57 protein-coding genes (1 of these 57 running past the window's edge) are annotated in these 55457 nt (G+C 67.1%); 37 read left to right on the forward strand and 20 right to left on the reverse strand.

Annotated elements, in window-relative coordinates:
* Window positions 1-114: 114 nt before the first annotated feature.
* Complete coding sequence (locus WS89_RS08545) at window positions 115-924, reverse strand: IclR family transcriptional regulator (RefSeq protein ID WP_059790480.1); 810 nt, start codon at window positions 922-924, stop codon at window positions 115-117.
* 182 nt (window positions 925-1106) lie between these two features.
* On the opposite strand from WS89_RS08545, the gene WS89_RS08550 reads away from it, so the two are divergent.
* The 12 genes from WS89_RS08550 (at window position 1107) to iscX (ending at window position 10231) form a co-directional block, all read left to right on the forward strand.
* Entirely contained in the window at window positions 1107-1829 is a 723-nt protein-coding gene (locus WS89_RS08550) for a (Fe-S)-binding protein (RefSeq protein ID WP_059790482.1), read from the forward strand.
* 35 nt (window positions 1830-1864) lie between these two features.
* Window positions 1865-3277: a lactate utilization protein B gene (locus WS89_RS08555; RefSeq protein WP_059505755.1), complete on the forward strand. Its 1413-nt coding sequence runs from the start codon at window positions 1865-1867 to the stop codon at window positions 3275-3277.
* 128 nt (window positions 3278-3405) lie between these two features.
* Window positions 3406-3633: a hypothetical protein gene (locus WS89_RS08560; protein ID WP_059790484.1), complete on the forward strand. Its 228-nt coding sequence runs from the start codon at window positions 3406-3408 to the stop codon at window positions 3631-3633.
* Window positions 3634-3734: 101 nt separating this feature from the next.
* Window positions 3735-4217, forward strand: coding sequence for a low molecular weight protein-tyrosine-phosphatase (locus WS89_RS08565; protein WP_059505757.1), 483 nt, complete (start codon window positions 3735-3737; stop codon window positions 4215-4217).
* Between the two features lie 114 nt (window positions 4218-4331).
* On the forward strand, window positions 4332-4871 hold the full coding sequence (gene iscR / locus WS89_RS08570) for a Fe-S cluster assembly transcriptional regulator IscR (protein ID WP_009691731.1): 540 nt from the start codon (window positions 4332-4334) through the stop codon (window positions 4869-4871).
* Between the two features lie 64 nt (window positions 4872-4935).
* Complete coding sequence (locus tag WS89_RS08575) at window positions 4936-6159, forward strand: IscS subfamily cysteine desulfurase (RefSeq protein WP_059505759.1); 1224 nt, start codon at window positions 4936-4938, stop codon at window positions 6157-6159.
* Between the two features lie 67 nt (window positions 6160-6226).
* Window positions 6227-6634 (forward strand): Fe-S cluster assembly scaffold IscU, encoded by a 408-nt coding sequence (iscU, locus tag WS89_RS08580; RefSeq protein ID WP_006478389.1) that lies wholly within the window; start codon window positions 6227-6229, stop codon window positions 6632-6634.
* 67 nt (window positions 6635-6701) lie between these two features.
* Window positions 6702-7025, forward strand: coding sequence for an iron-sulfur cluster assembly protein IscA (gene iscA, locus WS89_RS08585; RefSeq protein WP_011885413.1), 324 nt, complete (start codon window positions 6702-6704; stop codon window positions 7023-7025).
* 96 nt (window positions 7026-7121) lie between these two features.
* Entirely contained in the window at window positions 7122-7649 is a 528-nt protein-coding gene (gene hscB / locus WS89_RS08590) for a Fe-S protein assembly co-chaperone HscB (protein ID WP_059506084.1), read from the forward strand.
* A 54-nt stretch (window positions 7650-7703) separates the two neighbouring features.
* On the forward strand, window positions 7704-9572 hold the full coding sequence (hscA, locus tag WS89_RS08595; protein WP_059790486.1) for a Fe-S protein assembly chaperone HscA: 1869 nt from the start codon (window positions 7704-7706) through the stop codon (window positions 9570-9572).
* Window positions 9573-9660: 88 nt separating this feature from the next.
* Window positions 9661-10002, forward strand: coding sequence for an ISC system 2Fe-2S type ferredoxin (gene fdx / locus WS89_RS08600; RefSeq protein ID WP_059506086.1), 342 nt, complete (start codon window positions 9661-9663; stop codon window positions 10000-10002).
* A 19-nt stretch (window positions 10003-10021) separates the two neighbouring features.
* On the forward strand, window positions 10022-10231 hold the full coding sequence (iscX, locus tag WS89_RS08605; protein ID WP_059505763.1) for a Fe-S cluster assembly protein IscX: 210 nt from the start codon (window positions 10022-10024) through the stop codon (window positions 10229-10231).
* Between the two features lie 153 nt (window positions 10232-10384).
* Here iscX and WS89_RS08610 read toward each other — a convergent pair whose 3' ends face one another.
* From WS89_RS08610 to WS89_RS08625, 5 genes are all read right to left on the reverse strand, one after another.
* A complete protein-coding gene (locus WS89_RS08610; protein ID WP_059790488.1) occupies window positions 10385-11113 on the reverse strand; it encodes a glycine zipper 2TM domain-containing protein in 729 nt (242 codons plus the stop codon).
* Window positions 11114-11459: 346 nt separating this feature from the next.
* Window positions 11460-12986, reverse strand: coding sequence for a lysine--tRNA ligase (lysS, locus tag WS89_RS08615; RefSeq protein ID WP_059790490.1), 1527 nt, complete (start codon window positions 12984-12986; stop codon window positions 11460-11462).
* A 73-nt stretch (window positions 12987-13059) separates the two neighbouring features.
* A protein-coding gene (prfB, locus tag WS89_RS32080; protein ID WP_108041952.1) for a peptide chain release factor 2 occupies window positions 13060-14164 on the reverse strand; the annotation gives its coding sequence in 2 pieces (ribosomal slippage) (window positions 13060-14082 and window positions 14084-14164; 1104 coding nt in all).
* A 153-nt stretch (window positions 14165-14317) separates the two neighbouring features.
* On the reverse strand, window positions 14318-16015 hold the full coding sequence (gene recJ / locus WS89_RS08620; protein WP_059505768.1) for a single-stranded-DNA-specific exonuclease RecJ: 1698 nt from the start codon (window positions 16013-16015) through the stop codon (window positions 14318-14320).
* A 14-nt stretch (window positions 16016-16029) separates the two neighbouring features.
* A complete protein-coding gene (locus WS89_RS08625) occupies window positions 16030-17106 on the reverse strand; it encodes a hypothetical protein (RefSeq protein WP_059790492.1) in 1077 nt (358 codons plus the stop codon).
* A 150-nt stretch (window positions 17107-17256) separates the two neighbouring features.
* Here WS89_RS08625 and WS89_RS08630 point away from each other — a divergent pair, with 150 nt between their 5' ends.
* From WS89_RS08630 to ftsB, 9 genes are all read left to right on the forward strand, one after another.
* The gene (locus WS89_RS08630; RefSeq protein WP_059790495.1) at window positions 17257-18510 is read left to right on the forward strand and encodes a lipoprotein-releasing ABC transporter permease subunit; all 1254 of its coding nucleotides are present in this window, start codon (window positions 17257-17259) and stop codon (window positions 18508-18510) included.
* Complete coding sequence (gene lolD, locus WS89_RS08635) at window positions 18503-19261, forward strand: lipoprotein-releasing ABC transporter ATP-binding protein LolD (protein ID WP_077175848.1); 759 nt, start codon at window positions 18503-18505, stop codon at window positions 19259-19261. The genes WS89_RS08630 and lolD overlap by 8 nt, the downstream gene beginning before the upstream one ends.
* A 66-nt stretch (window positions 19262-19327) precedes the next feature.
* Window positions 19328-20116 carry a TatD family hydrolase gene (locus WS89_RS08640; RefSeq protein ID WP_059505774.1) on the forward strand — a complete coding sequence of 263 codons (789 nt, stop codon included), beginning with the start codon at window positions 19328-19330 and terminating at the stop codon, window positions 20114-20116.
* Between the two features lie 57 nt (window positions 20117-20173).
* Window positions 20174-22672, forward strand: a complete 2499-nt coding sequence (locus WS89_RS08645) for a DNA internalization-related competence protein ComEC/Rec2 (RefSeq protein WP_059790496.1) — start codon at window positions 20174-20176, stop codon at window positions 22670-22672.
* A gap of 187 nt (window positions 22673-22859) precedes the next feature.
* Complete coding sequence (locus tag WS89_RS08650) at window positions 22860-23705, forward strand: alpha/beta fold hydrolase (RefSeq protein WP_059505778.1); 846 nt, start codon at window positions 22860-22862, stop codon at window positions 23703-23705.
* A 180-nt stretch (window positions 23706-23885) separates the two neighbouring features.
* Window positions 23886-25544, forward strand: coding sequence for a CTP synthase (locus WS89_RS08655; protein WP_059790498.1), 1659 nt, complete (start codon window positions 23886-23888; stop codon window positions 25542-25544).
* Window positions 25541-26395 (forward strand): 3-deoxy-8-phosphooctulonate synthase, encoded by an 855-nt coding sequence (gene kdsA / locus WS89_RS08660; protein ID WP_059790500.1) that lies wholly within the window; start codon window positions 25541-25543, stop codon window positions 26393-26395. Before WS89_RS08655 ends, kdsA begins: the two co-directional genes overlap by 4 nt.
* A 106-nt stretch (window positions 26396-26501) precedes the next feature.
* On the forward strand, window positions 26502-27785 hold the full coding sequence (gene eno / locus WS89_RS08665) for a phosphopyruvate hydratase (RefSeq protein WP_006478406.1): 1284 nt from the start codon (window positions 26502-26504) through the stop codon (window positions 27783-27785).
* A gap of 81 nt (window positions 27786-27866) precedes the next feature.
* Window positions 27867-28292 carry a cell division protein FtsB gene (gene ftsB, locus WS89_RS08670; RefSeq protein WP_059505783.1) on the forward strand — a complete coding sequence of 142 codons (426 nt, stop codon included), beginning with the start codon at window positions 27867-27869 and terminating at the stop codon, window positions 28290-28292.
* An 89-nt stretch (window positions 28293-28381) separates the two neighbouring features.
* On the opposite strand, the gene WS89_RS08675 is transcribed toward ftsB, so the two are convergent.
* From WS89_RS08675 to WS89_RS08685, 3 genes are all read right to left on the reverse strand, one after another.
* Window positions 28382-28747, reverse strand: coding sequence for a hypothetical protein (locus WS89_RS08675; protein WP_059790502.1), 366 nt, complete (start codon window positions 28745-28747; stop codon window positions 28382-28384).
* A gap of 154 nt (window positions 28748-28901) precedes the next feature.
* Entirely contained in the window at window positions 28902-29852 is a 951-nt protein-coding gene (gene hslO / locus WS89_RS08680) for an Hsp33 family molecular chaperone HslO (RefSeq protein ID WP_034207735.1), read from the reverse strand.
* 25 nt (window positions 29853-29877) lie between these two features.
* Window positions 29878-30402 (reverse strand): gamma carbonic anhydrase family protein, encoded by a 525-nt coding sequence (locus WS89_RS08685; protein ID WP_059505788.1) that lies wholly within the window; start codon window positions 30400-30402, stop codon window positions 29878-29880.
* A 144-nt stretch (window positions 30403-30546) separates the two neighbouring features.
* Between WS89_RS08685 and WS89_RS08690 the strand changes: the two genes are divergently transcribed.
* From WS89_RS08690 to WS89_RS34190, 11 genes are all read left to right on the forward strand, one after another.
* Window positions 30547-31404 carry a ferritin-like domain-containing protein gene (locus tag WS89_RS08690; RefSeq protein ID WP_059790504.1) on the forward strand — a complete coding sequence of 286 codons (858 nt, stop codon included), beginning with the start codon at window positions 30547-30549 and terminating at the stop codon, window positions 31402-31404.
* 180 nt (window positions 31405-31584) lie between these two features.
* Window positions 31585-32475, forward strand: coding sequence for an alpha/beta fold hydrolase (locus tag WS89_RS08695; protein ID WP_059790505.1), 891 nt, complete (start codon window positions 31585-31587; stop codon window positions 32473-32475).
* Between the two features lie 82 nt (window positions 32476-32557).
* A complete protein-coding gene (locus WS89_RS08700; RefSeq protein ID WP_059790784.1) occupies window positions 32558-33388 on the forward strand; it encodes a 3',5'-nucleoside bisphosphate phosphatase in 831 nt (276 codons plus the stop codon).
* Between the two features lie 72 nt (window positions 33389-33460).
* The gene (locus WS89_RS08705) at window positions 33461-34093 is read left to right on the forward strand and encodes an L-threonylcarbamoyladenylate synthase (RefSeq protein ID WP_006478414.1); all 633 of its coding nucleotides are present in this window, start codon (window positions 33461-33463) and stop codon (window positions 34091-34093) included.
* Between the two features lie 47 nt (window positions 34094-34140).
* The gene (locus WS89_RS08710; RefSeq protein WP_034207732.1) at window positions 34141-34803 is read left to right on the forward strand and encodes a site-2 protease family protein; all 663 of its coding nucleotides are present in this window, start codon (window positions 34141-34143) and stop codon (window positions 34801-34803) included.
* Between the two features lie 8 nt (window positions 34804-34811).
* Window positions 34812-36014: a tryptophan--tRNA ligase gene (locus WS89_RS08715; RefSeq protein WP_006487046.1), complete on the forward strand. Its 1203-nt coding sequence runs from the start codon at window positions 34812-34814 to the stop codon at window positions 36012-36014.
* Window positions 36015-36022: 8 nt separating this feature from the next.
* Window positions 36023-36625, forward strand: coding sequence for a class I SAM-dependent methyltransferase (locus WS89_RS08720; protein ID WP_059790507.1), 603 nt, complete (start codon window positions 36023-36025; stop codon window positions 36623-36625).
* A 46-nt stretch (window positions 36626-36671) separates the two neighbouring features.
* The gene (gene dapA, locus WS89_RS08725; RefSeq protein WP_059505795.1) at window positions 36672-37577 is read left to right on the forward strand and encodes a 4-hydroxy-tetrahydrodipicolinate synthase; all 906 of its coding nucleotides are present in this window, start codon (window positions 36672-36674) and stop codon (window positions 37575-37577) included.
* 111 nt (window positions 37578-37688) lie between these two features.
* Window positions 37689-38834, forward strand: a complete 1146-nt coding sequence (gene bamC / locus WS89_RS08730) for an outer membrane protein assembly factor BamC (protein ID WP_059790509.1) — start codon at window positions 37689-37691, stop codon at window positions 38832-38834.
* Window positions 38835-38838: 4 nt separating this feature from the next.
* Window positions 38839-39615: an MBL fold metallo-hydrolase gene (locus WS89_RS08735; protein WP_059505799.1), complete on the forward strand. Its 777-nt coding sequence runs from the start codon at window positions 38839-38841 to the stop codon at window positions 39613-39615.
* A gap of 102 nt (window positions 39616-39717) precedes the next feature.
* Window positions 39718-39921 (forward strand): hypothetical protein, encoded by a 204-nt coding sequence (locus WS89_RS34190; RefSeq protein ID WP_006487056.1) that lies wholly within the window; start codon window positions 39718-39720, stop codon window positions 39919-39921.
* Here the strand turns inward: WS89_RS34190 and WS89_RS34910 are convergent, their stop codons facing one another.
* Both WS89_RS34910 and WS89_RS08740 read right to left on the reverse strand, forming a co-directional pair.
* Window positions 39922-40167, reverse strand: coding sequence for a hypothetical protein (locus WS89_RS34910; protein WP_011657350.1), 246 nt, complete (start codon window positions 40165-40167; stop codon window positions 39922-39924). It abuts the gene before it with no gap.
* A 56-nt stretch (window positions 40168-40223) separates the two neighbouring features.
* Window positions 40224-41444, reverse strand: coding sequence for a cupin domain-containing protein (locus tag WS89_RS08740; protein WP_059505800.1), 1221 nt, complete (start codon window positions 41442-41444; stop codon window positions 40224-40226).
* A 32-nt stretch (window positions 41445-41476) separates the two neighbouring features.
* Here WS89_RS08740 and WS89_RS08745 point away from each other — a divergent pair, with 32 nt between their 5' ends.
* Window positions 41477-42019 (forward strand): FKBP-type peptidyl-prolyl cis-trans isomerase, encoded by a 543-nt coding sequence (locus WS89_RS08745; protein WP_034207726.1) that lies wholly within the window; start codon window positions 41477-41479, stop codon window positions 42017-42019.
* On the opposite strand, the gene WS89_RS08750 is transcribed toward WS89_RS08745, so the two are convergent.
* The 3 genes from WS89_RS08750 to WS89_RS08760 all read right to left on the reverse strand — a co-directional run bounded on the left by WS89_RS08750 (window position 41999) and on the right by WS89_RS08760 (window position 46517).
* Entirely contained in the window at window positions 41999-43270 is a 1272-nt protein-coding gene (locus WS89_RS08750) for a hypothetical protein (protein WP_179949855.1), read from the reverse strand. The genes WS89_RS08745 and WS89_RS08750 overlap by 21 nt on opposite strands.
* On the reverse strand, window positions 43251-45908 hold the full coding sequence (gene mutS / locus WS89_RS08755; RefSeq protein ID WP_059790511.1) for a DNA mismatch repair protein MutS: 2658 nt from the start codon (window positions 45906-45908) through the stop codon (window positions 43251-43253). Before mutS ends, WS89_RS08750 begins: the two co-directional genes overlap by 20 nt.
* Before the next feature lie 117 nt (window positions 45909-46025).
* Entirely contained in the window at window positions 46026-46517 is a 492-nt protein-coding gene (locus tag WS89_RS08760; RefSeq protein WP_059790513.1) for a hypothetical protein, read from the reverse strand.
* A 378-nt stretch (window positions 46518-46895) separates the two neighbouring features.
* Here WS89_RS08760 and WS89_RS08765 point away from each other — a divergent pair, with 378 nt between their 5' ends.
* Window positions 46896-47222, forward strand: a complete 327-nt coding sequence (locus WS89_RS08765) for an EthD family reductase (RefSeq protein WP_034207723.1) — start codon at window positions 46896-46898, stop codon at window positions 47220-47222.
* Window positions 47223-47460: 238 nt separating this feature from the next.
* Entirely contained in the window at window positions 47461-48156 is a 696-nt protein-coding gene (locus WS89_RS08770) for a methyltransferase family protein (RefSeq protein WP_082741826.1), read from the forward strand.
* Between the two features lie 117 nt (window positions 48157-48273).
* Here the strand turns inward: WS89_RS08770 and WS89_RS08775 are convergent, their stop codons facing one another.
* Both WS89_RS08775 and WS89_RS08780 read right to left on the reverse strand, forming a co-directional pair.
* On the reverse strand, window positions 48274-49896 hold the full coding sequence (locus WS89_RS08775; RefSeq protein WP_059505806.1) for an NAD(P)/FAD-dependent oxidoreductase: 1623 nt from the start codon (window positions 49894-49896) through the stop codon (window positions 48274-48276).
* A 304-nt stretch (window positions 49897-50200) separates the two neighbouring features.
* Complete coding sequence (locus tag WS89_RS08780) at window positions 50201-51004, reverse strand: inositol monophosphatase family protein (protein ID WP_059505808.1); 804 nt, start codon at window positions 51002-51004, stop codon at window positions 50201-50203.
* A gap of 280 nt (window positions 51005-51284) precedes the next feature.
* On the opposite strand from WS89_RS08780, the gene WS89_RS08785 reads away from it, so the two are divergent.
* Window positions 51285-52109 (forward strand): RNA methyltransferase, encoded by an 825-nt coding sequence (locus WS89_RS08785; RefSeq protein WP_059790517.1) that lies wholly within the window; start codon window positions 51285-51287, stop codon window positions 52107-52109.
* A gap of 292 nt (window positions 52110-52401) precedes the next feature.
* Window positions 52402-53175, forward strand: coding sequence for a serine O-acetyltransferase (cysE, locus tag WS89_RS08790; protein WP_257127380.1), 774 nt, complete (start codon window positions 52402-52404; stop codon window positions 53173-53175).
* 48 nt (window positions 53176-53223) lie between these two features.
* Here cysE and WS89_RS08795 read toward each other — a convergent pair whose 3' ends face one another.
* The 4 genes from WS89_RS08795 to WS89_RS08810 all read right to left on the reverse strand — a co-directional run.
* Complete coding sequence (locus WS89_RS08795; protein ID WP_034207717.1) at window positions 53224-54024, reverse strand: UDP-2,3-diacylglucosamine diphosphatase; 801 nt, start codon at window positions 54022-54024, stop codon at window positions 53224-53226.
* Window positions 54025-54050: 26 nt separating this feature from the next.
* A complete protein-coding gene (locus WS89_RS08800; RefSeq protein ID WP_006483987.1) occupies window positions 54051-54542 on the reverse strand; it encodes a peptidylprolyl isomerase in 492 nt (163 codons plus the stop codon).
* Window positions 54543-54630: 88 nt separating this feature from the next.
* Window positions 54631-55206: a peptidylprolyl isomerase gene (locus tag WS89_RS08805; protein WP_059505814.1), complete on the reverse strand. Its 576-nt coding sequence runs from the start codon at window positions 55204-55206 to the stop codon at window positions 54631-54633.
* 40 nt (window positions 55207-55246) lie between these two features.
* Window positions 55247-55457 carry the end of a tetratricopeptide repeat protein gene (locus tag WS89_RS08810; protein ID WP_059790519.1) on the reverse strand. It continues 512 nt past the right edge of the window, so the window shows 211 of its 723 coding nt (coding positions 513-723); the start codon falls outside the window, past its right edge — the gene reads right to left on this strand; it ends in the stop codon at window positions 55247-55249.

Raw genomic sequence — 55457 nt, forward strand, 5'->3', positions numbered from 1 at the left:
ACCGCCCGGTGCGGACCCGCATGCCGGGTGGTGTGGGAGGGGATCGGTCAGACTCTCTGACCGCCCCTATCCCGATCCGGTGAAACCGGAGTCGGAAGCGGGCGATGGCGCCGCTTACGCCTGCCGCTGCAGCGCGTCCATGTCCTTCGCGGGCGCCGGCCGGTAGCCGAGCGATTCCGAGATGGTGAGCGCCGTCCGGCTCAACTGGCCGAGCCACGCATCCTGCAGGCGGTCGGCCGGTGCCGACAGCGACAGGCCCGCGACGAGCTTGCCCGAATCGTCGTAGATGCCGGCCGCGATACAGCGCACGCCGAGTTCGAGCTCCTCGTTGTCGCGTGCGCACGATTGCTGGCGGACGAGGGTCAGTTCGCGCTCGAGCTTCGCGATATCGGTGATGCTGTTCTGGGTATGGCCGGACAGCCCCGTGCGCGTCGCATAGGCACGCACGCGTGACGTTTCGTCGGCCGCGAGGAACAGCTTGCCGACCGACGTGAGGTGCAGCGGTGCGCGGCCGCCGATCGCGCGGACGACCTGCATCCCCGAGCGCTCCGAGTACGCGCGCTCGATGTAGACGATCTCGTCGCCCTGGCGTACCGACAGGTTCACGGTTTGCCCGGTGAGGCGGTGCAGCTCGCGCATCGGCATCAGCGCCGCGTCGCGCACCGACAGGCGCGCCTTCACGAGATTGCCGAGCTCGAGCAGCCGCATGCCGAGGCGGTAGGTGCCGGGATCGGAGCGGTCGACGAGGCGGCAAGTCACCATGTCGTTGAGGATGCGGTGCGCGGTCGACGGGTGCAGCTCGGTGCGCTGCGCGAGTTCCTTCAGGCTGACGGGGTCACTGTGCGCGGCGAGCGCGTCCAGCAACCGCATCATGCGTTCGATCACCTGGATCGACGTTTTTGAATCCGGGGCGGGTTGGCTCATGTCGGGGAGGAATCGGTTGACGCGTCAAGCGGTGTTGGATCGATTGTATCTCGTATCGTGAAAAAAGCGAACGCCGTTCGAGGAAGTCCTCGCTTCGCGCGCTGCGGGCTTGCGCGCAGGCCGGCGTTGGTCTTGCCGGCCAAACGTCGGATAATGAGGGCCGTTTTCTCGAAGGAGCACGTATGCGAGTCGGTTTGTTCGTGACCTGCCTGGTTGACCTGATGCGCCCCGAAATCGGTTTTTCGGCGCTCAAGCTGATTCGCGACGCCGGCTACGAAGTGATCGTGCCGCCCACGCAGACCTGCTGCGGTCAGCCGGCCTACAACTCGGGCGACCGCGCGCTCGCGCGCGACCTCGCGGAAAAGATGCTGCGCGAGTTCGAGCAGTTCGATTACGTCGTCGCGCCGTCGGGTTCGTGCGGCGGGATGATCCGTGCGCACTACGGCGACCTGTTCCGCGACGATCCCGAGCTGATGGGGCGCTACGTGCGGTTCCAGCAGAAAGTCCACGAACTGACCGATTTCCTCGCGAACGTCGCGAAGGTGTCGCTCGCGCCGGGCGAATTCGCCGGCCCGGTCACCTATCACGACGCGTGCTCGGGCCTGCGCGAGCTCGGCGTGAAGGCGCAGCCGCGCGCGCTGCTCGCGCAGCGCGGCGTGACCGTCACCGAGATGAAGGACTGCGAGCATTGCTGCGGCTTCGGCGGTACGTTCGCGGTCAAGTACGGTGACATCTCGGCCGCCATCGCGGACGAGAAATGCGCGAACGTGCGCGCGTCCGGCGCGGGCGCCGTCGTGCTCGGCGATCTCGGCTGCATGCTGAACATCGAAGGGCGGTTGCGCCGCACCGGCGACCGCGACACGCGCGTGCTGCACGTCGCGCAGGTGCTGGCGGGCGACGTCTGACACCCGGCTCCGCTCACTTTTCCCCCGATACCGCGATGCAAGTCCAATCGATGCATTTCAAGGCGCGCGCCGGCCAGAAGCTGGCCGACCAGCGCCTGCAGCAGAACCTGAAGAAGCTGTCGACGAAGTTCGTGTCCGCACGCGCCGATGCGATGACCATGATCGACTTCCCGGCCACGCGCGCCGCGCTCAAGGCGCGCCGCGACCGTGCGCTGGAAAATCTCGACGTGTGGCTCGAGGCGTTCGAGCGCGAGGCGACGCGGCGCGGCACGACGGTGCTGTTCGCCGAAACGACCGCGGACGCCGCCCGGCTCGTGGCCGACATCGCACGCCGCCACGATGTGAAGAAGGTCATCAAGACCAAGTCGATGGTGTCCGAGGAAATGCGCCTGAACGCGGTGCTCGCCGAGATGGGCGTGCAGTCGATCGAGACGGACCTTGGCGAATACATCCTGCAGATCAACGACAACGAGCCGCCCAGCCACATCATTGCGCCCGTCGTGCACAAGGACAAGGACGAGATCGCCGACCTGTTCGCGCGTACGCATCAGCGCGAGCGACTCACCGAGATTCCGGACATGACGCGCGAGGCGCGCGAGGTGCTGCGTCCGCATTTCATGTCGGCCGACATGGGCGTGACCGGCGGCAACTTCGTGATCGCGGAAACGGGCTCGGTTGCGATCGTGACGAACGAAGGGAACGAAGGCATGTGCACGGTCATGCCGCGCGTGCACGTCGCGGTGACGGGCATCGAGAAGGTGTTGCCGACGCTCGAGGATCTCGCGACCGCGATGCGCTTGCTGCCGCGTTCCGCGACAGGGCAGAAGACGTCGAACTATTTCTCGCTGCTGACCGGGCCGCGCGCGCCGGGCGACGAGGACGGCCCCGAGCACAACTACGTGGTGCTCGTCGACGGCGGCCGCACCGGCCTGATCGGCGGCGAATTCCAGGAAATGCTGCGCTGCATCCGCTGCGGCGCGTGCATGAACCATTGCCCGGTGTACCAGAAGGTCGGCGGTCATGCGTACGGCTGGGTCTATCCGGGCCCGATGGGATCGGTGCTGACGCCGAGCTACGTCGGGCTCGACCGCGCGCTCGACCTGCCGCAGGCGGCGACGCTGTGCGGCGAATGCGACAGCGTATGCCCGGCCGGGATTCCGTTGTCGCACCTGTTGCGCACGCTGCGCGAGAAGCAGGTCGAGCGCCACCTGCGGCCGTGGCGCGAGCGGGCGGCGCTCGCCGCGTGGGGCTTCTTCGCACGGCGGCCGATGCTGTATGCGCTGACGACGAAGCTCGCGGTGCGCATTCTCGAGCGGCTGGGCGGCGATGCCGGCACGCTGCGGCGCCTGCCGATGATGGGCGGCTGGATGGATACGCGCGACATGCCGACGCCGACCGGGCGCACGTTCCGCGAGCTGTACGCGGCGTCGCAAAGCCACCTCGGCTGACACTGTTCAGCGGGCGGCAACAGTGCGTTCGCTATTTGCATATTTATCTCGATAGATGCGATCTATAGAATCTCGTCTGTAGTCCCCGGAATCGGGTTTCGGGGTACGAGGTCAAGGAGGTCCGCATCATGAAAAAGACAATATCGATGTACTGGCCGCTGGCAATCGTGGTTCCGCTGGCAGCGGTTGCCTATCTGCATGCGATGGACGGCGCGCCGTCGCGCGGCCCGCTCGCGGTTCACCAGGCGTCCGCCGAACTGGCGCGCGCGGTGTCGCTCGGGCTGGTCGGCGACGCGGCGCAGTCGCTGCCGGCAGCATCCGGCGACATTGCGCTCGCTGCGCCGAAGGCGCTGTAAGGCAGGGCGCCGTCGCTTCGCGCGACGGCGCGATTTCGGCCCCCTTTGTATAATGTCGTGTTCTTCACCCACGCGGTCCGCCGCGGCTTTCCGATAGTGCGATGACCCGCGTTGCGATCTGTTTCGTCTGTCTCGGCAATATCTGCCGTTCGCCCACTGCGGAGGGCGTGATGCGTCACCAGGTCGACGCGGCCGCGCTGGCCGACCGGATCGCGATCGATTCGGCCGGGACCGGCGACTGGCACGTGGGCGAGCCGCCCGATTCGCGTGCGCAGGCGGCCGCCCGGAGCCGCGGCTACGATCTGTCGGCGCTACGCGCGCGACAGGTGAGCGCGGCGGATTTCGAGCGATTCGACCTGCTGCTCGCGATGGACGAAGCGAATCTCGCCGAACTGCGCCGCCGTTGCCCGCCGCAGCATCGCGACAAGGTGCGCCTGCTGATGGAGTTCGCGCCGGGCGCGACCGAAACCGAAGTGGCGGATCCGTATTTCGGCGGCGCGCAGGGCTTCGAGCAGGTGCTCGATCAGGTCGAGCGCGCCTGCGCGGGCCTGCTGGAGACGCTCCGCGCACGTACGGCGCGCTGACCGCGCAATATTCAGCGGTTTGCGAATACCCTTTCAAAGGCATGGATACTTGACTAAAAACGTCAAATATTTATACTTGACCAAAATCGTCAAGATTGCAGTCCCCTAGACACCATGAGACTCACCACCAAAGGCCGTTTCGCCGTTACGGCGATGATTGACTTGGCGCTGCGCCAGGAGCAGGGCCCGGTGACGCTTGCAGGCATCAGCCAGCGCCAGCGGATTTCGCTCTCGTATCTCGAACAGCTGTTCGGCAAGCTGCGCAGGCATGAAATCGTCGAATCCGTGCGCGGCCCGGGCGGCGGCTACAACCTCGCGCGTCGCGCGCAGGACGTCACCGTTGCCGACATCATCATCGCGGTCGACGAACCGCTCGACGCCACGCAGTGCGGCGGCAAAGGCACGTGCGACGGCTCGAAGCAGCCCGACGGCCATTGCATGACGCACGAGCTGTGGTCGACGCTGAACCAGAAAATGGTCGAATACCTCGATTCGGTGTCGCTGCAGGATCTCGTCGATCAGCAGCGCGCACGCGAGGGCGCCCCGGCGGTGCTGCGCGACCGCCGCACGCCGGAGCCCGTCGCCGCACCGGCCGAGCCCGTGCGAACGATGCCGCTCGGCCCCAATTCGGTGTTCAACATCGCGAGTTCGTGAGCGCGAAGGCGCCGCCATACCCCATAACGCACATAGTCCCTGCACAGAATACCCGGAGCGACAGATGACCCAAGAGACTCTCCACCTGCCCATCTATATGGATTACAGCGCGACGACGCCGGTCGATCCGCGCGTGGTCGACAAGATGGTGCCGTACCTGCGCGAGCAGTTCGGCAACCCGGCGTCGCGTAGCCATGCCTATGGCTGGGACGCGGAGCGTGCAGTCGAGGAAGCGCGTGAGCAGGTGGCCGCACTCGTGAACGCCGATCCGCGCGAAATCATCTGGACGTCGGGCGCCACGGAGTCGGACAACCTCGCGATCAAGGGCGCCGCGAACTTCTACAAGGGCAAGGGCAAGCACATCGTCACGGTGAAGACCGAGCACAAGGCCGTGCTCGACACGTGCCGCGAGCTCGAGCGGGACGGTTTCGAAGTCACCTACCTCGACGTGAAGGAAGACGGGCTGATCGACCTCGACGTGTTCAAGGCTGCGCTGCGGCCGGACACGATCCTCGTGTCGGTGATGCACGTGAACAACGAGATCGGCGTGATCCAGGACATCGAGACGATCGGCGAGATCTGCCGCGAGAAGGGCATCGTGTTCCACGTCGATGCCGCGCAGTCGACCGGCAAGGTCGGGATCGACCTCGCGAAGCTGAAGGTCGACCTGATGTCGTTCTCGGCGCACAAGACGTACGGCCCGAAGGGCATCGGCGCGTTGTACGTGCGTCGCAAGCCGCGCGTGCGCATCGAAGCGCAGATGCACGGCGGCGGTCACGAGCGCGGCATGCGCTCGGGCACGCTGCCGACGCATCAGATCGTCGGCATGGGCGAAGCGTTCCGCATCGCGCGCGAGGAAATGGCGACCGAGAACGAGCGCATCCGCATGCTGCGCGACAAGCTGCTGCGCGGCCTGTCGCAGATCGAGGAAACCTACGTGAACGGCGACATGGATCACCGTGTCCCGCACAACCTGAACATCAGCTTCAACTTCGTCGAAGGCGAGTCGCTGATCATGGCGATCAAGGACGTCGCGGTGTCGTCGGGTTCCGCGTGCACGTCGGCGTCGCTGGAGCCGTCGTACGTGCTGCGTGCGCTCGGCCGCAACGACGAGCTCGCGCACAGCTCGATCCGCTTCACGGTCGGCCGCTTCACGACGGAGCAGGAAGTCGACTTCGTGATCGATCTGCTGAACAGCAAGATCGCGAAGCTGCGCGAACTGTCGCCGCTCTGGGAAATGCACCAGGAAGGCATCGATCTGTCGACGATCGAATGGGCCGCACACTGATACCGCATTGAATGCAACCGCGCGCGGATTGACGCACGCAGACGTAACGAGTCAAGGAGTCTGAGTCATGTCTTACAGCAACAAGGTTCTGGATCACTACGAAAACCCGCGCAACGTCGGTTCGTTCGCGAAGGACGACGACACGGTCGGCACGGGCATGGTCGGCGCGCCGGCTTGCGGCGACGTGATGAAGCTGCAGATCCGCGTCGGCGCGGACGGCGTGATCGAAGACGCGAAGTTCAAGACCTACGGTTGCGGTTCGGCGATCGCATCGAGCTCGCTCGTCACCGAATGGGTGAAGGGCAAGACGCTCGACGAGGCACTGTCGATCAAGAACACGCAGATCGCCGAGGAACTCGCGCTGCCGCCGGTGAAGATTCACTGCTCGATCCTCGCGGAAGACGCGATCAAGGCAGCCGTGGCCGACTACAAGAAGCGCCACGACACCAAGGAAAGCGATCAGGCAGCAGCCTGAGCGGCATCGAGAGCGGCTAGGGAAGGAAACGCGGCGGGCCTCGGCGGCACGCCGCGGCAAGGACATCATGGCAATTACACTGACCGAAAAAGCAGCACAGCACGTCCAGAAATACCTCGTCCGTCGCGGCAAGGGCGTGGGCCTGCGGCTTGGCGTTCGCACGACCGGGTGCTCGGGGCTCGCGTACAAGCTCGAGTATGTCGACGAGCTGGCTCCCGAGGATCAGGTGTTCGAGAGCCATGGCGTGAAGGTGGTCGTCGATCCGAAGAGCCTCGCCTATATCGACGGCACCGAGCTCGACTTCGCCCGCGAAGGCCTGAACGAAGGGTTCAAGTTCAACAACCCGAACGTGAAGGACGAGTGCGGGTGCGGGGAATCGTTCCGCGTGTGACGCGGCTTCCTCCGCGCGATGCGGGCAAGAGGCGGCACGGGCCGCCTTTTTAATGTGCGGCGTTTGCCGCGCGACGAACCGGAATTCAACGCGACGATGGTTTCGCTGAAAGACAGCCATTTCGACCTGTTTCACCTGCCGGCGCAATTCGCGCTCGACGAGACGGCGCTCGACGCCGCCTACCGGACGGTGCAGACGCAGGTGCATCCTGACCGCTTCGCGGCGGCCGGCGACGCGCAAAAGCGCATCGCGATGCAATGGGCCACCCGCGCGAACGAGGCGTACCGCACGCTGCGCGATCCGCTGAAACGCGCGTCCTATCTGCTGTCGCTGCGCGGCGTCGACATCGGCGCGGAAAACAACACCGCGATGGAACCTGCATTCCTGATGCAGCAGATGGAGTGGCGCGAGGGCATCGAGGATGCCGCGGCCGCCCGCAACGTCGATGCGCTCGATGCATTGCTCGCCGAGTTGCGCGACGAGAAGCGCGTGCGCGTCGAGCGCCTCGGCACGCTGCTCGACAGCGGGGCCGATCAGGCCGCCGCGGAAGCCGTGCGTCAGCTGATGTTCATCGAACGGGTCGCGTCGGAAGTGAGCGCGCAGATCGAGCGCCTCGAAACTTAACCGCGTGCCTGGCGGCACGCGCAGCAAACGGGCCGAGCGCCCGAACGAACCAAGATGGCTTTACTGCAAATTTCCGAACCGGGCATGGCGCCGGCGCCGCACCAGCGGCGGCTCGCCGTCGGGATCGATCTCGGCACGACGAACTCGCTCGTCGCCGCCGTGCGCAACAGCGTGCCTGAAGTACTGCCGGACGAAGCGGGCCGCGTGCTGCTGCCGTCGGTGGTCCGTTACCTGGAGAAGGGCGGCCGCCGCATCGGCCACGAAGCGAAGGAGCAGGCCGCGACCGATCCGCGCAACACGATCGTGTCGGTCAAGCGCTTCATGGGCCGCGGCAAGGCCGAAGTCGAAGGCGCGGCGAACGCGCCGTACGAATTCGTCGATGCGCCGGGCATGGTGCAGATCCGCACGATCGACGGCGTGAAGAGCCCGGTCGAAGTATCGGCCGAAATTCTCGCGACGCTGCGGTATCGCGCCGAGGATTCGCTCGGCGACGAGCTGGTCGGCGCGGTGATCACGGTGCCCGCGTACTTCGACGACGCGCAGCGCCAGGCGACCAAGGATGCCGCGCGTCTCGCGGGCCTCAACGTGCTGCGCCTGCTGAACGAACCGACCGCCGCGGCGATCGCCTATGGTCTCGACAACGCGGCCGAAGGCCTGTACGCGGTGTACGACCTCGGCGGCGGCACGTTCGACCTGTCGATCCTGAAGCTGACGAAGGGCGTGTTCGAAGTACTGGCAGCGGGCGGCGATTCGGCGCTCGGCGGCGACGATTTCGACCATGCGCTATTCGATCACGTGCTCGCGCAGGCCGGTATCGACGCGAAGACGCTCGCGCCCGAAGACGTGCGCCTGCTGCTCGATCGTGTGCGGGTGCTGAAGGAGGCGCTGTCGTCCGCGCCGCAGGCAGCGCTCGACGTGACGCTGTCGAGCGGTGCGCATCTGGTGCAGACGATTTCGCACGACACGTTCGCGTCGCTCGTCGAGCCGCTCGTGCAGCGCACGCTCGCGCCGACCCGCAAGGCGCTGCGCGATGCGCAGGTCACGCCGGCCGACATCAAGGGCGTCGTGCTCGTCGGCGGCGCGACGCGCATGCCGGTGATCCGCGACGCGGTCGCGAAGTATTTCGGCCAGCCGCCGCTCGTGAACCTCGATCCGGATCAGGTCGTCGCGCTCGGCGCGGCGATCCAGGCCGACCTGCTCGCGGGCAATCGCGGCACCGGCGACGACTGGCTGCTGCTCGACGTGATTCCGCTGTCGCTCGGTGTCGAGACGATGGGCGGCCTCGTCGAGAAGATCATTCCGCGCAACTCGACGATTCCGATCGCGCGTGCGCAGGAATTCACGACCTTCAAGGACGGCCAGACCGCGATGGCGATTCACGTCGTGCAGGGCGAGCGCGAGCTCGTCGCCGACTGCCGGTCGCTCGCGCGCTTCGAGCTGCGCGGCATTCCGCCGATGACGGCGGGCGCCGCACGCATTCGCGTGACCTATCAGGTCGACGCGGATGGCCTGCTGTCGGTGTTTGCACGCGAGCAGTTGTCCGGCGTCGAGGCATCGGTCGTCGTGAAGCCGTCGTACGGCCTCGCCGACGACGACATCGCGAAGATGCTGGAAGACAGTTTCAAGACCGCCGAAATCGACATGCGCGCCCGCGCGCTGCGCGAAGCGCAGGTCGAGGCCGAGCGGATGCTCGAGGCGACGCAGGCCGCGCTGGCGGCCGACGGCGAACTGCTCGATGCCGGCGAGCGCGAGCAGGTCGATGCGCTGGCCGCGGCGTTGCGCGCGCTCGCGCAGGGCGACGACACGAATGCGATCGAAGCGGCGACCAAGGCGCTGGCCGACGGTACCGACGAATTCGCGGCGCGCCGGATGGACAAGAGCATCAAGCGTGCGCTGTCAGGCCGCCGGCTCGACGAGATCTGAACCCACGAACCGCGCATCGGCCGGCAACGGCCCGCGCGACGATGAACCGTGCGGCGCATGGCGCCGCACTCTGACTGACGGAACGGACATGCCTCAACTGGTGGTGCTGCCTCACGTCGAACTGTGCCCGGATGGCGCAGTGATCGACGCGACGCCCGGCAAGAGTATCTGCGACAACCTGCTCGATCACGGAATCGAGATCGAGCATGCATGCGAGAAGTCGTGCGCATGCACGACGTGCCACGTGGTGATCCGCGAAGGCTTCAACGAACTGACGCCGTCCGAGGAGGACGAGGACGATCTGCTGGACAAGGCATGGGGCCTCGAACCGACGTCGCGCCTGTCGTGCCAGGCAATCGTGAAGGAAGATTCGGACCTGGTGGTCGAGATTCCGAAGTACTCGATCAACCACGCGAAGGAAAATCACTGACAGGAACCGGAGGCAGGCGATGAAATGGACCGATTCGCGTGAAATAGCCATTGCGCTGGCGGACAAGTATCCGGACATCGACCCGCAGCGGATCAACTTCGTCGATCTACGCCAGTGGGTGCTCGAACTCGACGGCTTCGCCGACGATCCCGCGCACTCCGGCGAGAAGATCCTCGAGGCGATCCAGGCACACTGGATCGACGAATCGGATTTCGACGACGAAGACTGACCGACCGGTCACGGCGTGCGCCGCAACGGTGCACGCCGCGCGAATGGAAAACGGCTCGTGAGCGTTTGCTCGCGAGCCGTTTTCGTTTTTGGCAGCCTGCCCGCGCACGACGCGCGGGCAGGGGCGCCGACGATGGCGCGATCAGGGAGGTACTTACACGCCGACCAGCGTGCCGTTCTCGATCCGCACGCGCTGGCCCTGGCCGAACGGCGGCGGGTTGTGGTACGTGAACGTGCGCGTCGCGCCGCTTTCCATCTGTACTTGCACCTGATAGTCGGTTTCCGCGCGGACCTGCTTCTCGACCTGGTTGCCGGCGAGACCGCCGCCCAGCGCGCCGATGATCGTCATCGCGGTGCGGCCGTTGCCGTGGCCGAACTGGTTGCCGAGCAGGCCGCCCGCCGCCGCGCCGCCCACGGCGCCAATCCCCGAGCTCTGGCCCGGCGTGCGCGTCTGCGTGATCGCGACGACCGTGCCGCAGCTCTGGCAGTAGGCTTGCGCGGGCGCCGACGGCTGCTGCGCGTATTGCGGCGGCTGCGGGGCGGTCGCGTGACGGCGGTGCGGTGCAGCGGGGCGCGGCGCCGGCTTCGGTTCGGCCTGCGCGACGGCGGCCTTCTGCTGCGCGGCGGCCTGTTCTGCTGCCTGCCGCTGCGCTTGCGCAGCCAGTGCGGCGCTGGCGGCCGCGGCCGTGTCGACGGCCGGCTGCGACGCGATCAGCGCGGCCTGGGTCTGACCGTTCTGTTCGTTGCTGCTGCTCGCCTTCGGGAAGACGCCCGTGATCGCTGCGGTCGCCGCGAGGCTGGCGACGATGACGGCGCCGGCCGCGGTGGCGATGAGCGGGTGGAGGCGTTGCTTTTGCGGCGTGGTCTGATTCTGGTTGTCCATTTTGTTCTCCAATGTCGATCCGGATCGGCACACTGCGCCGGAGCAGGATCCCACGCTCGGGAGCGAGCAGACTTGGCGTTCCGGCGCCTCGTTCTGGTCCCGTGGTCATGCGTGGTGACGCAACAGGAGTGTCGTCCACGGCCAAGCGGCGCGCCGTATCAAGGTGTAACGAATTGCAGCACGGGCGCGGCGGGCGCCATCGGGAAAACCCGGAGAAGGCCGGCGCGACGAGGGAATAAAACGGGGGAGGAGCGAAAGCCGGCGAACGCCGGCAGGCAGGATTTACGCGCGGTTACAAAGCCGATCCGTATGCACCGCGTAGCGCGGCGCATACGGGGGCACGGCGTCAGTCTTCGCGGCGCAGGTGCGGGAACAGCAGCACGTCGCGAATCGTCGGGCTGTCGGTCAGCAGCATCACGAGACGGTCGATGCCGATCCCGCAGCCGCCCGTCGGAGGCATCCCGTATTCGAGCGCGCGGATGTAGTCGGCGTCGAAGAACATCGCTTCCTCGTCGCCCGCATCCTTTTGCTCGACCTGCTTCTTGAAGCGCGCGGCCTGGTCTTCCGGGTCGTTCAACTCCGAGAAGCCGTTCGCGATCTCGCGGCCGGTCATGAACAGCTCGAAACGCTCGGTGATGCCCGGCACCGTATCCGATGCGCGCGCGAGCGGCGACACTTCGACCGGGTAGTCGATGATGAACGTCGGTTCCCACAGCTGCGCTTCGGCCGTTTCCTCGAACAGCGCGAGCTGCAACGCGCCGATGCCTGCGTTCAGGAACGCCGGCTGCGACACGTCGACGCCCAGGCGCTTCAGTTCGGTACGCAGGAACGCGTCGTCCGACAGCTGGCCGTCGGTGTAGTTCGGTGCGTACTTCTGGATTGCCTGAGTGATCGTCAGGCGATGGAACGGCTTCGCGAGGTCGAGCTCGCGGCCCTGGTACTGGATCGTCGCGGTGCCGAGCGCATCGATCGCCGCCTGGCGGATCAGTTGCTCGGTGAAGTCCATCAGCCAGCGGTAGTCGGTGTACGCGGCGTAGAACTCCATCATCGTGAATTCCGGGTTGTGACGCGGCGACACGCCTTCATTCCGGAAATTGCGGTTGATCTCGAACACGCGCTCGAAGCCGCCGACGATCAGGCGCTTCAGGTACAGCTCCGGCGCGATGCGCAGGAACATCTGCATGTCGAGCGCATTGTGATGCGTGACGAACGGCTTCGCGGCCGCGCCGCCCGGGATCGGGTGCAGCATCGGCGTCTCGACTTCCATGAAGTCGGCGTTGTCCATGAACTTGCGGATCGACGCGATCGTCTTCGTGCGGGCGCGGAACGTGTCGCGCGTTTCCGGCGTGACGATCAGGTCGACGTAGCGCTGGCGGTAGCGCATTTCCTGGTCGGACAGGCCGTGGAACTTGTCCGGCAGCGGCCGCAGCGCCTTCGCCAGCAGGCGCAGCTCCTTGCACTGGACCGACAGCTCGCCCTTGTTGGTGCGGAACAGCACGCCGCGCGCGGCGACGATGTCGCCGAGGTCCCACTTCTTGAACGCGTCGTAGGTGTCGGCGCCGACGTCGTTCGGCGTCACGAAGAACTGGATCTGGCCCGACCCGTCCTGCACCGTCGCGAAGCTCGCCTTGCCCATCACCCGCTTGAGCATCATGCGGCCGGCCACCGACACCTCGACCGGGTTCGCTTCGAGCGCGGCCTTGTCCGAATCGGCGAATTTGGCCTGCAGGTCGGCTGCGTGGTGCTCGGGCCGGAAGTCGTTCGGATAGGCGACGCCTTGCTCGCGCAACGCGCGCAGCTTCTCGCGGCGCTCGGCGATGATCTGGTTGTCGTCCGCCGTGACGGCGGGCTGCGTTTGGGTCGATTCGGTCATGATGGTCGGAATTCGGAGTGGGGTGCGGCAACGCGAACGGAAAGGGCGGCGCGGGCAGGCCGCGCCGCGGCGCTTACACGCCCTGTTTCAGGCTCGCGCTGATGAAGTCGTCGAGGTCGCCGTCGAGCACCGCCCGCGTGTTGCTCATTTCGACGTTCGTGCGCAGGTCCTTCACGCGGCTCTGGTCGAGCACGTACGAGCGGATCTGGTGGCCCCAGCCCACATCGGTCTTGCTCGATTCGAGCTTGTCCTGCTCGGCCTGGCGCTTGCGCATTTCGACTTCGTACAGGCGCGACTTCAGCATCGCCATCGCTTCGGCGCGGTTGCGGTGCTGCGAGCGGTCGTTCTGGCACTGCACGACGATACCCGTCGGCATGTGCGTGATCCGCACCGCCGAGTCGGTCTTGTTGATGTGCTGGCCGCCCGCGCCCGAGGCGCGGTACGTGTCGATGCGCAGGTCCGCCGGGTTGATCTCGACTTCGATCGAGTCGTCGATTTCCGGATAGACGAATACCGACGAGAACGACGTGTGGCGGCCGCCCGACGAGTCGAACGGCGACTTGCGCACGAGGCGGTGGATGCCCGTTTCGGTACGCAGGAAGCCGTATGCGTATTCGCCCGTGACCTTGACCGTCGCGTTCTTGATGCCGGCGACGTCGCCGTCGGATTCTTCGAGGACTTCGGCCTTGAAGCCCTTGCGTTCGCAGTAGCGCAGGTACTGGCGCAGCAGCATCGACGCCCAGTCGCATGCCTCGGTGCCGCCCGCGCCGGCCTGGATGTCGATGAAGCAGTTGTTCGGATCGGCCGGGTTCGAGAACATCCGGCGGAACTCGATGTCGCCGACGCGCGCTTCGAGCTTCGCGGCGTCTTCCTCCGACGCGAGCAGCGTATCCTCGTCGCCTTCCTCGCGTGCCAGCTCGAACAGGTCGAGCGCGTCGCGCAGGTCGCTATCGAGCGCGGTGAGCGTCATGACGACGCCTTCGAGCAGCTTCTTCTCGCGGCCGAGCGCCTGGGCGTTCTTCGAATCGTTCCAGACGTTCGGGTCTTCGAGTTCCTTGTTGACTTCGGTCAGACGCGCAGCTTTGGCGTCGTAGTCAAAGATACCCCCGAAGCTCGCCCGCGCGATTGCGCAGGTCGAGCAGGGAGCTTTCGATCGCGTTGAGACGTTCCGCTTCCATGATCGTTCGCTGTTCCGGCTTCGTAAAAAAGCGGAATTATAGCCGATCGGCAGGGTTGCCCGGTGACGCAAACGGTGCCTGCACGCGTGTCGACGGCTCCGTCCGACGCGGCGCGCACGCGTGCGGCGGCGCGTCGCGGGCCGGGTGGCGTGCTCAGCCGGCCGCGTGTTCGACGATCAACTGGACGCGCGTGACGCCGTTCCACGTATCGGCGACGAGCCGGTACGCGACCAGCGCGCTCGCCGGCAGCGGCTCGGTGTGGTTGAACCAGATCGCATTGAAGCGCTGGCGACCGCGCGCAAGCTGCAGCTTCAGGTGCTTTTCCTTCACGAGCGACTGCGACACGACGTCGAATTCGCCCGAGAAAAGCGGGGCCGGAAACCCTTGCCCCCAGACGGCCTCGTCGAGCAGGCCGACGAACTGCGGCGTGAAGTACGCGTCCTCGAGTTCGCCGTCGGTCTCGATCACGCGGGCGAGCGCGTCGTCGGACAGCCATTCGCGCGCGACGGCTTCGAACGCGGCCGCGAAGCGCGGCACGTTTTCGGTGTCGAGCGTGAGGCCGGCCGCCATCGCGTGGCCGCCGAACGCGACGATCAGGTCCGGTTCGCGTTTCGAGACGAGGTCGAGCGCGTCGCGCAAGTGGAAGCCCGCGATCGACCGGCCGGACCCCTTGACCCGCTTGCCTTCGTCGTCGGCGTGCGCGAACGTGAACGACGGGCGGTGGAATTTTTCCTTGAGCCGGCCGGCGACGATGCCGATCACGCCCTGGTGCCACTCGGGATTGAACAGCGTGATCGTGCATGCGTCGGCCGGATCGACGTCGGCGAGATCGGCGAGCGCCTGCTGCTGCATGCCGGCCTCGATTTCGCGGCGCTCGCGGTTCATCGCGTCGAGCTGCTGCGCGAGATCCCACGCGCGGCCGATGTCGTCGGTGATCAGGCATTCGATGCCGAGCGACATGTCGGACAGCCGTCCGGCGGCGTTCAGGCGCGGGCCGAGGCCGAAGCCGAGGTCGAAGCCCGACGCGGTGCGCGCGTCGCGCGCAGCGGCGCGGAACAGCGCGGCGACGCCCGGCTGCATGCGGCCGTTGCGGATGCGCTGCAGCCCCTGCGCGACGAGCACGCGGTTGTTGCCGTCGAGCCGCACGACGTCGGCGACGGTGCCGAGCGCGACGAGGTCGAGCAGGCCGTCGAGGCGCGGCTCGGCTTCCTTGCTCGCGAACGCGCCGCGGCGGCGCAGCTCGGCGCGCAGCGCGAGCAGCACGTAGAACATCACGCCGACGCCGGCGAGGTGCTTGCTCGGGAACGCGCAGCCCGGCTGGTTCGGGTTGACGATCGCGCGCGCGGCGGGCAGCGCGTCGCCGGGCAGGTGGTGGTCGGTCACGAGCACGTCGATGCCGCGCGCGTTCGCGGCTTCGACGCCGGCGACGCTTGCGATCCCGTTGTCGACGGTAATCAGCAGGTCGGGCTTGCGTGCGGCCGCGAGCTCGACGATCTCGGGCGTGAGGCCGTAGCCGTATTCGAAGCGGTTCGGCACCAGGTAGTCGATCTGCGCGCCGAACATCCGCAAGCCGCGCACCGCGACCGCGCAGGCGGTCGCGCCGTCGCAGTCGTAGTCGGCGACGACCAGCAGGCGCCGCTTGTCGGCGATCGCGTCGGCGAGCAGCACCGCCGCATCGGCGCAGCCTTTCAGCTCGGTGGGCGGCACGAGGCGCGCGAGCGCGGTCTCGATGTCCGCGGGCGACTGCACGCCGCGCGACGCGTACAGGCGTGCGAGGACGGGGTGCAGGCCGTGGCGCGCGAGCGCTTCGGCGTCGGCGGGCGCGACGGGGCGGGTAACGATCCGGGTCATACGGGTTGGCGTTGTTATTCGAACAGGGAGGCGAGCGCGCGGCGGCGCCAGAACTTGCGCAGGTCGCCGCGCGTCGCGTGCAGCGTCACGGAGCTCGTGTCGCCGCACAGCGTGAAATCGACGGCCGCCAACTCGCCGTTCTGCAGCGCGGCAAGCGCCGGCGCGAACCAGTCGCGTTCGAGCGTGGCGAGTCCGTCGTGCCAGCGCGCCCAGTCCTGCTCGATGAACGGGGCGGTCAGCGCCGGCAGCTCGACGAGCGTCGCGCCATCGGCGGCCGGCAGCGCGCCGAACGTCGCGGGCGGGCGGCCGGCTTCGATTTGCGCGGCGCGTGCGAGGCCGAGTGCGGCGGGCGACGCGGACAGCACGCGCGAGAACGGCTTGCCGACCGGCTTCAGCGTGCCCTGTGCATGGAACCAGATCGAATTGACGGCCGGCAACCCACGGGCCTCGCGGGCTTCGTTCACCGGATGCTGGAACCACGCCATCTGCACTTCATTCTGCAGTTTCATCCACATCCGCGAGCGCTCGCCCGTATGTGCCTCGTGCGGCAACCAGATCTCGATGTTGCGGCCGCTGGCGCGCAGCGGCGCGGCGCCGGCGAGGCGCGCGAGCTGGTCGCTCGACAGATACCAGCGCGCCGGGTTCGGCGCTTCGAGCCGCACGCCCAGCTCCTCGATCAGCGGCCGCGCAACCGCGAGCAGCGCGGCTGCGTCGCCGTCGTCGAGCGCGAGGGCGGCCGGATCGACGAGCACCAGGTGATCGTGCGCGATTTCGACGTGCACGGGCTCGACGCACGCCCATGCGTGCGTGCCGGGATCGCCGCCGTCGGCCAGCAGCATGTAGGGCGCGAGCGGCGCCTCGTCCGCGGCGTTGCCCTGCGTGGCGCCGAACCGGCTTGCCAGCCAGCGCTCGTGCGGCAGCGTGCGCTGGAAGTCCTCGCCGGCCACGCGCTCGACGAGGCTCGCGCGGGCGAGCAACTTCCTGAGCGCGGGACTGTCCAGTGTGTGCAGGGACGAGGCCGCATCGGCCGCCGACGGCAGCGCGAACGGAACGAGAAAATGGAGGCGTCGGTCGTGCATGATGGTGCGCATTGTATGGCAAACTGCGCGCGTGATCGGGCCGGCTGACGGCCCGTTCGCGTCCGGCGACCGTTTTTTTTCGATCGCGCCCGGGCGACCGCCGCCCGATGGCGGTCCGGCTGCGGGCCGCCATCCCCGCCGTAACCAGCAGAAAGGATTCGCTTGAAACTTCCGTACGAATGGCAAATCGGCTGGCGCTACACGCGCGCCGGCAAACGCACGACCGGCAACGGCTTCATTTCCTTCATCGCGCTCGTCTCGATGCTCGGGATCGCGCTCGGCGTCGCGGCGCTGATCGTCGTGCTGTCGGTGATGAACGGCTTCCAGAAGGAAGTGCGCGACCGCATGCTGTCGGTGCTCGCGCACGTCGAGGTGTTCTCGCCGACGGGTTCGATGCCCGACTGGCAACTGACCGCGCAGGAAGCGCGCCGCAATCCGTCGGTGATCGGCGCGGCGCCGTACGTCGACGCGCAGGCGCTGCTCACGCGCAAGGACTCGGTGAGCGGCGTGATGCTGCGCGGCATCGAGCCGGCGCTCGAACCGCAGGTGTCCGACATCGGCAAGGACATGAAGGCCGGCCAGCTCGGCGCGCTCGTGCCCGGCCAGTTCGGCATCGTGCTCGGCGACGCGCTCGCCGGCAACCTCGGCGTGACGGTCGGCGACAAGATCACGCTCGTCGCGCCCGAAGGCTCGATCACGCCGGCCGGCATGATGCCGCGCCTGAAGCAGTTCACGGTCGTCGGCGTGTTCGAATCGGGCCACTACGAATACGACAGCACGCTCGCGATGATCAACATTCGCGACGCCGAGGCGTTGTTCCGGATGAGCGCGCCGACCGGCGTGCGGCTGCGGCTCACCGACATGCAGAAGGCGCCGCAGGTTGCGCTCGAGCTGTCGCGGACGCTGTCGGGCAGCCTGTACATCCGCGACTGGACCCAGCAGAACAAGACGTGGTTCTCGGCCGTGCAGATCGAGAAGCGGATGATGTTCATCATCCTCACGCTGATCATCGCGGTGGCCGCGTTCAACCTCGTGTCGTCGCTCGTGATGACGGTGACCAACAAGCAGGCCGACATCGCGATCCTGCGCACGCTCGGCGCGCAGCCGGGGTCGATCATGAAGATCTTCGTCGTGCAGGGCGTGACGATCGGCTTCGTCGGCACCGCGTCCGGCGTCGCGCTCGGCTGCCTGATCGCATGGAGCATCCCGTGGCTGATCCCGATGATCGAGCACCTGTTCGGCGTGCAGTTCCTGCCGCCGTCGGTGTACTTCATCAGCGAACTGCCGTCCGAGCTCGTCGCGAGCGACGTGATCCGGATCGGGTTGATCGCGTTCGCGCTGTCGGCCGTCGCCACGCTCTATCCGAGCTGGCGCGGCGCGAAGGTGAAACCCGCGGAGGCGCTCCGCTATGAATGACCGCGCGACCGCATTCGCGGATTCACGACAACACAACAGACAGGATTCGGCAGGTATGCAGGAATACGTGCTTCAGGCGCGCGGGATCACGAAGGCGTTCGTGCAGGGTGGCTTCAACGTGCAGGTGCTCAACAACACCGAGCTGACGGTGCGGCGCGGCGAGAAGCTCGCGGTCGTCGGCGCGTCGGGCTCCGGCAAGAGCACGCTGCTGCACGTGCTGGGCGGGCTCGACGAGCCGAGCGCCGGCGAGGTGTCGCTGCTCGGCAAGCCGTTTACGCAACTCGCCGAGCGCGAGCGCAACGAGCTGCGCAACCGCGCGCTGGGCTTCGTCTACCAGTTCCATCACCTGCTGCCCGAGTTCACGGCGCTCGACAACGTCGCGATGCCGCTGCGCATCCGCCGGATGACGACCGAGGACGCGCGCGCACAGGCACAGGCGATGCTCGAACGCGTCGGTCTCGGCCCGCGTGCGAAGCACCGGCCGGGCGAGCTGTCGGGCGGCGAACGGCAGCGTGTCGCGATCGCGCGCGCGCTGGTCACGAAGCCGGCGTGCGTGCTCGCCGACGAGCCGACCGGCAACCTCGACGGCACGACGGCCGACACGGTGTTCAACCTGATGCTCGAGCTGTCCGAGACGCTCGAAACGAGTTTCGTGATCGTCACGCACGATCCCGATCTCGCCGCGCGCTGCGACCGCATCATGCGGTTGCGCGACGGGGTGCTGCACGAGGAGCCGGCGCTGCCGGTGTAAGAAGCCACGCGCCTTTGGCCGGCCGCCGGCTCGTCCGGCACGGCGCAACGGCGCAGGACCGCTGCCATGTGGATCGACACGCACTGCCATCTCGATGCCGCCGAGTTCGACGCCGACCGCGACGCGGTCGCGCAGGCTGCGCGCGCGGCCGGCGTGTCGCGCGTCGTGATCCCGAGCATCGGGCGCGACAACTTCACGACGGTGCGCGAACTCGCGCATCGCACGCCGGGCGCGGTGTACGCGCTCGGCATCCATCCGATGTATACGCCGCAAGCGCGCGACGCGGATCTCGACCGGCTGCGCATGGAGATCGAGGCGAGCCTCGACGATCCGCGTTTCGTCGCGATCGGCGAGATCGGGCTCGACTATTTCGTGCCGGGCCTCGACGAAGACCGGCAGCAGCTCTTCTACCAGGGCCAGCTCAGGCTGGCGCGGGAATTCGATCTGCCGGTGCTGTGCCACGTGCGCAAGTCGCAGGACCGCGTGCTGGCCGGGCTGCGCCGTTTCGGCGTACGGCGCGGCATCGCGCATGCGTTCAACGGCAGCTTCCAGCAGGCCGACGCGTATCTTGCGCAGGGGCTGCATCTCGGCTTCGGCGGCAACGTGACCTTCACGCGCGCGCGGCAGATCCGCCGGCTCGCCGCCGAATTACCGCTCGACGCGCTCGTCGTCGAGACCGATGCGCCCGACATCGCGCCCGAATGGGCATACAAATCCCGCAATACGCCCGACCAGGTGCCGCGCATCGGCGGTGTGCTCGCCGAACTGCGCGGGCTCGATGCCGGCGAATTGTCCCTATGCACTTCGGCTAACGCGCTCGCCGCGCTGCCGCGACTCGCACTTTCGTCCGCATAATCGTTGCCGGAAGGCGCCGCATGGGCAGGGGCGGCGCCGGGTCGACGAGGAGGCGGAATGCGCGTGTGGTGGATCGCGTTCGCGCTCGGCGTCGTCGTGCTGCAGCGGCAGGCGGCGTTGCCGGGGGCAATCGCTTGGACGATCGGAGCAGCGGTGCTCGCGGGCTGCGCGGCGCTGGGCGCGTGGTGCGTGCGTCGCCGGCACACGCGCGCGGTCGTCGTATGCGGATGGATGTTGTGCGCGGTCGCGGCTTGCGTCGTGGGATTCGGCTATGCGGCCGCGCGAGCCGAATGGCGGCTGCGCGACAGTCTGCCTGTCGAGTGGGAAGGGCGCGACATCGTCGTCACGGGCGTGATCCGCGGGCTGCCCGTCGTCGACGAGACAGGTGCGCGGCTGCTGTTCGCGGTCGAATCGAATGATGCGGGGCTCACCCGTTTCCCGCCGTTGATCCGGTTGTCGTGGCGCGCGTATGGCGCATCCGCGACACGCGATGCGCTGCCCGATTTGCGTGCGGCCCAGCGCTGGCGTTTCGTCGTACGCCTCAAGCGTCCGCATGCCGAGGCCAATCCCGGCGTGCGCGACGGCGAGGCGGCGTGGCTCGCCGCGGGCATTCGTGCGATCGGCTATGTCAGCGCGCCGCGTCGGGCGGTATTGCTCGATGGGCGCGCATCGGGATGGCGCGCATCGATCGATCGTGTGCGCGACATGCTGCGGGCACGCATCGGCGAGGGGCTCGGCGCCGATGCGGCGCATCGCGGCATCGTCGCCGCGCTGGCGATCGGCGACCAGTCGGGTATCGGCGACGACGATTGGCGTGTGCTGCGCAACACGGGCACGAGCCATCTGGTCGCGATTTCAGGTCTCCATGTCGGGCTGGTCGGTGCGCTCGCCGGCTGGCTCGTTTCGATGGTCTGGCGCCGCGTGCGCTGGCGCGGACGGGCCGCGACGCTCGTGCTGCCGGCGCCGTACGCGGCCGCGCTTGCCGCGCTGGTCGCTGCGGCGGGCTATGCGGCGCTCGCCGGCTTCAACGTGCCGGCGCAGCGCGCGTGGTGGATGATCGCGGCCGGCGGCATCGCGTATCTGGCCGGCCGCAGCGTGCCGACGTCGGCGGTGCTGTGCGTGGCGCTCGGCGGCGTGCTGCTCGCTGACCCGTGGGCCGTGCTGTCGGCCGGGTTCTGGCTGTCGTTCGGTGCGGTCGCGGTGATCCTGCTGGCCGTCGCCGGCTGGCGCGCGGTGCGCGAGGCTGATGAGATCGACGAGATCGACGAAGCGGGCGCGGAAAGCGGCACGGCCGGCTTGCGGAGCCGGTTGCGTGCGTGGGCTATGCGTTGCGGGCGCCGCTTCGCCGAGGCGACGCGCGTGCAGTACGCGGTGACGATCGGGCTCGCGCCGCTCACCGCCGCATGGTTCGCGCAGGTTTCGCTGTCGGGGCCGTTCGGCAATGCGTTCGCGATTCCGTGGGTCAGCTCGGTCGTGACGCCGGTCGTGCTGGCCGGCATCGCGTTGCCGCCGCCGCTCGATGCGGTTGCTTTTCGGCTAGCGCACGCGGCGCTCGCGCCGATGATGACGCTGCTCGGGCACCTGGCCGATTGGCCGGCCGGCGTGTTCTGGCTGCGCATGCCCGACTGGCCGGTGCTGGTGCTGGCATGCGTGGGTGTCGCGTGGGCGCTGATGCCGCGCGGCTGGCCGCTGCGCTGGGCGGCGCCGCTGACGTGGCTGCCGCTCGTCGCGCCGGCGCCGGATGCGCCGCCGGCGGGCGGCTTCCGGCTGACCGTGCTCGACGTCGGGCAGGGCGCGGCGGTACTGGTCGAAACCGCGCGGCGGACCTTGCTGTTCGATGCGGGGCCCGGCGCGGAGTCGTCCCACGCCGGTACGCGGATCGTCGCGCCGGCGTTGCGGGCGCGCGGCATCGCGACGATCGATTCGCTCGTGCTCAGTCATGCGGATGCCGATCATGCGGGCGGCGCAGCGGCCGTTTATGCGGCCGCCGACGTGCGCCAGTTGCTGGCCGGCATTGCGCCGCGGCACCGGCTGTGGCGCGATGCGCAGGCGGCGGGCGTGGCCGATCGGCTGCCGTGCGCGGCCGGGCAGCGGTGGACCTGGGACGGCGTCGTCTTCACGGTGCTGTGGCCGCCGGGCGGGGTGGGCACGGGTTCGTCGAACGGCCAATCGTGTGTGTTGCGCATCGATGCGGGCGGCACGTCGGCACTGCTGACGGGCGACATCGAGGCCGCCGCCGAGCGCCGGCTGGTGGCCGATGCGCGCGACGCGCTGGCCGCGCAGATCCTGGTCGTTCCGCACCACGGCAGCCGCACGTCGTCGGTCGAGCCTTTCCTCGATTCGGTCGGGCCGCGCGTCGCGGTATTTCCTGTAGGCTATCGCAATCGTTTCGGGCATCCGCACCGGACCGTGCTCGCCCGCTACGAGGCGCGCGGGATTCCGCTGCCGCGCACCGATCGCGACGGCGCCGTGCGGTTCGACGTCGCGCCGGCGGGCGCCGGGTTTGCATTCGCGCGCTATCGCGACGAACGGCGCCGGTACTGGATGGACCGGTAAGCGCGGCGAAGGCCGGCATCGGGACGAAAGCTCGGGGCTGGCGTAGCGTGCCGAAGCACGGTTCCGACAGAATACGAAGCATGGGATCGGCGCAAGAGCTGAAGCGCCCACTTCCGTCGGCCGCGAAGCATGGGACGGGAGCACGTGCCGAAGCACCCGCTCCCGTCGACAAAGGAGACATCGGCATTTGAAGGACATCCTCCACTTCTCGCATGCGAACGGCTTCCCGGCGTCGACATACCGGACGATCTTCGCCGAACTGGCCGACGATTACGAGCTGCGCTACATCGAACGGATCGGTCACGACCGCCGCTACCCGGTGACGCGCGACTGGCCGCATCTCGTCGAGCAACTGCTCGACGACATCGGCAGCCGCTACGAGCGCCCGGTCTGGCTCGTCGGCCATTCGCTCGGCGGCTACCTGTCGTTGATGGCCGCGCTGAAGAAGCCGCAGTGGGTGCGCGGCGTCGTGATGATCGATTCGCCGATCATCGCGGGCTGGCGTGCCGGCGCGCTGCGCGCGAGCCAGTGGGCGGGGCTCGACGAGCGGCTGTCGCCGGCCGCGGCCACGCGCAACCGGCGCACGCGCTGGATGAGCCGCGACGAAGTCTGGCGGCACTTTCGCGAGAAGCCCGCGTTCGCGCGCTGGGACGAACGGATGCTCGCCGACTATATCGACCACGGGATCCCGCAGGCCGGCGCCGACGGCGAGCGCGCGCTGGCGTTCGACCGGCAGGTCGAATACCTGATCTACCGGACGCTGCCGCACACGCTCGGCCCGCGGCTCGCGCACGGCGCGCCGGTGCCGCTCGGCTTTCTCGCCGGCACGCGCTCGCGCGAGGTCCGGCAGGTCGGGCTCGACGCGACGCGCCGTGCGACGCGCGGGCGCATCGAATGGATCGAAGGGAGCCACCTGTTCCCGATGGAGCGGCCGATCGAGACCGCCCGCGCATTGCAGCGGATGCTGAATTCGCTGAAGGCGGAAGAGGGCAGCGCTTCGCTGGCCGGTGCGCCGATCGCGAGGCGCGCCTGACGCTTCGTCCGGCGACAGGAACGCCCGCCGGCGCATGCGTGCGGCGCCGACCGGCCGGCCGGTTCGCACCGGCGCGCACGGTTGGTGCGGGTCGGCACGAAAGGGCGCGATCATCGCGTCAATTGCTGAGAGAAGGGCGGGCTTTACGGTATAATCCGTTTTTCCCGCGAGCATCCAGCGATGACCAAATATGTTTTCGTCACCGGCGGCGTAGTTTCTTCCCTCGGCAAGGGTATTGCCGCCGCCTCTCTCGCCGCGATCCTCGAATCGCGCGGTCTGAAAGTCACCCTCCTCAAACTCGATCCCTACATCAACGTCGACCCCGGCACGATGAGCCCGTTTCAGCACGGCGAAGTATTCGTGACGGAAGACGGAGCGGAGACCGACCTCGACCTCGGCCACTATGAGCGCTTCATCAGCACGAAGATGCGCAAGGCCAACAACTTCACGACCGGCCAGATCTACGAATCGGTGATCCGCAAGGAACGCCGCGGCGACTATCTCGGCAAGACCGTGCAGGTGATTCCGCACATCACGAACGAAATCCAGGCGTTCATCGAGCGCGGGGCGGCATCGGCCACCTGCGGCGAGCCGGACGTCGCGATCGTCGAGATCGGCGGCACGGTCGGCGACATCGAATCGCTGCCGTTCCTCGAGGCCGCGCGCCAGATGAGCCTGCGCCTCGGCCGCAACAGCGCGTGCTTCGTGCACCTGACGCTCGTGCCGTACGTCGCGACGGCCGGCGAGCTGAAGACGAAGCCGACCCAGCACAGCGTGCAGAAGCTGCGCGAGATCGGCATCCTGCCGCACGTGCTGCTGTGCCGTGCGGATCGCCGCATTCCCGACGACGAATCGAAGAAGATCTCGATGTTCTCGAACGTGCCCGAAGACGCCGTGATCTCGGTGTGGGACGCCGACAGCATCTACAAGATTCCGCAGATGCTGCACGACCAGGGCCTCGACCGGATCATCTGCGAAGAGCTGAAGCTGTCGCCGAAGGACGCCGACCTGAGCATGTGGTCGACGCTCGTCGAAAAGCTCGAGAACCCGAAGCACGAAGTGACGATCGGCATGGTCGGCAAGTACGTCGACCTGACCGAGTCGTACAAGTCGCTGATCGAGGCGCTGCGCCATGCGTCGATCCACACGTCGACCAAGGTCAACATCGAGTACATCGATTCGGAAGAGCTCGAGGCGAACGGTGTCGACAGCCTGAAGCATCTCGACGCCGTGCTGGTGCCGGGCGGTTTCGGCCGTCGCGGCACGGAAGGCAAGATCGCGGCGGTCCGCTATGCGCGCGAGTCGAAGGTGCCGTACCTCGGCATCTGCCTCGGCATGCAGCTCGCGGTGATCGAATTCGCGCGCGACGTCGTCGGCCTGAAGCAGGCGAACAGCACGGAATTCGATCCGGACACGCCGGAGCGCGTGGTCGCGCTGATCACCGAATGGTACGACCGCGAAGGCAAGGTCGAGACGCGCACCGAGGAATCCGACCTCGGCGGCACGATGCGCCTGGGTTCGCAGCGCTGCCCGATCAAGCCGGGCACGATGGCGGAAGAAATCTACGGCAAGGACGTGAACGAGCGCCATCGCCACCGTTATGAAGTCAATAACCGCTTCGTGCCCCAGCTCGAAGCCGGCGGCCTTATCATCAGCGCCCGTACCCCGAGCGAGGATCTGCCGGAAATGATGGAGCTGCCGCGCTCGATGCACCCGTGGTTCGTCGGCGTCCAGTTCCACCCGGAATTCACGTCCACGCCGCGTGACGGTCATCCGCTGTTCAAGTCGTTCGTCGAAGCCGCGCTCGCCAACAAGCAAGCGCGCGGAGTGCAAGCATGAAGCTGTGCGATTTCGAGGTCGGTCTCGACAAGCCTTTCTTCCTGATCGCGGGTACCTGCGTCGTCGAATCGGAGCAAATGACGATCGACACGGCCGGCCGCCTGAAGGAGATCTGCGAGAAGCTGAACGTTCCGTTCATCTACAAGTCGTCCTACGACAAGGCAAACCGCAGCTCGGGCAAATCGTTTCGCGGCCTCGGAATGGACGAGGGCCTGCGGATCCTGTCCGAGGTGAAGCGCCAGCTCGGCCTGCCGGTGCTGACGGACGTGCATTCGATCGACGAGATCGAGCAGGTCGCGTCGGTCGTCGACGTGCTGCAGACGCCGGCGTTCCTGTGCCGTCAGACCGATTTCATCCATGCATGCGCGCGCTCGGGCAAGCCCGTCAACATCAAGAAGGGCCAGTTCCTCGCACCGCACGACATGAAGAACGTGATCGACAAGGCGCGCGACGCGGCACGTGAAGCCGGTCTGTCGGAAGATCGTTTCATGGCGTGCGAGCGCGGCGTCTCGTTCGGCTACAACAATCTCGTGTCGGACATGCGTTCGCTCGCGATCATGCGCGAGACGAACGCGCCGGTCGTGTTCGATGCGACCCACTCGGTGCAGTTGCCGGGCGGCCAGGGCACGAGCTCGGGCGGCCAGCGCGAATTCGTGCCGGTGCTCGCACGTGCGGCGGTCGCGACGGGCGTCGCGGGCCTTTTCATGGAAACGCATCCGAATCCGGCCGAGGCGAAGTCGGACGGCCCGAACGCGGTGCCGCTGAACCGGATGGGTGCGTTGCTGGAGACGCTCGTCACGCTCGACCAGGCGGTGAAGCGCAGCCCGTTCCTGGAAAACGATTTCAATTAAAGATCGAATGAACCTTGCGACGGCTTTGCGCGTCTGTAGCGAAAGCGGTTCCGGTCCGCACGCCGTCGCAGTTTGAAGAATCCATCGTCATTCTCAGAGGAAACCCATGAGTGCAATCGTAGATATCATCGGCCGCGAGATTCTGGATTCGCGCGGCAACCCCACCGTCGAATGCGACGTGCTGCTCGAATCGGGCACGATGGGCCGCGCGGCGGTGCCGTCGGGCGCGTCCACCGGCTCGCGTGAAGCGATCGAACTGCGCGACGGCGAAGCCGGCCGCTACAACGGCAAGGGCGTGCTGAAGGCGGTCGAGCACATCAACACCGAAATCTCCGAAGCCATCATGGGCCTCGACGCGTCGGAACAGGCGTTCCTCGACAAGACGCTGCTCGAGCTGGACGGCACCGACAACAAGTCGCGCCTCGGCGCGAACGCGATGCTGGCCGTGTCGATGGCCGTCGCGAAGGCAGCAGCCGAAGAAGCCGGCCTGCCGCTGTACCGCTACTTCGGCGGCTCGGGCGCGATGCAACTGCCGGTGCCGATGATGAACATCGTCAACGGCGGCGCGCACGCGAACAACAGCCTGGACATCCAGGAATTCATGATCGTCCCGGTCAGCCAGCCGACGTTCCGTGAAGCGCTGCGTTGCGGCGCGGAAGTGTTCCACGCGCTGAAGAAGATCCTGAGCGACCGCGGCATGAGCACGGCCGTCGGCGACGAAGGCGGTTTCGCACCGAACTTCGGCAGCAACGACGAGTGCCTGTCGACGATCCTGCAGGCGATCGAGAAGGCCGGCTACCGTGCGGGCGAAGACGTGCTGCTCGCGCTCGACTGCGCGGCATCCGAGTTCTACCACGACGGCAAATACCAGCTCGCGGGCGAAGGCCTGCAACTGTCGTCGGCCGAATTCACCGACTACCTCGCGACGCTCGCCGACAAGTTCCCGATCGTGTCGATCGAGGACGGCATGCATGAAAGCGACTGGGACGGCTGGAAGCTCTTGACCGACCGCCTCGGCAAGAAGGTGCAGCTCGTCGGCGACGACCTGTTCGTCACGAACACGCGCATCCTGAAGGAAGGCATCGAGAAGGGCATCGCGAACTCGATCCTCATCAAGATCAACCAGATCGGTACGCTGACCGAAACGTTCGCGGCGATCGAAATGGCGAAGCGCGCGGGCTACACGGCCGTGATCTCGCACCGCTCGGGCGAAACGGAAGATTCGACGATCGCGGACATCGCGGTCGGCCTGAACGCCGGTCAGATCAAGACGGGTTCGCTGTCGCGCAGCGACCGCATCTCGAAGTACAACCAGTTGCTGCGCATCGAGGAAGATCTCGGCGACATCGCGAGCTACCCGGGCAAATCGGCTTTCTATAACCTGCGCTAACGCGCTACTATCGGGTTCGTCATCTCGACGCCGCTCTGTGCCTGTGCGCGGAGCGGCGCTTCTTATATCTGCGTCTCTTACATGCGGCTTGTCACTGTCGTCCTGATTGCCTTGCTGGCGCTCATTCAGTACCCCCTATGGTGGGGACACGGCGGCTGGCTGCGGGTGCACGAACTGCGTCAGCAGCTCGACGACCAACTTCAGAAGAACGCGGACGAGAAGCTGCGCAACGAGCGCACCGCCGGTGAAGTGCAGGACCTGCAGAGCGGCACTGCGGCGATCGAGGAGCGTGCGCGCTACGAGATGGGCATGGTGAAGGACGGCGAAGTATTCGTGCAGTTCGTGTCGCCGAATGCGCCTGCCGGGCCGCCGAACAACACGCCGTCGAATACGTCGACGCGCGGTACCGTGTCCGCGGCGCCCGTGCGGGTCGTGCCGAATCCGCAGTCGATCGCGAAGCCGTCGCGCCATCATGGCGGCGACAAGGGCAAGGCGGCGCATCACTGAGCGCGATACGTCGAATCCATTGAAAAAGCGCGGGAAATGCCGCGCTTTTTTATTTCCTGCCAGTGATCAATCGGTCGGGCGATGCGAGCTCACCACCACCAGCCCGGATAGCCGTAACTGATGCCCGTGCCCCAGCGATTGCCCCAACCGCCGTAATACCCGCCGTAGACCGTCACGGGCGGCGGCGAGTAATAGGCCCACGCGCGCGCGGCCGCTTCGGCTGCCATCGCGCTGTTCTGCTCGCGCAGGACCTGTTGATCGATCTCGTCGTAGCGCTTGCGTTCGGCGCTCGACAGCACGGGCGGCTGGCCACCCGACGCGCCCGGTTCGGGCAGGCGGCTCAGAATCGTGGAAGTCGGCGGCGGCATCGCGCAGCCGGCAAGCGCGAGCGTGCCGGCGGCCATGCCCGTCAGGACGATGGTGCGGATGGTGCAAAAGCGGCGGGGGCGATTCATGTGTTTCTCCTGCGGCGCGCCGACCGTGGAAAGCGGCTGGCACGAAAGGCCGGGCCTCCGGCGCCCGAGCCGCGCATGCGGCGCTCGTGCGTCATTATGCGCCCGTGCCGCGCCGGTGGCGGGCACGGGCGCGCGGCTCACACGGGCGCGCGGCTCAGTGACGCTGGTCGGTCGCCGGCGCGATGCCGGTTTCGACACCGGGCGCCGCGAACAGTTGCGCGACGTCGACCGGATCGAACTCGTAGCGCTGGTTGCAGAACTCGCAGTGGATCTCGACGTGGCCGCGCTCGACGATCACGCTGTCGACTTCTTCGCGACCGAGCATGCGCAACATCGCACCGACCTTCTCGCGCGAGCACGAACACTGGAAGCGCGTGCCGGCCGGTTCGAAGTGCTGCACGTTTTCCTGCCAGAACAGCCGGCGGAACACGACTTCCGGTTCGACCTCGAGCAGCTCCTTCGCGGACAGCGTGCCGCCGAGCGTGCACACGCGCTCCCACGTGTCGATATCGGTTTCGGCGTTGCGCGGTACGATGCCGCCGTCGCCTGGCAGCTTCTGCAGCAGCATGCCGACTGCGCGGTCGCGATCGGCCGCGAGCCACAGCCGCGTGTCGAGCTGCTCCGAGTGATGCATGTAGTGCTCGAGTACCTGCGACACCGATTCGAGCGGGCCGTCGACGCCGTTCAGCGGCACGATGCCCTGATACGGCTGCTGGCCCGGCAGCTTGTCGGCCGGGTCGAGCGTGATCACGCAGCGGCCGTGGCCGCTCGCATTGACGAGCGCCGCGAAACGCGTGTCGTCGCCGATCGTCTGCGCGGCGTCACCCGAGAACTTCGCGGTGGCCCGCATCGACAGATCGGACCCGCACTGGACGACCAGCATCTGGACCGGCCCGTCGCCGAAGATCTGCATGATCAGGGTGCCGTGAAATTTCAGGTTCGCGGACAGCAGCGCGCACGCGGCCATCATCTCGCCGAGCACCGTGCGCACGGGGGCAGGGTAGTCGCGGCGGGCGAGTACTTCCTGCCACGTGTTGCGCAGCGAAACGATCTCGCCGCGCACAGGCGCCGCATTGAACATGAATTTCTGTAACTGGTCGCTCACTCTTCTTCCTTGAAATCCGTGCGAATCACCCGATCCGCACGAGTTGCTCCTTGAAATGCGCGCGTCGCTCGACATACGTCTTCGCGTTCGCGCGCAGCCGCGCGACGTCTTCGTCCGACAGCTCGCGCACGACTTTCGCCGGTGCGCCGAGAATCAGCGAGTTGTCCGGGAACGTCTTGCCTTCCGTGACGACCGCGCCGGCACCGACCAGACAGTTGCGGCCGATGACCGCTCCATTCAAGACCACCGCCTGAATCCCGATCAGCGAGCCTTCACCGATCGTGCAGCCGTGCAGCATGGCCTGGTGCCCGATCGTCACGTTCTCGGCAATCGTCAGCGGAAAGCCCGGGTCGGTATGCAGGACCGCCCCTTCCTGGACGTTGCTGCCGACGCCGACCGTAATCGTCTCGTTGTCGCCGCGAATCGTCGCGCCGAACCACACGCTCGCGTTTTCCTCGAGCACGACCTTGCCGATGATGGCCGCCGTATCGGCGACGAATACGCTTTCGTGGATCGTCGGGGCCGTCTCGCCCAGCTTGTAGATCGTCACGGAGTCTCCTTGTCTCTTCGATGACGGGCGCCGGTAGAATGGCGCGTCCGGTTTGCCCGGCGCATGGCGCCGCGGAACAAACGCATATTGTAAACCGTCGTGTGCTTGTGCTCCCGCGATGCGTACGCAAGGTGTCCCCGTTTTATGAGCATCGTGTCTTCTTCTTTCGGCCAGGTGCCGACCTGTGTGCGCAGCGTGGCGCTCGATGCGCTGCGTGTTGCCGAGCCGACGGCCAAGGCCGCGCAGGTGCGCGCGCTGCACGATGCGCTGCGGGCCGGGCAGGCCGCGATCGCGCCGGCGCTTCGACTGCGCGAACCGGCCGGTCTGCCCGGCCGTCCGGCGCGGCCGCCGCTCGTCGAGCCGCGCCAGCTCGAGCGGCGCAGCATGCGGTCGCCGGAAGGGCGCGCCGTGCTGCTGCACGCGCTCGCCCACATCGAGTTCAATGCGATCAACCTCGCGCTCGACGCGGTCTGGCGCTTCGCGGGCCTGCCGGACGCGTTCTACGCGGATTGGCTGAAGGTCGCGGCCGAGGAGGCCTACCACTTCACGCTGCTGTCCGACCGGCTCGCGGCATTCGGGCACGCATACGGCGATTTTCCCGCGCACAACGGGCTGTGGGAGATGTGCGAGCGGACCCGGGACGACGTGCTGGCGCGCATGGCGCTCGTGCCGCGGACGCTCGAGGCCCGCGGGCTCGACGCGTCGCCGCCGATCCGCGCACGGCTCGTGCAGGCGGGCGACGATGCGTCGGCCGCGATCCTCGACGTGATCCTGCGCGACGAAATCGGCCACGTCGCGATCGGCAACCGCTGGTTCCGGCATTTGTGCGACGCAGCCGGCCGCGATCCCGTGCCGACTTATCGGCAGCTCGCCGAGCAATACCACGCGCCGCGGCTGCGTGGCCCGTTCAATTTCGATGCGCGACGCGACGCGGGCTTCGAGCAAGCCGAACTCGACGAACTGGCCGCGCAGGACGCGGCGGACGGACGCCCCACGCCTTAGCCGGATCACGCTCGGTTGCGTCCTCGGTGGCCGCCCGCCCGCTCGCGCGCCTGATCGACGGCGTGCTGCCCGCGGGCCCTGGGACGACCTTGCCGCTAGAGCGATACCTCGATTACCGGCGGCCGGAACCGGAGTGTCGCCGCTATAATCGAACGACCATTCTTTTTTCGGGCGGCTGCAATGAGTGCGTCGAATTCTGTTTCCGATTTCGTCACGGTGCGCGGCGTCCAGCTGCATGTGCGGCGCTGGGGCCGGCCCGATGCGCCGACGCTGTTCATGCTGCACGGGTGGATGGACGTCGCTGCGTCGTTCCAGTTCGTCGTCGATGCGCTCGCGGGCGATTGGCAGGTGATCGCGCCCGACGCGCGCGGCTTCGGGCTGTCCGACTGGCCGGTCGCGCGGCAGGGCGGCGGTCACTACTGGTTCCACGAGTACCTGGGCGACCTCGATGCGCTCGTCGACCGCTATGCGCCGAGCGGCGAGGTCAATCTGGTCGGCCACAGCATGGGCGCGAACGTCGTGTGCCTGTATGCCGGCGCGCGGCCGGAACGGGTGCGGCGCGTGGTCGACCTCGAAGGGTTCGGGCTCGCGCCTGCCCGCGCCGAACAGGCGCCGCGCCGGCTGCGCGGCTGGCTCGACGAGCTGCGCGAGCCGCCCGCGCTACGGCCGTACGCGTGCCTCGACGACGTGGCGGCGCGCCTGATCAAGACCAATCCGCGACTCGACCCGCGCCGCGCCGCGTTTCTCGCCGAACACTGGTCGAAACGCGGCGACGACGGCCTCTACCACCTGCTGGCCGACCCGGCGCACAAGATCCCGGGCCCGCTGCTGTACCGGCTCGACGAAGTGATGGCCATCTGGAAGCAGGTGCGCGCGAAGGTGCTGCACGTCGAGGCCGTCAATTCGCCGACGCTCGCGCACCTCGCAGGCGACATCCCGCTGCCCGAATTCAAGGCGCGCTTCGACGCATTCCCCGACTGGCGCGAGAAGCTCGTCGAGGATGCCGGCCACATGGTGCATCACGACCAGCCCGAGCAGATCGCGTCGCTGATCGAGGCGTTCTGCGCGTAGGCGCGTGGCGGCGCCGGCACGGCAGGCGGGCGGCGCAATTGCCGCGTTGCAGTAGAATGAGGCCTTACCTGCCATGCCGACAATGAACGCCGATCTCCACTGCCATTCCAATGTTTCCGACGGGTTGCTGTCGCCTGCCGACGTCGCGCGCCGCGCGCATGCGGGCGGCGTGACCCTGTGGGCGCTGACCGACCACGACGAGATCGGCGGCCAGGCGGCGGCGCGCAGCGAGGCGGAAGCGCTCGGCATGCGCTATCTGAGCGGCGTGGAGATTTCGGTCACGTGGGCTTCGCGCACCGTACACATCGTCGGTCTGCACATCGATCCCGCCCATCCGGCGCTGGTCGACGGCCTGTACCGCACCCGCCACGGCCGCGCGGCGCGCGCGCTGGCGATCGCGGAGCAGCTTGCGACGCTCGGCATACCCGGCGCGTACGAAGGCGCGCTGAAATACGTATCGAATCCTGACCTGATCTCACGCACGCACTTCGCGCGCTTTCTCGTCGAGAACGGCCACGCCGAATCGACGACCGACGTGTTCGACCGCCTGCTCGGCGACGGCAAGCCCGGCTTCGTCCCGCATCGCTGGGCGTCTCTGTCCGACGCGGTCGGCTGGATCCGCGCTGCCGGCGGCGAAGCGGTGGTCGCGCATCCGGGCCGTTATCGCTATACGCCGGTCGAATTCGACGCGTTCTTCGGCGAGTTCATCGATCTCGGCGGTCGCGCGATCGAGGTCGTCACGGGCAGTCACACGCCCGACCAGTACCGCGAATACGCGGACGTCGCGCGCCGCTTCGGTTTCGAAGTGTCGCGCGGCTCGGATTTCCACGCGCCGGGCGAGGGCCGCATCGAGCTCGGCGACCTGCCGCCGTTGCCGCCCGACCTGACGCCGGTCTGGGAGCGCTGGCTCTGACGCCGGGCGGCTTCGGGCCGCCCGCGTTGTCGCCGATACGCGCATCCGACTTCTCCCTCTTTACGTGTCCCCATGTCCCAGTTCTTCAGGATTCATCCGGATAATCCGCAGCCGCGCCTGATCAAGCAGGCGGTGGAAATCGTCAGCAAGGGCGGCGTGATCGCGATGCCGACCGATTCGAGCTATGCGCTCGCGTGCCATCTCGACGACAAGGATGCGGTCGAGCGCGTGCGCCGGATTCGCGGCCTCGACGAGAAGCAGCATCTGTCGCTGCTCGTGCGCGACCTGTCGGAGCTTGCCAACTTCGCGATGGTCGACAACCGCCAGTACCGGCAGATCAAGTCGGTGACGCCGGGCCCGTACGTGTTCATTCTGCAGGCGACGAAGGAGGTGCCGCGCCGGCTGTCGCACCCGTCGCGCAAGACGATCGGGTTGCGCGTGCCCGATCACGCGATCACGCTCGCGCTGCTGGAGTCGCTTGGCCAGCCGCTGCTCGGCACGACGCTGATCCTGCCGCCGGACGACGAACCGCTGAACGATCCCGAGGAAATCCGCACGCGGCTCGAGAAGCAGGTCGACCTCGTGATCGACGGCGGTGCGTGTCCGCGCGAACCGTCGACGGTGATCGACCTGACCGGCGATGCGCCCGAACTCGTCCGCGCGGGGCGCGGCGCGCTCGAACCGTTCGGGCTTTCGGCCGCATGACGCGCCGTGCCATTTTTGCGCGAGTGCGCTTGTTACAATAACGCGATATGGATGCTTCCCTGATACAGACCATCGCCGTCTACGCGCTGCCCGTGATCTTCGCGATCACGCTGCACGAGGCCGCGCATGGTTACGCCGCGCGGCTGCTCGGCGACAACACCGCCTACGCGATGGGGCGCGTGTCGTTCAATCCGATGCGCCACATCGACCCGCTCGGCACGATCGCGATTCCGCTCGCGATGTACTTCCTGACCGGCGGCGCGTTCCTGTTCGGCTATGCGAAGCCGGTGCCGGTGTCGTTCGGCAACCTGCGCAATCCGCGCTGGGGCAGCCTGTGGGTCGCGCTCGCGGGGCCGGCCTGCAACTTCGTGCAGGCGCTGGTCTGGGGCCTGCTGACCCTCGTGCTGCCGGCCGTCGGCATCGACGAGCCGTTCTTCACGCGGATGGCGTTCGCGGGCGTCAGCGCGAACCTCGTGCTCGGCGTGCTGAACCTGTTTCCGCTGCCGCCGCTCGACGGCGGCCGCATCCTGGCGGCGCTGCTGCCCACCAGGCAATCGATCGCGCTGTCGCGCATCGAGCCGTACGGTTTCATCATCGTCCTCGTGCTCGTCACGACGGGCGTGCTGACGAACTTCTGGCTGCGTCCGCTCGTCAATGTCGGCTACGCCGTGCTGAGCGCCGTCCTGTCTCCCTTCGCCTCGCTTTTCTAACGACAATCATGTTCCCAGAACGTATTTTCTCCGGCATGCGACCCACCGGGTCGCTGCACCTCGGTCATTACCACGGCGTGCTGAAAAACTGGGTGAAGCTGCAGTCCGAGTACCCGTGCTTCTTCTGCGTCGTCGACTGGCATGCGCTGACGACGCACTACGAGACGCCCGAGGTCATCGAGAAGAACGTGTGGGACGTGCTGATCGACTGGCTCGCGTCCGGCATCGACCCGGCGCAGGCGACGCTGTTCATCCAGAGCAAGGTGCCCGAGCATGCGGAACTCGCGTTGCTGCTCGGCATGAGCACGCCGCTCGGCTGGCTCGAACGCGTGCCGACCTACAAGGAGCAGATGGAGAAGCTGAAGGACAAGGATCTGTCCACCTACGGCTTCCTCGGCTACCCGGTGCTGATGGCCGCCGACATCCTGCTGTATCGCGGCTCGCTCGTGCCGGTCGGCGAAGATCAGGTGCCGCACGTCGAGATGACGCGCGAGATCGCGCGTCGCTTCAACTACCTGTACGGCCGCGAGCCCGGTTTCGAGGAGAAGGCGCTCGAAGCCGCGAAGAAGCTCGGCGGCAAGCGCGCGAAGCTCTATCACGAGTTGCGTAACGCGTATCAGCAGGAAGGCGACGACGAGGCGCTCGAACAGGCGCGCGCGATGCTGCAGGAATCGCAAAGCCTGTCGATGAGCGACCGCGAGCGCCTGTTCGGCTATCTCGAAGGCGCACGCAAGATCATCCTGGTCGAGCCGCAGGCGCTGCTGACCGAAGCGTCGCGGATGCCGGGCCTCGACGGGCAGAAGATGTCCAAGTCGTACGGCAACACGATCGGCCTGCGTGAAGACGCCGAGACGATCACGAAGAAGGTGCGCACGATGCCGACCGATCCCGCACGCGTGCGCCGCACCGATCCGGGCGATCCCGACAAGTGCCCGGTGTGGCAGCTTCACCAGGTCTATACGGACGAAGCGACGCACGAATGGGTGCAGAAGGGCTGCCGCTCGGCGGGTATCGGCTGTCTCGACTGCAAGCAGCCGGTCGTCGAAGGCATCCTGCGCGAACAGCAGCCGATGCTCGAGCGTGCGCAGAAGTACATGGACGACCCGTCGCTGTTGCGTGCGATCGTCGCGGACGGTTGCGACAAGGCGCGCAAGTACGCGACGGAAACGATGCGCGACGTGCGCGACGCGATGGGCCTGTCGTACAACTGATCCGGCGCATGAGCGAGTCCGTCATCGCCGCCGCGGGCGGCCACGTCGGCCAGGCCGAGCCGTCACGCTGGGTTGCGCAATGGGCGCGGCTCGTGCCGGTCGGCGGGGCGGTGCTCGACGTCGCGGCGGGCGGCGGCCGCCACGCGCGCTGGTTCGCGTCGCGCGGGCATCCGGTCGTCGCGCTCGACCGCGATCCGGCCGCGCTGGCCGCGTTGCGCGCGATTCCCGGTGTCGCCGCCCGCGCGGCCGATCTCGAAGGCGCGCCATGGCCGCTGCCGGCCAGCGAGCGGTTTGCGGCCGTGATCGTCACGAACTATCTGCATCGCCCGCTCTGGCCCCATCTGCTCGCTGCCGTGGCGCCGGGCGGCGTGCTGATCTACGAAACCTTCGCGCAAGGAAACGAAACGGTCGGAAAGCCGTCCAATCCCGCGTTCCTGCTCGCCCCGGGCGAGCTGCTGGATGCCGTGCGCGGCCATCTGCGGGTGGTCGCGTACGAGGACGGTTTCGTCGCAGCGCCGCGCGAGGCGTTCGTCCAGCGTCTTTGCGCAGTACGCGAGGGCGCGACCCCGACGGCGGGGGCGGGAATTCCACGTTACGAACTGCCCGGCTAATCCGCTACAATCTCAATGTTTACCGGTACACAATCAATCGCGTTTCATGGCTAACGGCACCCAAGACGGCATTCAAATCCGCGGCAGCATCCCCGCGATCGTCACCCCGATGCTCGAAGACGGCAGTCTCGACCTGCCGGCGTTTCGCAAACTGATCGACTGGCACATCGCGGAAGGCACCGATGCGCTTGTCGTCGTCGGTACGAGCGGCGAGTCGGCAACGCTCAGCGTCGAAGAGCACATTCTGATGATTCGTACGGCGGTCGAGCATGCGGCCAAACGCATCCCGATCATCGCGGGCGCGGGCGGCAATTCGACCGCGGAGGCGATCGAGCTGACGAAGCACGCGAAGGCGGTCGGCGCGGACGCGACGCTGCAGGTCGTGCCGTACTACAACAAGCCGACGCAGGAAGGCATGTACCGCCATTTCCGGACGATCGCCGAAGCGGTCGACCTGCCGGTGATCCTGTACAACGTGCCGGGCCGTACGGTCGCGGACATGGCGCACGAGACGACGCTGCGCCTCGCGCAGGTGCCGGGCATCATCGGCGTGAAGGAAGCGACCGGCAACATCGATCGCGCAGCCCACCTGATCAAGGCCGCGCCGAAGCATTTCGCGATCTACAGCGGCGACGATCCGACCGCGATCGCGCTGATGCTGCTCGGCGGCCACGGCAACATCTCGGTGACCGCGAACGTCGCGCCGCGCGCAATGAGCGAGCTGTGCCGCGCGGCGCTGGCCGGCGACGTGCAGACGGCCCGCACGCTGCACATGAAGCTGCTGTCGCTGCACAAGAACCTGTTCATCGAAGCGAACCCGATCCCGGTGAAGTGGGCGCTGCAGGCGATGGGCAAGATGCAGGGCGGCATCCGGCTGCCGCTCACGGCGCTCGACGAGCGCTGCCACGATGCCGTGCGTTCGGCCCTCGTCGAGGCCGGCGTTCTCGCCTGATGCCGAGGTGGCCGCGTCCTGCGGCCGCCGGCTCGACCCCTGATCAACCCGCACCGGCCGGCTCCGTCCGGCGCCGCTCCTGACGAGCGTTCTAGCAAGACGAAGGATTTCATGAAACGTTTCGCCTTTTCCTCTCGTGCCATCCAGTTGTCGGTGATGGCGCTGGCGCTGGGCGCGCTCGCTGGCTGCGATACGCTGAACGACTACCTGGCCCCTGACCGGGTCAACTACAAGAACACGGGCTCGGCGCCGCCGCTCGCGGTGCCGAGCGACCTGAAGCCGGTGCCGACGACGCAGCAGTTCGTCGCGCCGCCGACCAATGCCGGGCTCGGCACGCTGCCGCCGCGGGCCACGACGCAGGCCGGCAACGCGACCGACGGCATCCCGAGCGCGCAGGATCCGCTCGGCATGCACATCGAGCGCGACGGCGATCGCCGCTGGCTCGTCGTCGACGGCCGGACGCCCGAGCAACTGTGGCCGATCCTGAAGGAGTTCTGGCAGGAGAACGGCTTCTCGCTGAAGACCGATGCGCCGTCGACGGGCATCATGGCCACCGACTGGGCCGAGAACCGCGCGAACATTCCGGACGACTGGTTCCGCCGCACGATCGGCAAGGTCATCGATTTCGCCTATTCGTCGGGTACGCGCGACCGCTTCCGCACGCTCGTGAACCGTACGCCGGACGGCAACACCGACATCTCGATCACGCACAGCGCGATGGAAGAAATGATGGTCGGCCCGCAGGGCGGCACGTCGTCGCGCTGGGAAGAGCGTCCGCGCAACCCGGTGCTCGAAGCCGTGTTCCTGTCGAAGCTGATGCAGAAGTTCGGCCTGACCGACGCGCAGGCGAAGCAGCTGCTGACCGATGCGCGCCCCGCGACGGTGCCGGCGCAGGTCGCCGACACGAGCGGCGGTGCGGCGACGCTGCAACTGGCCGAGTCGTTCGACCGCGCGTGGCTGCGCGTGGGCCTGGCGCTCGACCGGACCAACTTCACGGTCGACAATCGCGACCGCGAGAAGGGGGTATATACCGTGCGCTACGCGAACTCGATGGAAGAGCTCAAGCGTGACGGCCTGTTCGGCAAGCTGTTCTACGGCGGCCCGTCGGCGGCCAAGCCCGGCAAGGAATATCTGATCAACGTGCGCGCGCAGGGCAATGGCGGTACGCAGGTCGCCGTGGTCGGCGCGGACGGCCAGGTCGACAACTCGTCGGACGCGCAGCGGCTCATCTCGCTGCTGCACGCGCAACTGAACTGAGCGCGTGCGATTCGCCAGCCTCGGAAGCGGCAGCGAGGGCAACGCGCTGGTCGTCGAGGCCACGAGCGGCACGACGACCACCCGCGTGCTGCTCGACTGCGGCTTTTCCGCCAAGGAGGTCGAGCGCCGGCTCGGCCGACTGAATCTCTGCATCGCCGATCTCGATGCGATCCTCATTACCCACGAACATAGCGACCATGTCGGCAGTGCGCTGACGCTCGCACGCCGTGCGTCGCTGCCGCTCTACATGAGCTGGGGCACCGCGCGCGCGGTCGGCGCGGACGAGGCCGATGTCGATCTCCACGTGCTGTGGGGCGACGAGACGGCCGCGATACGCGATCTGGCCGTGATGCCCTATACGGTCCCCCACGATGCGCGGGAACCGCTCCAGTTCGTCTTCACGGACGGAAACCGCCGGCTCGGAGTGCTGACGGACGTCGGGATGGCCACGCCGCACATCACGGCCGTCCTGAGCGGCTGTGACGCGCTGGTGCTCGAATCCAACCACGATACCGCGATGCTGGCTGCCAGCCGCTATCCGCAGTCGCTGAAGGCGCGGATCGGCGGCAACCACGGCCACCTGAGCAACGACGCGGCGGCCGACATCCTCGCGTCGCTCGAACGTAGCCGTCTCCAGCATCTGGTCGCGGCCCATCTGAGCCAGCAGAACAACCTGCCGGAACTGGCCCGCCAGGCGTTCGGCGGCGTGCTCGGGACGGACGGGGAAGACGTGATCGTGGCCTCGCAGGACGCGGGCTTCGACTGGCTGATGCTCGGATGAGCGGGGCGGGACCGCTGCGGCGGCTCCAGGCGGCTGCCGGGCGCTCGATTCGAAAGCGGCAGACGTAAAAAAACCGGCCCTCGGGCCGGTTTTTTTCAGCTGATGCTGAAGGCTTACTGGCTTGCGCCCGAAGCCGGAGCAGCCGTCGCTGCCGAAGCAGCCGACGCCACTGCAGCAGCAGCGTCGCTCGCAGCAGCCGTTGCCGACGAAGCAGCAGCCGAAGCGTCGCTCGCAGCACCAGCAACTGCCGAAGCAGCCGACGAAGCAGCAGCAGCCGCGTCGCTTGCAGCCGACGAAGCAGCTTGATCAGCGCTCTTGTTGCAAGCAGCCAGTGCAACAGCAGCCAACAGGGAAGCTACGAGGAGGGATTTCTTCATGATCACGTCCTTTTATGGTTAAAGGTAAGCAACAGCGCGAAACAATACCGGTAATGTGCTCCAACACCGACCTGGGCCGCTGGTGGAGACGCACTTCTAGAGCGTGAATCTTCCCTACGGCTTGGGCGGAAATTATATGCACTTTCCTATCGACCGTCGACAAATGCGGGGTCAATACGTTGTCTTTCCCATACAGAATTTGATCTGTACGGGCATACGGGGCGACTCACACTAATTCCGGCTTCCGACCCGTATCCAGCCCGCACGATACCACTCGTGCAACAAAGCTGTCATCGACGGAACCCGGGATAGTGTTACAAACCGTTTCGCCTCCATCTGGCGTTGATTGGCCAGTTCGGGCAGCCATTCATCGGCTTGCTCGAGCGACCCTTCTTCGCCATTAATGAAGTACGAGCGCGCGTTATACATCAATGCGGCCCTTCTGTCGAGACGCACGCCACGGCGTGACGCTTGCGTGACGAACGCGGCCTCGGACAGCGGACGCTCGGGCGGGTCGAAAACGACGTTCGGTTTGGGCTCGCTCAGATAGCAGCCGAGGAATTCGGCGACGTCGCGCTTGCGCCAGCGGATCGCGTCAACGATCTCGGCGACACGTTCGACCATGGCCGGTGGCAGTTGCGCGGGTACGTCGACGGCCGGCTGCTTCGGATCGCGGTAGAGGTCGTCGCCGCCCGCGTCGCGCAGGCCGCCGCGCTCCGCGAGGTAGTACAGGAACTGGGCGCCCAGCTCGCCGGCGGACGGGGCCCGGAAGCCGATCGAGCAGGTCATGCACTCGCCTTCGGCGACGCCGTCGTGCGCGATGTGCGGCGGCAGGTACAGCATGTCGCCGGGCTCCAGCACCCATTCGTCGCTCGGCTCGAAGTTCTCGAGAATCTTCAGCGGCACGTCCGGCTGCAGCGACAGATCCTTCTGCGCGCCGACCCGCCAGCGGCGCCGGCCTTCGACCTGCAGCAGGAATACGTCGTATGAATCGAAGTGCGGGCCGACACCGCCGCCGTCCGTCGCATACGAGATCATCAGGTCGTCCAGTCGCGCATCGGGAATGAAGCGGAAGCGGTCGAGCAACGCGCGGGCCGCGTCGACGTGCAGGTCGAGCCCCTGCACGAGCAAGGTCCAGGATTTGCGCGTCACCGCAGGCAGCGAGTCGGGCTCGAACGGACCGTGCGCCAGTTGCCACTTGTTACGAAAATGGGTGATCAATCGCGATTCCGCGTCATAGTCGGCGGCGAGCTCGAACAATGCGTCGCGCGTGACCGGCGACGCGACGCCGGGAATCGCCTGGCGGATCAGCAGCGGTTTTTTCTGCCAGTAGCCGCGCATGAATTGCGCCGGCGTGAGGCCGCCGAGCAGCGGCGTGGGAAGATCGGAGGGCGGCGCGCCGAGCGGGGCGGCAGCGGCATCCCGCGGTTCGGCTTGAGACCGGTTGCGCATCGTATAATGGGACTTGTACTTGGGAGAATTGGATGAAAATCGCAAAAAACACCGTCGTATCGGTCACTTACAAGCTGTCGGACGCACAGGGCAATCTGATCGAGGAAAGCGACGAGCCGATGGTCTATCTGCACGGCGGCTATGATGGCACGTTCCCCAAGATCGAGGAACAGCTCGACGGCCACGAGGCGGGCTACCAGGCGCAGATCCAGCTCGAGCCGGAGGACGCGTTCGGCGACTACGATCCCGAACTCGTGAAGATCGAGCCGCGCGATCGTTTTCCCGAGCCGCTCGAAGTGGGCATGCAGTTCGAAGGCACGCCGGAAGACGCCGACGAGGAAGTCGATTCGCTGATCTATACGGTCACCGATATCGCCGAAGACAAGGTCGTGCTCGACGGCAATCACCCGCTGGCGGGCATGGCGCTGCGTTTCGCGCTGACCGTGAAGGACGTTCGCGAAGCCACCGAAGACGAAATCGAGCACGAGCACGCGCATGGCGCGGAAGGGCTCGAGATCGTCGACGAGGATGACGACGAGGACGGCGAAGCGCCGTCAGGGCGTACGCTGCACTGAGCTTGCCGGCAGGCCCGGCGCCGGCCCTGATCCGGGGGGCGGTGCCGGCGACGACGCGCCGCCCGGTGCGGCGCCGTCGCCCTGCAACGGCGGCGCGACCGACGACGCGTCGGGCAGCGCCGGCAGCGCAGGGATTTCCGGCATCTGCGGCAGCGGCACGTCGTCGCGCGGCACGAGCGGCAGCGTGGGCGGCACCGGCAGGTTCTTCGGCACCTCCTGCAGGCTCACGTTGAAGATCGTCTGCCGCGCGGGCGATACGGTCACCTTGACCCACTGGTTCGCCGGGTGGCGCGGTCCGATCGCGACGCGCGTCACGTTTCCTACCAACTCACCGTCGTCGGCATGCAGCGGACGGTCGATCAGAAAGCCATTCGCCAGCGGTTCGCCGCTCGCGTGCATCACCAGTATCGGGCCGCGGAACGTCGCCGCCGCCTTCACCAGCGTTCGTTTCAGTTCACGGAAGCCGTCGCGCACGCGCGGCCGATTGAAACGCAGCCACGCGAAGCGCTCCGAGCGTTCGTAGCGTTCGAACTGCGGATCGCCCTCGAAAATCACCACCATCGCGCGGGCTTCGCGCCGCTTCGCATATTCGGCGGCGTGGTCGACCCAGAAGCCGTTTGCGATGATGCGGTCCTCGAATTCGCCGTTGCGGCCGCCCGCCGTCAAATAATGGTTGTTCGGTGCCGGCGCATTGAGTGCGACGTAGACGATGTCGTCGCGCATCCAGCGTGCGTTCTCGCGATATGGCCGGAACCGCGCGACTTCGCTCTCCCGCGTAATCTGCAGCGCACCGGGGTCGGGCAGCGCCGACTCGGCGAGCAGGGTCTGTCGCAGGAAATCGAGCCGCTCGACCGGATCGTAACCGCCGCCGGCCGCGGTGTTGCATGCGATCCAGTCGTCGTGGCCGGGAATGAACACGAGCGGGATGCGCGCCGAATCCAGGATCGCGCCGCGCTGCGAATACAGCGTGTCGCGGCATGCTTCCTTCGGGCCTTTGAGGTCGCCCGCGTAGACCGCGAATGCGAGATTGCGCTCGCGTGCGATCGCATCGAGCAGCCGCTGCGCGGCCGGTTCGTCCGCCGGCCCGTCGATGACGCCCGACACGACTGCGAACGAGTAGGGCGCGGCGCTGCGCTTGGGCGGCGCGGCCAGCGCACCGGCCTGCGCCAGCGCAAGCAGTGTCGCGGCGAGCGCGGCGGCGGCGCGGGCCGGCAGGCGCCGCGAGATGCGCTTACGCGTGCCCGTCGGCATCGTGCGACCGGACCAGCGTGCGCAGCTCGTACAGCAGGTCGAGCGCCTCGCGCGGCTTGAGATCGTCGGGATCGATGTCGCGCAGCTTTTCGAGCGCCGGGTGCGGAGCGTCGGGCAGCGCCGGCGCGTCCGCGCATTCGAGATCGTCGATGGCCGCCGGCGGCGCGCTGAAGAGGTCGAGCTGCGGCGTGTGCTGGGAGGCCGACTGCTGTTCGAGATATGCGAGGTGCTTGCGCGCGGCGCGGATCACGGGCGCCGGGACGCCCGCGAGCTGTGCGACCTGAAGGCCGTAGCTCTGGTTCGCCGGGCCTTCGTTGACCGCGTGCAGGAATACGATTCCGTGGCCGTGCTCGACCGCCGACAGGTGGACGTTGGCCGCCTGCGGGAATTCGGCCGGCAGTTGCGTCAGCTCGAAGTAGTGCGTCGCGAACAGCGTGTAGCACGCGTTGTGCGCCAGCAGGTGGCGCGCGATGGCCCAGGCCAGCGCGAGGCCGTCGAAGGTCGACGTGCCGCGGCCGATCTCGTCCATCAGCACGAGGCTTTGCGGCGTCGCGTCGTTGAGGATCGCCGCGGCTTCGGTCATCTCGACCATGAACGTCGAGCGGCCGCCCGCGAGATCGTCGGCCGCGCCGATGCGCGTGAAGATCCGGTCGATCGGGCCGAAGCACGCCGATTTCGCCGGCACGTAGCTGCCGACGTACGCCATCAGCGCGATCAGCGCGGTCTGCCGCATGAACGTGGACTTACCGCCCATGTTCGGCCCGGTGATCAGCAGCAGCTTGCGATCGACGCCGAACCGGCAGTCGTTCGCGATGAACTGCTCGACCTGCGCTTCGACGACCGGATGGCGCCCCTGCTCGATTTCGATGCCGATCTCGTCGGTGAAGGTCGGCGCGACCCAGTCGAGCGCGCGCGCACGTTCGGCGAACGCGGCCAGCAGGTCGAGTTCGGCGAGGGCCGATGCGACGCGCTGGCACTCGGGGATGAACGGCAGCAGCGCCTGCAACACCGAGTCGTACAGCGCGCGCTCGCGTGCCAACGCGCGCTCCTGTGCGGACAGCGCCTTGTCCTCGAAGGTTTTCAGTTCCGGCGTGATGTAGCGCTCGGCGTTCTTCAGCGTCTGGCGGCGGCGGTAATCGTCGGGCACCTTGTCGGTCTGGCCGCGCGTGACCTCGATGTAGAAGCCGTGCACCTTGTTGTATTCGACGCGCAGGTTCGCGATGCCGGTGCGCGCGCGCTCGCGCGCTTCGAGATCGATCAGGAACTGCCCGCAGTTCTCGGAAATGTCGCGCAGCTCGTCGAGCTCGGCATCGTAGCCGCGCGCGATCACGCCGCCGTCGCGCACCATCGCGGCCGGCTCGGTGGCGATCGCGCTCGTCAGCAGGTCGAGGCATTCGGCGGGCGGCGCGAGCGCCGCGTCGACGCGCGCGAGCGCATCCGCGTTCGCGACGATCGCGCCGATGCGCTCGCGCAGCGCCGGCAGCGCGGCGAACGTGTCGCGCAGGCTCGACAGGTCGCGAGGGCGCGCGGACAGCAGCGCGAGACGACCGGTGATCCGTTCGACGTCGGCGATCTGGCGCAGCGCGCTGCGCAACGCATCGAGGCTCGCGTTGGCCGGTGCATCGAGCAGCGCGCCGATCGCCTGCTGGCGCGACTGCGCGGCAACCGAGGCGCGGGGCGGATGATGCAGCCAGTGGCGCAGCAGGCGGCTGCCCATCGTCGTGCAGCAGGTGTCGAGCAGCGAATACAGCGTGGGCGACTCGGTGCCGCGCAGCGTCTCGGTCAGTTCGAGGTTGCGGCGCGTGGCCGGATCGAGGCCGATGTATTCGGTTTCGTTCTCGACCTTCAGGCTGCGCACGTGCCGCAGTTGCTGGCCTTGCGTGGCCGCTGCGTAGAGCAGCAGCGCGCCGGCCGCGCCGCATGCGCTCGTCAGCGAATGCGCGCCGAAACCGTCGAGGCTCGCGACGTCGAGCTGGTCGCACAGGCGCTGCGTGCCCGACGCGATGTCGAAGTGCCAGGCCGGCACGCGTTTGCTTGCGCCCGCGCCGGCGGGAATGGCGTCGGTTGCACCGTCCGGCGTCAGGATTTCGGCTGGCCGGATGCGTTCGAGCGCGGCGGCAAGCTGTTCGGGCTCGATTTCGGCGAGCCGCAATGCGCCGCTTGCGAGGTTCAGCCACGCGAGGCCGATATTGACCGCGACGCCGCGCTTGTTGTGGCCGGTGCACATCGCGAGCAGGTAGACGTCGTTCTTGTCGGACAGCAGCGCGGCATCGGTCAGCGTGCCGGGCGTGACGACGCGTACGACCTTGCGCTCGACCGGGCCTTTCGACGTGGCCGGATCGCCGATCTGCTCGCAGATCGCGACCGATTCGCCCATCTTCACGAGCTTCGCCAGATACTGCTCGACCGCGTGATGCGGGACGCCGGCCATCTTGATCGGCGTGCCGGCCGACGCGCCGCGCTGCGTGAGGGTCAGGTCGAGCAGGCGTGCCGCTTTTTCCGCATCCTCGAAGAACAGTTCGTAGAAGTCGCCCATCCGGTAGAAGACGAGCGTGTCCGGATGATCGGCCTTGATGCGCAGGTACTGCTGCATCATCGGGGTATGGCCGGCAAAGGCCTCGGGCGACAGCGTGGTCATAGGTCAGGCATGAAGTTGTTGCTTGGGTTGCCCGAGTTTACCAGTGGCTTCGACGTCCACGCGCGAAGTTCGCCGTTTGGCCAGGTGCGGGTGATGGCGAGCGGCAGCGGGCGATGCCTACTTGCTCTCGTCCAGCGCGTCGTTCCAGACCTTCGCGCCCCGCTCGTGCGAGGCAACGCCGTTGAAGAACGACTCGATGGCGGCGCTCATATCGAAGTCGCCACACTTGTCCCACAAGACGAGTTTGGGCTTGTGTACACGGAAGTTGCCGGTGCTCTTCGGCGTGTATGCGACCGCAATGGCTGCCCTTGCCGACGGGAAAGCGTAGGACCGCGCTTCCAGAACGATCGCATCGAGCTTTTTGCCATCGGGAGTCGCGAGCCGGCCGTCGTACGCCAGCACGCCGTCGCTTGCGTTGAACGGATTGCTCTCGAGACGCTTTCGGCCTTGCTCCACTGCTTCGCCTGCATCGTCGAACACCAGCCGCTCGATTTTCCGCTGACCGTCGTCCGTCTGAAATGCTGCGATAGGGACAAAGCCATCTGCGTCGGAGACACACCAGACGGCATGCGCCGCAATAAAACCAGCGAGTTCGAAGGCAGTGAGCATGATGGTGGGGGCGGATAGGTCAGAGTCGAGCGCTCATGTAACCGGGAAAGTTGCTTTCGGTTGCACGAGTTTACCAGCGGTCCAAACGGGACCGCTCGCAGTTCGCCATTCGGGCGGTCGTCGGCGATGGCGATCGGCTGCCATGTGATAGACGTGCTCACGCGACTGCCGACCCACACAGCGTCCGACGTCGCCGGACTGCTCCCGCATCGTTGGATACCCCGCGCCACCAAACTGGCAAGACGGGTTCACCGGTGCCTACAATCAGATCAATGCGTGCGCCGATTCCGAAGGACTTTCCCCGCGCCTGTATCGGCGACTCGATTTCGTCTTGCGCGCGCCGCCGCGTCGATTACCTTGGAGCAACAGGAGAACCCGATGATCAAAGTCAGTGTCATGTACCCGTACGCCGCAGGCGCGCGATTCGATCATGCTTACTATCGCGAGCGGCATATGCCAATGGTGAAACAGCGCCTCGGCGCCGCATGCCTGTACTACACGGTGGACAAGGGAATCGCCGGTGGTGCGCCGGGCATGGATCCCGTGTACGTGGCCAAGTGCGACTTCGTCTGCACTTCCTTCGAAGCTTTCCAGGCAGCCCGCGATCCGCATGCGCAGGAGATCATGGCCGACATCGCCAATTACACGGATATACGACCCGTGCTGCAAATCAGCGAGGTGGTCGTGGAGCGTTCGGAAACCTGACCCACGTTCCGATCATTGGGGGCGAGCGGGCAGAATCAGATCCGTCCGGAAAACGCCATGACCTGTGAAACGATTGGCAGGCTGCGTCATCCGGTCCATCGGTCTTCCTACTGGCCGATACGCTCGGGACTTACACCAATTCGCGTCGCAAAACTGAAACTCGGGCCAGTGTCGAAAAGATCGGCGTGCTACGCTGAGACATCGATATATAAATACAATAGATTAACGGGGCACGAACATGAAGCAGGCCATGCAGGATGTTGGGGGAGCGTCCGCGCAAAGTACGCCAGTGTCGCCCATGACCGCGGTCGCGGCCAAGTCGGAGCGGATCGATCCGATCGAGCTTGGCGCTCGCGTGTCTTCAGTGACCGTGCTGGGCGCATTCGCTTATCTGATTTATATGCAGTGGCGATTGAACCCGAGCCGGATCACGCTGATCCTGCTGCTGATGTCCGCGGGACTGACCGTCGGAATGTCGGCTTTTGCGAAATTGCCGACGCGGCGGAACTGGCACCCCGTCGCGGTGTGCTTTTCTCTTGGCGGGTCGTTCTATTACCTGGCCTATCAACTGACCGCCAGTACGCAACTGATTCCGGAATGGGCAGGGGGCGTCTGGCAAATTGCCGGGATTGCGTGGCAACTGTTCGCGAAGCTGTCGCTGGGGCGCTCGTTCGGCCTGCTGCCGGCCAATCGCGGGGTCGTTTCGACGGGGGCATACCGGTTCATGCGTCATCCGATCTATGCCGGTTACCTGCTGTCCGAAATCGGTTTTCTGCTCTCCAACTTCAGTATCCGAAACCTGCTCGCGATCGGCATCTGGATGCTGCTGCAGATCGGGCGAATCGTCATGGAGGAGAGGGTGTTGTCGGAAGACGCGGATTATCGTGAGTACAGGACGAAGGTGCGGTACCGGTTGATGCCAGGCGTGTTTTGACGGGAAGGCCGAAAGCGCGCAACGGCCGGGCGCCGATCGCGCGCATGGGCGCGGCGGACACGCGAAAGCCGGCGCGCTCGGGTCACGGACCTTCGCGCGCCGGCCCCGTATCGCAAATCAGGACGCGTGCGCCGACGTCAGGCTGAGCGCCACCGCCTGCGCGACCTCGATCCCGTCGATCGCTGCCGAATAGATGCCGCCCGCATAGCCGGCGCCTTCGCCGGCCGGATACAGGCCTTCGACGTTCAAACTCTGGTAGTCGTCCTTGCGCCGAATCCGGATCGGCGACGACGTGCGCGTTTCCACGCCGGTGAGCACGGCATCGTGCATCGCGAAGCCGGCGATTTTCTTGTCGATCTCGGGCAGCGCTTCGCGGATCGCTTCGATCGCGTAGTCCGGCAGCGCGGTGCTGAGATCGGTCGGATTCACGCCGGGCTTGTACGACGGTTCCACGGTGCCCAGCGACGTCGACGGCCGGCCCGCGATGAAATCGCCGACCAGTTGGCCCGGCGCGCGGTAATCGCCGCCGCCGAGTTCGAATGCGCGTTCTTCCCATTTGCGCTGGAACGCGATGCCGGCGAGCGGGCCGCCCGGATAGTCGTCCGGCGTGATGCCGACGACGATGCCCGCATTCGCATTGCGCTCGGCGCGGGAATACTGGCTCATCCCGTTGGTGACCACACGGCCTGGCTCCGAGGTCGCGGCGACCACCGTGCCGCCCGGGCACATGCAGAAGCTGTAAACGGCGCGCCCGTTGCTTGCGTGGTGGACCACCTTGTAGTCGGCCGCGCCGAGCTGCTTGTGGCCCGCGAACTTGCCGAAGCGGCTGCGATCGATCAGCCCCTGCGGATGTTCGATGCGAAAACCCAGCGAGAACGGCTTGGCTTCGATGTAGACGCCGCGGTCGTGCAGCATCTGGAACGTGTCGCGCGCGCTGTGGCCCACGGCCAGCACCACGCGGTCGCACCGCAGCGTTTCCCCGTTCGACAGCTTGAGTGCGCGCACCTTGCCCTGGTCGATTTCGATATCGTCGACGCGGGTTTCGAAACGCACTTCGCCGCCGAGTTCGTGGATCGACGCGCGCATTTTTTCCACCATGCTGACGAGTCGGAACGTGCCGATGTGCGGCCGGCTCAGATACAGGATGTCCTCGGGGGCGCCGGCCTTGACGAATTCGTCCAGCACCTTGCGGCCATAGTGGTTCGGATCCTTGATCTGGCTGTACAGCTTGCCGTCGGAAAACGTCCCCGCGCCGCCTTCGCCGAACTGCACGTTGGATTCCGGGTTGAGCACGCTCTTGCGCCACAGGCCGAAGGTGTCCTTGGTGCGCTCGCGCACGGCCTTGCCGCGTTCGAGAATGATGGGACGGAAGCCCATCTGCGCGAGGATCAGCCCTGCGAACAGCCCGCACGGCCCCATGCCGATGACGACGGGGCGCAGGAAGTCGGCGTGCTCGGGCGCCTTCGTGACGAAGTGATACGTCATGTCGGGCGTCACGCCGCAATGCGGCTTGCCGGCGATGCGCTTGAGCGCGGCTGCCTCGTCGGTGACTTCGACATCGACGATGTACGTGAGCTTGATGTCGGCGCGCTTGCGCGCGTCGTGCGCGCGGCGGAACACGGTGTAACGGAGCAGCCCGTCTGCCGCCACGCCTAGCTCGGCGAGGCGCGCGCGAATCGCGGCCTCGAGCGCGCTGTCGGGGTGGTCGAGGGGAAGTTTGATTTCGCTTAGCCGTAACATGGGGACTCGGATGCGATTGCCACGGCGCCGTGGCGGTGTTGATACAGGCGGGGCCGGCATGCCGGCGGCGTTGTTCGCCGTGCGGGCATGCCGGACGCAAACCATGCGCTGTCGTTGCGGGACAAGCGGCGCGAGCGGCAGTACGCCGACCCGTGCGGGCAACTCGAGCAACTTCAGGATAGGCGCACGAAGCGACCCGTGTGCACGGAAGATTGTCTCGCGTGTCGGGCGATCGGCGCGCCATCGTGGCGATGCCGCGCGCGCGGTTTGCGCAGAAGCCGCGCCACGCGGGCGCGGCCCGGGCTTATTCGGCTGCCGGATGCACGCGGCTGTACCGGTTCAGGATCGGGATCATCTGCGCGTAGATCTTCGGGTTCGCGGCGACGATCTCGTGGCGATGCAGGAAATCGGCGTCGCCCGTGTAGTTGCCGACGAGGCCGCCGGCCTCGGTGATCAGCAGGCTGCCCGCCGCCATGTCCCACACGTTGATGCCTTGCTCGAAGAATGCGTCGAGGCGGCCGGCCGCGACGTTCGCGAGGTCGAGGGCCGCCGCGCCGGGGCGGCGCAGGCCCGTGCAGGCCTGCGTCATCTCGGTGAAGAGGCGCGCGTATGCGTCGAGGCCGTCCTTCTCGCGGAACGGGAAGCCCGTGCCGACCAGCGCGTCCGACAGGCGATCGCGGCGGCCGACGCGGATGCGGCGGTCGTTCAGGTACGCGCCGCGGCCGCGGGTGGCCGTGAACAGGTCGTTCTTGTTCGGATCGTAGACGACGGCCTGCGTGACGATGCCCTTGTGCTCGAGCGCGATCGATACGCAGTAGTACGGGAAGCCGTGGATGAAGTTGGTCGTGCCGTCGAGCGGGTCGATGATCCACTTGAATTCGGATTCGTTCTCCGATTCGCCCGATTCCTCCGCGAGGATCGCGTGGTCGGGGTAGGCGGTCTTCAGCGTCTCGATGATCGCGTCTTCGGCGGCCTTGTCCACTTCGGTGACGAAGTCGTTCTGCTGCTTCTTGCGGATCTCGATCAGGTCGAGATCGAGGGACGCGCGATTGATGATCTGTCCGGCGCGGCGCGCAGCCTTGACAGCAATATTGAGCATGGGATGCATGAGCCTGGATCCTGTAGCCGGCGGCACGGGCCGCCACGAAGTGGGACAACCGCCCGGAACGGCGCAAGCGTGCCGGGGCGAGGTGAGACGCGAATTGACAAAGAGCGGGGTACGACCCGCGCTGCGCGGAGCGCGACGCGTAAAGGCATGATTTTACCCGATTTTCGGCAGTTTCAGGCGAGCGGCATGCGGGGAAACCCCACTGGCCGCCCGGACGAGTGGGTTTGCGGGAGCGATGGCGATACCATACGGCCATTCTGATGAACCGAGTCGTATCGTAGTGGAAACCTCGCAGAACCCCGCCGCGCCGTCCGAATCGGGCGCGGCCTCGTCCTTGCCGCCGTCCGGCGGCTTCACGTCCACCCGTTTCGTGCTCGTCGAGCCGAGCCATCCCGGCAACGTCGGGGCGGCCGCCCGCGCGCTGAAGACGATGGGCTTCTCGCGCCTCGTGCTGGTCGCGCCGCGCGTGCCGCACGTGCAGAGCGACCCCGAAGCGATCGCGATGGCCAGCGGCGCGGACGACGTCCTCGCGTCCGCGCACGTCGTGCCGACGCTCGGCGAAGCGCTGTCCGGCGTTCACTGGTCGATCGCGCTGACTGCGCGCACGCGCGAATACGGGCCGCCGCGCCTCGCGCCGCGCGCGGCCGCCGCGCAGGCGAGCGCGCAGGTCGGCACGGGCGACATCGCGCTCGTGTTCGGCAACGAGCGCACCGGCCTCGCGAACGAGCATGTCGAGCAGTGCAGCGCGCTCGCGCACATTCCGGCCAACCCGGCCTACAGTTCGCTGAATCTCGCGCAGGCCGTGCAGGTGCTCGCATACGAGTTGCGTGTCGCGTTTCTCGAGCAGGCGAGCGAGCCGTCGGCGCAGCCGCAGGCCGAAGCGGGCACGCTCGCGCAGAGCGACGAAATCGAGCGGATGTACGTGCACCTCGAGAACGCACTGATCGCGCTCGACTTCCTCGATCCGCGCAATCCGAAGAAGCTGATGCCGCGGCTGCGGCGCCTGTTCGCGCGCACGGGCCTCGAGCGCGAGGAGGTCAACATCCTGCGCGGCGTCGCCAAGCATATCCTGCTGAAATCGGGCAAGCCGGGCGGCGACGCGTAAGGGGCCGGCGCTCCGATTGCCGGGCGCGGGGGCGTTCGCCGGTGAATGCAGCGTGTGGCCGAACAGGCCATGCAGCGACCGACCGGCAACGCCGAACCCGCTGTTTCTCCCGATCGCCCCGCCGCAGCAAGTGTCCCGGCCGAATACCCGTGCCGGCCGCGGGGTGAACGCGCGGCCGCGTGCGGCCCGCCGCGACTGGCCCTACAATCGCCGAACCTCATAAGCAAATGACCCGGCGCGATAACGGCCGGCATTGCCGGCGATGCGCGCCGGCCTTTTCCCGGATCACATCATGTTCACGAGACTGCGCGAAGACATTGCAACGATTCGCGAGCGGGATCCCGCCGCTCGCAGTGCGTGGGAAGTGCTGACCTGTTATCCGGGGCTGCATGCGCTCGTGCTGCACCGTTTCGCGCATGCATGCTGGCGTGCGAAACGCTACTGGCTCGCGCGGTTCGCGTCGCAGGCAGGCCGGTTCCTGACCGGGATCGAGATCCACCCCGGCGCGACGATCGGCCGGCGCGTGTTCATCGATCACGGCATGGGTGTCGTGATCGGCGAGACGGCGATCGTCGGCGACGACTGCACGATCTATCAGGGCGTGACGCTGGGCGGCACGTCGCTCACGCGCGGCGCGAAACGCCACCCGACGCTCGAGGCCGGCGTGATCGTCGGCGCGGGCGCGAAGGTGCTCGGCGGGTTCACGGTCGGCGCGGGCGCGAAGATCGGCTCGAACGCGGTGGTCGTCAAGCCGGTGCCGGCGGGCGGCACGGCGGTCGGCAATCCGGCGCGCATCGTGATGCCGGCGCAGCCGAAGCCGCAACCCGAACGCGCGGCATTTTGCGCATACGGGATCACGCCGAACGCCGACGATCCGATGTCGCTCGCGATTCACGGGCTGATCGATCACGCGGCGAAGGAAAGCCGCCGCGTCGACGAGATCGTCGCGGCGCTCGAGCGGCTCGGCACGCATCTGGAAACGCTGCAGGGCGCCGACGCGGCGGGCCTCGACCTGCGCAGGCTGTCCGCGGTGCTGGAAGGCAAGACGGTCGAACGCCAGATGTAACGAACGGGAAGCGCGCCGACGACTGCTGTCGGCGCGGCAGCGGCGGCGTCAGTCGAGCGGCATCGCGTGGATGCCTTCCGCATCGACGCGCAGGTAGCCGCCGCGCGGCGTGCCGTGATCGAGATCCCAGTCGGGCAGCACCCAGCGGATTCCGCCCGGTTCCGCGTGGCGCGCGGGGCGGTGCGTGTGGCCGTGAATGATCACGCTCGCGCGGCTTTTCCGGAACAGCGCGGCCACGCCTTCCCGCGTGACGTCGTAGAGGGCCGAAGCGGGGCGCATGCGGCCCGCTTCGCTGGTCGAGCGCATGCGTTGCGCGAGCGCGCGGCGCCAGCGGAACGGCCACGCGAGAAACAACCATTGCGCGACGCGGTTGCGCGCGAAGCGACGGAACATCTGGTAGCCGCGGTCGGCCGTGCATTGCGCGTCTCCGTGCGCGAGCACGATGCGCTGGCCGAACGCGACGATCAGCGAAGGATCGGGCAGCAGCATCGCGCCGGCGGCCTTCATGAAGCGCCGGCCGAGCAGGAAATCGCGGTTGCCGTGCATCACGTAGAGCGCGATGCCGCGTTCCGAGAACGTGTGCATCAGCGCGGCCATGCGCGCGGCGAACGGATCGTCGTCGAGGATATCGTCGCCGATCCAGTATTCGAACAGGTCGCCGAGGATGAACACCGAATCGGCGCTGTCGGCGGTGTATCTCACGAAATGCTCGAACGCGGCGACCGTCTTCGGAATCGCTTCGCTCAGGTGCAGATCGGAGAGAAACAGGAACGGGCGTGCGGCTTGCGCGTACTCGCGCTCGCCCGGCACGCCCGCGGAGACGCTTCGCGGCGGACTCTCCTGCAACATCGAAGTGCCTCCGTAACGACTGCGCGTCAGACCACCACGGCCTTCTCGATCACGACGTCGTCGGTCGGCACGTCCTGGTGGAAGCCGGCGTTGCCCGTCTTGACGCCCTTGATCTTGTCGACCACGTCCTGGCCTTCGACCACCTTGCCGAACACCGCGTAGCCCCAGCCCTGCGGCGTCGGCGACGAGTGGTTCAGGAAGTCGTTGTCGTTCACGTTGATGAAGAACTGGGCGGTCGCCGAATGCGGATCGTTCGTGCGCGCCATCGCGATCGTGTAGTTGTCGTTCTTCAGGCCGTTGTTCGCTTCGTTGTCGATCGGCGCATCGGTCGGCTTCTGCTTCAGGCCCGGCTCGAAGCCGCCGCCCTGGATCATGAAGCCGTTGATCACGCGATGGAACACGGTGCCGTCGTAATGGCCCTTCTTCACGTAGTTCAGGAAGTTCTCGACCGTCTTCGGTGCCTTCGCGGCGTCGAGTTCGAGCTTGATCACGCCGTGGTTCGTATGCAGTTCAACCATGATGAATTCCTTCGGTGAGGCGGTTTAAATGGCACGCGGCCGGTCGTGCGACGCGGCCGCGTGAGGCGCCGGACGTGCCGGCAGGTCATTACTTCGAGACGATGCTCGCGGATTCGATCACGATCGGCTGGGCCGGCACGTCCTGCATCGGGCCGCGCGAGGTCGTCGCCACGCCTTCGATCTTCTTCACGACGTCGAGACCCGACACGACCTTGCCGAACACCGCATAGCCGTTGCCGTCCGGGTTCGGGTAGTCGAGGCCGCTGTTGTCGACCGTATTGATGAAGAACTGCGCGGTAGCCGAATTCGGGTCGCTGGTGCGCGCCATTGCGATCGTGCCCGTCAGGTTCTTCAGACCATTGCGGCTCTCCAGCGGGATCGGCGCGCGGGTCGGCTTCTCCTCGAAGTTGGTCTTGTAGCCGCCGCCCTGGATCATGAAGCCCTTGATCACGCGATGGAAGATCGTGCCGTTGTACTGGCCGGACTTCACGTAATCGAGGAAGTTGGCGACGGATTTCGGCGCCTTCTCCGGATAGAGCTCGACGCGGATGTCGCCCTGCGAGGTCTTCAGCTGCACGACGGGGTGCGCGGTGGCCGTTTGCGCGAACGCGGGTGCGGTCGCGAGAAGGGCGGCGCCGCCAAGCGCCAGCAACAGACGTTTCATTGCGATCCTCAGGTTGGGAGGGGAAGGAAGGCCGCGCCGCTTATTTCGACGGCGCGACGTACGGCGCCGCCAAGGCGCCCGACGGACCGCTGAACTGGAACGTCGGCGACATCGGCAGCGTGGTGGTGCTCACGTTCGCGGCGGCGCGCTCGGTGTAGTCGCGCGTGGTCGGCGTCGTCGCGCGGGCGTTCGGCGCGGCCTTCGACGGCGACACGATCTTCTGGAGATCGGCGAGGCGCTGCGCGGTCGCG

It is taken from the genome of Burkholderia sp. MSMB1072, from assembly GCF_001524725.1.
In the GTDB taxonomy this organism is placed as follows: domain Bacteria; phylum Pseudomonadota; class Gammaproteobacteria; order Burkholderiales; family Burkholderiaceae; genus Burkholderia.

Excerpts from the sequence above, each read along its gene's own strand:
- WS89_RS08555 (WP_059505755.1), top strand. The coding sequence starts at position 1,865 with ATGCAAGTCCAATCGATGCATTTCAAGGCGCGCGCCGGCCAGAAGCTG.
- WS89_RS08640 (WP_059505774.1), top strand. The coding sequence starts at position 19,328 with ATGTGGATCGACACGCACTGCCATCTCGATGCCGCCGAGTTCGACGCC.
- WS89_RS08805 (WP_059505814.1), bottom strand. The coding sequence starts at position 55,206 with ATGAAACGTCTGTTGCTGGCGCTTGGCGGCGCCGCCCTTCTCGCGACC.
- WS89_RS08745 (WP_034207726.1), top strand. The coding sequence starts at position 41,477 with ATGAAAATCGCAAAAAACACCGTCGTATCGGTCACTTACAAGCTGTCG.
- WS89_RS08690 (WP_059790504.1), top strand. The coding sequence starts at position 30,547 with ATGAGCATCGTGTCTTCTTCTTTCGGCCAGGTGCCGACCTGTGTGCGC.
- bamC (WP_059790509.1), top strand. The coding sequence starts at position 37,689 with ATGAAACGTTTCGCCTTTTCCTCTCGTGCCATCCAGTTGTCGGTGATG.
- WS89_RS08550 (WP_059790482.1), top strand. The coding sequence starts at position 1,107 with ATGCGAGTCGGTTTGTTCGTGACCTGCCTGGTTGACCTGATGCGCCCC.
- WS89_RS34190 (WP_006487056.1), top strand. The coding sequence starts at position 39,718 with ATGCTGAAGGCTTACTGGCTTGCGCCCGAAGCCGGAGCAGCCGTCGCT.
- WS89_RS08770 (WP_082741826.1), top strand. The coding sequence starts at position 47,461 with ATGAAGCAGGCCATGCAGGATGTTGGGGGAGCGTCCGCGCAAAGTACG.
- iscX (WP_059505763.1), top strand. The coding sequence starts at position 10,022 with ATGAAATGGACCGATTCGCGTGAAATAGCCATTGCGCTGGCGGACAAG.
- WS89_RS08545 (WP_059790480.1), bottom strand. The coding sequence starts at position 924 with ATGAGCCAACCCGCCCCGGATTCAAAAACGTCGATCCAGGTGATCGAA.
- WS89_RS08695 (WP_059790505.1), top strand. The coding sequence starts at position 31,585 with ATGAGTGCGTCGAATTCTGTTTCCGATTTCGTCACGGTGCGCGGCGTC.
- mutS (WP_059790511.1), bottom strand. The coding sequence starts at position 45,908 with ATGACCACGCTGTCGCCCGAGGCCTTTGCCGGCCATACCCCGATGATG.
- iscU (WP_006478389.1), top strand. The coding sequence starts at position 6,227 with ATGTCTTACAGCAACAAGGTTCTGGATCACTACGAAAACCCGCGCAAC.
- WS89_RS08575 (WP_059505759.1), top strand. The coding sequence starts at position 4,936 with ATGACCCAAGAGACTCTCCACCTGCCCATCTATATGGATTACAGCGCG.
- WS89_RS08565 (WP_059505757.1), top strand. The coding sequence starts at position 3,735 with ATGACCCGCGTTGCGATCTGTTTCGTCTGTCTCGGCAATATCTGCCGT.
- lysS (WP_059790490.1), bottom strand. The coding sequence starts at position 12,986 with ATGACCGAATCGACCCAAACGCAGCCCGCCGTCACGGCGGACGACAAC.
- WS89_RS08765 (WP_034207723.1), top strand. The coding sequence starts at position 46,896 with ATGATCAAAGTCAGTGTCATGTACCCGTACGCCGCAGGCGCGCGATTC.
- WS89_RS08700 (WP_059790784.1), top strand. The coding sequence starts at position 32,558 with ATGAACGCCGATCTCCACTGCCATTCCAATGTTTCCGACGGGTTGCTG.
- WS89_RS08560 (WP_059790484.1), top strand. The coding sequence starts at position 3,406 with ATGAAAAAGACAATATCGATGTACTGGCCGCTGGCAATCGTGGTTCCG.
- WS89_RS08705 (WP_006478414.1), top strand. The coding sequence starts at position 33,461 with ATGTCCCAGTTCTTCAGGATTCATCCGGATAATCCGCAGCCGCGCCTG.
- cysE (WP_257127380.1), top strand. The coding sequence starts at position 52,402 with ATGTTCACGAGACTGCGCGAAGACATTGCAACGATTCGCGAGCGGGAT.
- WS89_RS08760 (WP_059790513.1), bottom strand. The coding sequence starts at position 46,517 with ATGCTCACTGCCTTCGAACTCGCTGGTTTTATTGCGGCGCATGCCGTC.
- lolD (WP_077175848.1), top strand. The coding sequence starts at position 18,503 with ATGAATGACCGCGCGACCGCATTCGCGGATTCACGACAACACAACAGA.
- WS89_RS08675 (WP_059790502.1), bottom strand. The coding sequence starts at position 28,747 with ATGAATCGCCCCCGCCGCTTTTGCACCATCCGCACCATCGTCCTGACG.
- WS89_RS08720 (WP_059790507.1), top strand. The coding sequence starts at position 36,023 with ATGAGCGAGTCCGTCATCGCCGCCGCGGGCGGCCACGTCGGCCAGGCC.
- WS89_RS08715 (WP_006487046.1), top strand. The coding sequence starts at position 34,812 with ATGTTCCCAGAACGTATTTTCTCCGGCATGCGACCCACCGGGTCGCTG.
- WS89_RS08780 (WP_059505808.1), bottom strand. The coding sequence starts at position 51,004 with ATGCATCCCATGCTCAATATTGCTGTCAAGGCTGCGCGCCGCGCCGGA.
- WS89_RS08750 (WP_179949855.1), bottom strand. The coding sequence starts at position 43,270 with ATGCCGACGGGCACGCGTAAGCGCATCTCGCGGCGCCTGCCGGCCCGC.
- fdx (WP_059506086.1), top strand. The coding sequence starts at position 9,661 with ATGCCTCAACTGGTGGTGCTGCCTCACGTCGAACTGTGCCCGGATGGC.
- hscB (WP_059506084.1), top strand. The coding sequence starts at position 7,122 with ATGGTTTCGCTGAAAGACAGCCATTTCGACCTGTTTCACCTGCCGGCG.
- kdsA (WP_059790500.1), top strand. The coding sequence starts at position 25,541 with ATGAAGCTGTGCGATTTCGAGGTCGGTCTCGACAAGCCTTTCTTCCTG.
- recJ (WP_059505768.1), bottom strand. The coding sequence starts at position 16,015 with ATGACCCGGATCGTTACCCGCCCCGTCGCGCCCGCCGACGCCGAAGCG.
- WS89_RS08655 (WP_059790498.1), top strand. The coding sequence starts at position 23,886 with ATGACCAAATATGTTTTCGTCACCGGCGGCGTAGTTTCTTCCCTCGGC.
- iscR (WP_009691731.1), top strand. The coding sequence starts at position 4,332 with ATGAGACTCACCACCAAAGGCCGTTTCGCCGTTACGGCGATGATTGAC.
- WS89_RS08610 (WP_059790488.1), bottom strand. The coding sequence starts at position 11,113 with ATGGACAACCAGAATCAGACCACGCCGCAAAAGCAACGCCTCCACCCG.
- hscA (WP_059790486.1), top strand. The coding sequence starts at position 7,704 with ATGGCTTTACTGCAAATTTCCGAACCGGGCATGGCGCCGGCGCCGCAC.
- WS89_RS08740 (WP_059505800.1), bottom strand. The coding sequence starts at position 41,444 with ATGCGCAACCGGTCTCAAGCCGAACCGCGGGATGCCGCTGCCGCCCCG.
- WS89_RS08795 (WP_034207717.1), bottom strand. The coding sequence starts at position 54,024 with ATGTTGCAGGAGAGTCCGCCGCGAAGCGTCTCCGCGGGCGTGCCGGGC.
- WS89_RS08710 (WP_034207732.1), top strand. The coding sequence starts at position 34,141 with ATGGATGCTTCCCTGATACAGACCATCGCCGTCTACGCGCTGCCCGTG.
- WS89_RS08625 (WP_059790492.1), bottom strand. The coding sequence starts at position 17,106 with ATGCGCACCATCATGCACGACCGACGCCTCCATTTTCTCGTTCCGTTC.
- iscA (WP_011885413.1), top strand. The coding sequence starts at position 6,702 with ATGGCAATTACACTGACCGAAAAAGCAGCACAGCACGTCCAGAAATAC.
- eno (WP_006478406.1), top strand. The coding sequence starts at position 26,502 with ATGAGTGCAATCGTAGATATCATCGGCCGCGAGATTCTGGATTCGCGC.
- WS89_RS08775 (WP_059505806.1), bottom strand. The coding sequence starts at position 49,896 with ATGTTACGGCTAAGCGAAATCAAACTTCCCCTCGACCACCCCGACAGC.
- WS89_RS08645 (WP_059790496.1), top strand. The coding sequence starts at position 20,174 with ATGCGCGTGTGGTGGATCGCGTTCGCGCTCGGCGTCGTCGTGCTGCAG.
- WS89_RS08800 (WP_006483987.1), bottom strand. The coding sequence starts at position 54,542 with ATGGTTGAACTGCATACGAACCACGGCGTGATCAAGCTCGAACTCGAC.
- dapA (WP_059505795.1), top strand. The coding sequence starts at position 36,672 with ATGGCTAACGGCACCCAAGACGGCATTCAAATCCGCGGCAGCATCCCC.
- ftsB (WP_059505783.1), top strand. The coding sequence starts at position 27,867 with ATGCGGCTTGTCACTGTCGTCCTGATTGCCTTGCTGGCGCTCATTCAG.